A 57,671-nucleotide genomic window follows, 5' to 3' on the forward strand; every position below is an offset into this window, starting at 1 on the left:
CACAACCAAGCCCTCATCGCCCTCGCCAGACGCCGCTCAGACGTACTCTTCGCCATGCTCCGAGACGGAACCCTCTACCAAGAACCTGAGCCACGGAACCTACCCTCAGCCGCTTGACGAAAACCATAGAGGCACCCCCCGGATTTACTCACGTTTTGTCATATATCCCAGGAACCGCCGTCGACCGCCTCTTCTGGCTACAGTCACGGGGACACGAAAACCCCTGGAATCCTTGGATTCCAGGGGTTTTCCCTTTGTGCGCGGAGGGGGACTTGAACCCCCACCCCCTTTCGAGGACTAGCACCTCAAGCTAGCGCGTCTGCCATTCCGCCACCCGCGCAGGTGGTATTTCGGAGGTTCCGAACCGCCTTTCAGCAGTTCGCTTCTCTCCGAAGCAGCGAGAAAAACTCTAACACGAACTTTGCGGAAAGATGGAATCGAGCCGAGTGGGTAGGCTGAACCTACGTGTTCCGGCGGCCTAAAGCCCGCCATTACGCGCTGAATCCGCATTCGCTACGCATTAGGAGTGATCAATGTCTCACATCCGGCCCGAGGATGAAGTCGCCAACATATGCCAGGAACTCATCCGCATCGACACATCCAACTACGGAGACGGTTCCGGGCCCGGTGAACGGGCGGCGGCCGAGTACACGGCCGGACTGATCTCGGATGTGGGCCTCGACGTTGAGATCTTCGAATCCGAGCCCGGACGCGCCAATGTGGTCACCCGCCTGGCAGGGGAGGACCCGTCCGCAAGCGCGCTCGTGGTGCACGGGCATCTGGACGTCGTGCCGGCCCTGCGGGATCAGTGGTCCGTGGATCCGTTCGGCGGCGAAGTGACTGACGGGCTGATCTGGGGCCGGGGAGCCGTGGACATGAAGGACATGGACGCCATGATCCTGTCCGTCATGCGCGACTTCGCCCGCACGGGCCGCAAGCCCAAGCGCGACCTGATCTTCGCGTTCTTCGCCGACGAGGAGGCCGGCGGCACATACGGTGCCCGCTACGCCGTCGAAAAACGCCCCGAGCTCTTCGAAGGGGCAACGGAGGCCATCTCCGAAGTGGGCGGGTTCTCCGCCACCATCGGCGGGCAGCGCACCTACCTGCTGCAGACCGCGGAAAAGGGCCTCTCGTGGCTGCGTCTCGTCGCGCACGGCCGGGCCGGCCACGGGTCCCAGATCAACACCGACAACGCCGTGACACGGCTGGCCAGCGCGGTGTCCCGCATCGGCGAATACCGGTGGCCCGTTGAACTGACGCCCACCACGCGGCAGTTCCTTGACGGCGTGACGGAACTCACCGGCGTCGAATTCGATCCCGACGATCCGGACAAGCTCCTCAAGGAACTGGGAACCGTTGCGCGATTCGTCGGGGCAACCTTGCAGAACACCACCAACCCCACGCAGCTCAGGGGTGGCTACAAGCACAATGTCATTCCTGAGTCCGCCGAGGCGCTGGTTGACTGCCGCACCCTTCCCGGCCAGGAGGAACAGGTTCTGGAGATCGTCCGTGAACTCGCCGGAACCGGCGTCGACGTCAGCTATGTCCACAACGACGTCTCACTGGAGGTGCCCTTCTCCGGCAACCTTGTGGACTCGATGATCGACGCGCTGCATTCCGAAGACCCAGGCGCCAAGGTCCTGCCGTACACCCTGTCCGGAGGCACCGACAACAAGTCCCTGAGCCGGCTCGGCATCACCGGCTACGGGTTTGCCCCGCTGCTGCTCCCGGATGAGCTGGACTTCACGGGCATGTTCCACGGCGTGGACGAACGCGTCCCGGTGGACTCGCTCAAGTTCGGCGCCCGCGTGCTCAACAGGCTGCTGACCACCTACTGAGGACGGCCATGGATCCGGAACAGCTGCTTCCCGACGCCCTGCTGGAACGCATACGGGGCAGGGCGGCCGGCTACGACGAAAGGAATGAGTTCTTTTACGAAGACCTCGAGGAACTCGCCGCAGCGGGGTACCTGAAAGCTTTCGTCCCGGTTTCCGACGGCGGTCACGGGCTCGGTCTCGAAGGCGTCGCCGGCTGCCAGCGGCGGCTGGCGACGGCGGCTCCCGCCACCGCGCTGGCAGTGAACATGCATCTGGTCTGGACCGGAGTGGCCCGGGTCCTGGCGGACCGCGGCGACACCTCGCTCGACTTTGTGCTGGCGGAGGCGGCCAAAGGCGAAATTTTCGCTTTTGGGAACTCCGAAGCCGGAAACGACTCAGTCCTCTTTGACTCCCTCACGGACGCTAAACCCCTGCCCGACGGCAGCTACGAATTCACCGGCACCAAGATCTTCACCAGCCTTGCCCCCGCCTGGACACGGCTGGGGATCTTCGGCAAGGACAGCGCGGCGCGTGACGGCGACGGCGAACTGGTGCACGGATTCGTCGAACGCGCGGCTCCCGGGTACGAAATCCTCGACGACTGGAACACGCTCGGGATGCGCGCCACCCAGTCCAACACCACCGTGCTGCGCGGCGTCACCGTGCCGGCAGACCGGATATTCCGCAAACTGCCGGTGGGGCCAAACGCTGATCCACTGATCTTTGCAATCTTCGCCTGCTTCGAAACACTCCTGGCGGCCGTCTATGCAGGCATTGGCGAGCGGGCACTCGTCCTCGGCGTCGAAGCGGCCATGCGCCGGACATCCTTCAAGAACGGCGGCCGGAGCTACGCCCAGGACCCCGATATCCGCTGGAAGGTCGCAGAAGCGGCGATGGCCATGGACGCCCTCTACCCCCACCTGGCGCAGGTGGCCAGGGACGTGGACGACCTCGCCGACCACGGCAGCCAGTGGTTCCCCAAACTCGTGGGGCTCAAGGTGCACGCCACGGAAACGGCACGGACCGTCGTGGATCTGGCCATCCGGGTCTCCGGCGGCTCGAGCTACTTCCGGGGCACGGAACTAGCGAGGCTCTACCGCGATGTCCTCGCGGGCATGTTCCACCCTTCCGACGACGAGTCGGCGCACAACACGGTGGCCAATGCCTGGCTGGGTCCGCTCGAGACCTAACCCCTGCTACACGGTCCGCTGGACCTGGGTGACACGCCGTCGCAGCCAGAAGCGGCGACTTCCGCCAAAATAGAGCCGGCTGCGCTCCAGTTCCCACTTGCCGTACTCGGAGTGTTCCACGAGGCGGCGGCGGGCTTCCGGCAGCGAATCATCAGGGCCGACCGTCAGCACGAGGTACTCGTACTGCCTCACGTAGTCCCGTTCCCGCAGGACCGAGCCGGTCAGAAAATGTTCCTTCATTGCTCTCCATTTTCGTCCTTTTCCCGCTAACGTGAAGTCATGAGCATCGATCCGCGTGTCGCGCTTCAGTCCCTGACCTCCGCCCTGGAAGAACACCTGGTTGCAGCCTCGACACGAAGGGGCGATGGCGACCCCGCGGTGGAAGCGGCATTCTTCGCCGTTGCCGATGCTTTCGAAGTCTACGAGGACGCGCTGTACGAGGCCTACAACGAAGTCACGCCACTGCAGGTTTTCGACGACGAGGAGGGCGACGAAGACGAAGACCGCGAAGTGGACGACGACGAGGATCTGGAGATCGTCGACGACTGAGCGGCTTCCGGTCCACCCGGAGGCTGGGCCTGGCTTAGACCGAGGTGCTTGAGACGTCCTCGAGTGCCCGGGAAATTTCCGCCGGCAGCGGCGTCAGCTGCGAATGCAGGATCTCCTTGAGCTGCACGGGCGTCCTTGGCCCCACGATCGCTGTGGCCACCCCGTGCTGGGCAAGCAGCCAGCTCAAGGCAACATCGAGCGGAGACCGGCCCAGTCCGCGTGCCGCCATGGCAACCGCCTCGACCACCTGCGCGGCAGACTGTTCGAGATAGGGTTCCACGTACGTGGCGAGGCGGCTTCCGGCGGCTCGCGAATCGGCGGGAACATGCCCCCGGTACTTACCGGTCAGCACACCCCGGCCCAACGGGGCCCACGCCATCAGCCCCATGCCAGCGTCCTCGACGGCAGGGATCAGCTCCTCCTCAGGCTTGCGCCGCAGGAGCGAATACTCCGACTGGCCGGCCACGAGTGGGAATCCGGCGATGGCGGCTGCCTTGGCGGTCTGCCAGCTGTTGAAGTTGGCCACTCCCGCGTAACGCGCCCGCCCGCTGCGGACTGCGAGGTCAAGGGCGGACAACGTCTCATCCAGGGGAACGTTGTGGTCCCACGCCTGGGCGAACCAGATGTCCACATAGTCGGTCCCCAGGCGGACCAGGCTCGCGTCCAGGGCGGACAACATCGCGTTCCGCGAGGCGTCCACCTTCTGCCGCCCGTCCGACGCCGACACGCCGGCTTTCGTGGAGATGACCACTTCCGTGCGGGAGACCACGTCGCCCAGCATTTCCCCCAGCATGGCCTCTGCGAGGCCGTCCGCGTAGGAGGCCGCGGTGTCGACGAGCGTGCCGCCGCCGTCGACGAACATCCGGAGCAGCTCGGAGGCATCCTGATCATCAGTTTCACGGGCCCATGACATGGTGCCGAGGGAGAGGGCCGAGGCACGAAGCCCGCTGTTGCCGACGTAACGCTGCTGCATAGCAGCAAGCTTACGGGGAAACCACCCATGCCATGACGTAGGGTCTTACCGTGAACTGGTTTGAAGCGGCCCTGCTGGGTCTTGTGCAGGGGCTGACCGAATTTCTCCCGATTTCATCGAGCGCCCACCTACGGATTGTGGGCTCCTTCCTGCCAAACGCCGCGGACCCCGGCGCCGCATTCACTGCCATCACGCAGCTTGGCACCGAAACCGCCGTCATCGTCTACTTCTGGCGGGACATCGTGCGGATCGCCAAGGCCTGGTTCCGCTCCCTGGCCGGCCGGGTCTCGCGCCAGGATCCTGATGTCCGGATGGGCTGGCTGGTGATCCTGGGCAGCCTGCCCATCGTTGTATTGGGGCTGCTGTTCCAGGACCAGATCGAGTCGGTCCTGCGCAGCCTATGGCTCGTTGCCACCATGCTCATCGTCTTTGGCCTCATCTTGGCCGTGGCGGACGCTGTCGGAAAGCAGGACCGCGACCTGAGCAAGCTCACCTACAAGCACGGCATCCTTTACGGATTTGCCCAGGCCATGGCGCTCATTCCGGGGGTGTCCCGCTCCGGCGGCACCATCACAGCAGGCCTCCTCATGGGATACACCCGGGAAGCAGCGGCGCGCTATTCATTCCTGCTGGCCATCCCCGCCGTGTTCGGCAGCGGCCTTTTCCAGCTGTACAAAGTGGTGTCCAAGGAGGGAGTAAGCGGACCGTACGGCCTCCCCGAGACAGCCCTCGCCACGGTCATCGCGTTTGTTGTGGGATACGTCATCATCGGCTGGTTCCTGAAGTTCGTCTCCACCCGCAGTTACCGGCTGTTCGTCTGGTACCGCATATTGCTTGGCCTGGCCCTCTACCTGCTGCTCGGTTTCAATGTCATCAGTGCCTAGCACTAGGCTTGGGCTGTGAAGTCCTGGATATCCCGCCCCGTTCCTGAACTCCCGGGCAAAATGCCTGCCGTGCGCCTGTTTGATACAACAGCCGGCAAAGTCATTACCCTCCAGGCGGACGGTGAGCAATCAATGTACGTCTGCGGAATCACCCCGTACGACGCCACTCACATGGGCCATGCCTCCAGCTACGTCGCTTTTGACCTCCTGAACCGCGCCTGGCGGGACGGAGACCAGCAGGTCTCCTATGTCCAGAACGTCACCGACGTGGATGATCCGCTGCTGGAACGCGCAACAGCCACCGGCGTCGACTGGCGTGAGCTGGCCGCCAGCCAGATTGAACTCTTCCGGACAGACATGGAAGCCCTGAACGTGCTGGCCCCTGACCACTACGTCGGCGCCGTCGAGTCCATGCAGCTCATCGTCCCCGCAATCGAACGGCTGCTACACCAAGGCCTCGCCTACCGCGTCAGCGGCACGCCCGGCGAGCCCGACGGTGACGTCTACTACGACGTCGAGGCTGCCGGCAAGCACGACGTCGACCTCGGCGCCTGGACCCTCGGCGCCGTGTCCGGCCTGCCCGAGGCTGAAATGCTTGAACTGTTCGCCGAACGGGGCGGTGACCCCGGCCGCGCCGGCAAACGCCAGGCGCTGGACCCGCTGCTGTGGCGGGTCGCGCGCAACGGGGAGCCCAGCTGGGCCGGCGGCGAACTGGGGGAGGGGCGCCCCGGCTGGCACATCGAATGCACGGTGATCGCCCAGGAATACCTGCCCGCACCGTTCACGGTGCAGGGCGGCGGCTCGGACCTGGTGTTCCCGCACCACGAAATGGGGGCCGGCCACGCTTACTCGCTCTCCGGCGTGCCGCTCGCCAAGCATTTTGCCCATGCCGGAATGGTGGGGCTGGACGGCGAGAAGATGAGCAAGTCCAAGGGCAACCTGGTCCTGGTATCCAAGCTGCGGGCCGCGGGAGAGGACCCGGCAGCCATCCGGCTGGCCATCCTTGCCCACCACTACCGCTCGGACTGGTCCTGGACTGACGAGGGCTTCTCGGAGGCCAAAAAGCGGCTCGACACCTGGCGCGCAGCGGTGGCCGTGGCGCCGGAAAACTCGGCGGCAGCGCTCATCGAGGACATGCGTGCGGCCATGGCCAATGACCTTGACGCCCCCGCGGCGCTGGCCGCCGTCGACCGCTGGGCCGACCGGGCACTGGCGGGCGGCAGCAAAAACTCCGGAGCCGACCAGGCGCTGGTGCGCGACGCCGTCGACGCGCTTCTCGGCGTCAAACTGTAGGCGTCACTGTCTGTAGGCATCACTGTCTGTAGGCATCGCTGTCTGTAGGCATCGCGGTCTGTAGGCATCGCGGTCCGCGAGCTGGCCGGCAGCCGCCGATGGCGGCACGCCCTACTGCTTGTCCTTGCCCCGTCGCTTCAGGTACCGCTCGAACTCCCTGGCGATGGACTCGCCGCTGGCCTCGGGAAGGTCCGCGGTGTCCTTCGCCTCTTCCAGCTGGCGAACGTAGGCCGCTATTTCCGGGTCTTCGGTCGCCAGTTCGTTGACGCCGCGTTCCCAGGCGTCAGATTCTTCGGCCAGCTCGTGCGTATCCAGCGGAACCTGCAGCAGCTCCTCGATGCGGTGCAACAGTGCGAGCTGCGCCTTCGGCGACGGCGCCTGCGCAACGTAGTGCGGAACAGCGGCCCAGAGGGACACGGCGGGGATGCCCGCCAGCATGGCAACTTCGGCGAGGACGCCGACGATGCCTACCGGCCCTTCGTACTGCGAGGCCTCCAGGTTCAGCCGTTCGCGCAGGGCACCGTCGTCCGTGGAGGTGCTCACGGGGATGGGGCGGCTGTGCGGCACGTCCGCCAGCAGGGCCCCCACCAGGACCACGTAATCGACGTGGAGCGCCTCTGCGTGGACCAGGAGCTCGGCTGTGTAGGCCCGCCACTTGTATGACGGCTCGGTTCCCTGGACAAAAATCACGTCCACGTTGGTGTCGGGGGCGCTGGCCTTGTAGATGCGGGTGGACGGCCATTTGATCTTGCGTTCGCCCGAAGCCGTGCGCCTCACTGTGGGCCGCGTGAACTGGAAGTCGTAGTATTCGTCGGCATCAATGGAAGCGACCTTCTTGCCGCCCCAGAGCTTGTTCAGATACCGCAATGCGTCGCTGGCTGCTTCCCCGGCATCATTCCAGCCTTCGAAGGCGGCGAGCATCACGGTAATGCGCTGTCCCTCCGGAACTGGCTGCAGCAGCTGCTCCGGCTCGGCTGCGGGAGTGGCAGCCGGTTCGGTGGTATCTCCGTCGAAGCTATTCATCCCTTCACCCTACGTCCAAGTCCGTTCCCCATGCAGTGATTGAACCGCCGCACATCCGCTCCGGCATCCCTTATGACGCCGCTGCCGCTGCCGCAGGACCGGATATTCGCCCACGGCGTACGCGGCAGCCCCGGAAGGGCGGGGCGGGACGGGACCAGTAGACTGGACACCATGCAATCTTCTGCCGCCCAGCCCCTGCTCAAAGCCGTTTTATGGGATATGGACGGCACCATAGTCGACACCGAACCGTACTGGATTGAGGCCGAGCACGAGCTCGTGCGCGCGCACGGCGGGACGTGGTCCCATGAACAGGCCATGCAGCTGGTCGGGCAGTCCCTGGTCTATTCCGCGGGCATTCTCCAGCGCGCAGGCGTGAAGCTCGACACCCGGGAAATCATCGACACCCTCACGGCCCAGGTCATCAGCAGGGTGCGGCAGAATGTTCCGTGGCGTCCAGGGGCGCGTGAACTGCTGGATGAACTTTTCGGCGCCGGTGTGCGTTGTGCCCTTGTGACGATGTCAGAAACACCCCTCGCCCGGGAGGTTGTCGCGAGCCTTCCCCGGCCCTACTTCGAGTTCCTGGTCACCGGTGACACCGTCGCCAAGGGAAAGCCGGACCCGGAGGCCTACCTCAAGGCGATGGACCTGCTCCGGCGGGAAGACCCCGAGCTCACGGTGGACCAGTGCGTGGCCCTTGAGGATTCGGCGCCGGGAGTCGCCGCTGCCGTAGCCTCCGGAGCGGTCACCGTCGCCATTCCACACATCGTGCCACTGCCGGCGGATCCGCGCCGGGCCATGTGGGACTCGCTGGAAGGCCGGGGGGTCGCTGACCTGGAAGAACTCGTAGCCGCCCGCCATGGGCTCGCCTCGGCCGCTACGACGCTGGATAGATCCAATTAAAGGGGCCCCGCAGGTGTCTGACCCCGCTTCGACCGACCAGCAGCCCACGGGCGGCCGCAACCGCCGCGAAGGAATACCTCTGGGCAGGATTGCCGGCGTCCCCGTCATCCTCGCGTATTCCTGGTTCGTCATTGCCGCCTTCACGGTGGCCGCCTACGGTCCCGTGCTGCAGTTCAACAACCCGTCCCTCGGTGCAGCGGCATACCTTGTGGCGTTCGCCTATGCCCTGCTCCTCCTGGTCTCCGTCCTGGTCCACGAACTGGCCCACGCCCTGACGGCAAAGATGTATGGCTGGCCCAGCGAGAAGATCGTCCTCAACCTTTGGGGCGGCCACACACAGTTCGAGAGCTTCACCGCCACCCCCGGGCGCTCTGTCCTCGTTGCGCTTGCAGGTCCTGCCTCGAACTTCGTTCTTGCCGGAGTGACGTGGCTGGTTGTGTCTGCCATGAACCCGACCGGCGTTGCGGACATCCTGACCAACATCTTCCTCTGGGCGAACCTGGTGATCGGCATCTTCAACGTCCTGCCCGGGCTGCCGCTCGACGGCGGCCGGCTGGTGGAATCCGCCGTCTGGAAGGCCACAGGCAGCCACGCCAAGGGCACCATTGCCGCCGGATGGGGCGGGCGCATCATCGTCATAGCCCTGGTCCTGGTGTTCGTAGCGCTTCCGCTGCTGCGCGGCGGCAGGCCGGACACAAGCATGCTGCTCATCACGGTGCTGGTATGCGGATTCCTGTGGATGGGGGCGTCCGCGTCGATCCAGCAGGGCCGTCTGCGCAGCAGGCTTCACCTGGTCAGTGCCGCAGCGCTGGCCGAACCGGCCGTCGGCATCCCTGACAGCGCTACAGTGGCCGACGTCCTGCAGCTGACAGCGGACGGCGGGACCGCCGTCGTGCTCTGCGCGCCGGACGGCAGGCCGGGCAGCGTGGTTGACCGCGCAGCCCTGGCCGCGGTTCCTGCCTGGGCGGGTGCCACCACCCCGGCCAGCGCGGTAGCCCACGCTCTCGGGGCCGGGGCATACGTGCCCGAATGGTCCAAGGGCCAGGAACTGCTCCAGTATCTCTCCCAGCTGGAGGGCCACGACTACGCGGTGATCGACCACAACGGGCGGGTGACAGGCATCCTGCGGCAATCCGCCGTGGTGACCGCCATTACAGGCAAAGGGTCCCGCGAAAACAGGCGGCCGCAGGGCCAGAACCGGTAGAGTTACCTGCCGGTCGTGAAATCGGCAGACCAGCCTCAGCGCGGCCTGCCCGGGCCGCCATGCAGCACGACGACACAGCTTTTACAGGAGCGAGGAATATTCATGAGCAGCGAATCTGCCGCCATCGGGACCAGCACGGACCCTTCCGCCACGGCCGCGGCCACGGGGGACCAGCCGGTCGGCGCTGCGCGGCGGCGGGGACCCTTCCGCGAGGGTGAGCGTGTGCAGCTGACCGACGAGCGGGGCCGCATGAATACGATCAGCCTCGAATCCGGCGGGGCGTTCCACACGCACCGGGGTTTCCTCAACCACGACGACATCATCGGCAAGGTTGACGGCTCGGTGGTGGTGAACAACGTGGGGCAGCAGTACCAGACCCTGCGTCCCCTTCTCTCGGACTTCGTCCTGTCCATGCCCCGCGGTGCCGCCGTCGTCTACCCCAAGGACGCCGGCCAGATCGTCACCATGGCCGACATTTTCCCCGGCGCGCGGGTGGTGGAGGCGGGCGTGGGATCCGGCGCCCTGTCCATCTCCCTGTTGCGCGCCGTCGGCGACCAGGGCTACCTGCACTCCTTTGAACGCCGCGAGGAATTCGCCGAGATTGCCCGCGGCAACGTCGAAACCATTTTCGGCGGGCCGCACCCGGCGTGGAAGATCTCCCTGGGCGACTTCCAGGAACAAGTGGTCCGCACGGAAGAACCCGGATCCATCGACCGCGTGGTGCTGGACATGCTGGCGCCGTGGGAATGCCTCGACGCGGTCGCCACGGTCCTGGCACCGGGCGGGGTGTGGATCAACTACGTCGCCACCGTCACGCAGCTCTCCCGCACTGCCGAGGCCATCCGCGCGGACGGCCGCTTCACGGAGCCGGACGCCTGGGAGTCCCTGGTCCGCGGCTGGCACCTGGAAGGCCTCGCCGTCCGCCCCGACCACCGGATGGTGGCCCACACCGGCTTCCTGCTGGTCACGCGGCGCCTGGCCGCCGGCGTCACCGGCATCTCCGTGAAGCGCCGCCCGTCCAAGACCGATTTCAACGAGGACGACGTCAACGCCTGGACACCCGGCGCCGTGGGCGAGCGGCTTGTGTCCGACAAGAAACTTCGGCGTGCCGCCCGGGATGCGATCGCGGGCACGAACGTCAAAGACGATCCGGAGATCACAAACTAGTCCGTATTTCGGATGTCTTCAGCAGTACTCGCCAACTTGGGGCTATGGTCTTAACAGAAGCGCAGGAAGGGGCTGATGGATGATGGATACGCCGAACAATGACTCCGTACCTACGCCGGCCGAGCAGGCAGCGGCGGCCAATGAGCTGTCTGTTGCAGACCGGCAGGTGAACATCCTCCGGGATAAGCTACGGCACATCGACCGGCAGTTGGCAGCTGCCACGCAGAACAACTCCAAGCTGGTTGCCATGCTGGAAACCGCCAAATCAGAGATCCTCCGGCTGAAAAACGCCCTCGACCAGGAGGGCCAACCGCCGTACAGTTTCGGGACCATTCTCCAGCTGAACCCGAGGCGGCAACCCACCTCCGGCAGCAGCGGACAGGCCGCCACCGAGGAATCGGTGGACATCTTCAACGCCGGACGAAAGATGAGGGTGGGCATTAGCCCCCTCGTCAACATGAACCAGCTTGCGGTCGGCCAGGAGGTGCTCCTCAACGAGGCGCTCCTCGTCGTGGCAGGCCTTGGCTACGAACGCGCAGGCGAGCTCGTCACGCTCAAGGAAATGCTCGGCCCGGACCGCGCCCTGGTCCTCGGCCGCGCAGACGAGGAACGCGTCATCCGGCTGGCCGGCCCACTCCTGGCGGAAAAGCTGCGGGTGGGCGACGCCCTGTCCATCGATTCCCGGACGGGCTATGCCCTGGAGAAGGTTCCGCGGTCCGAGGTGGAAAACCTCGTGCTTGAGGAAGTGCCGGATATCACGTACGAGGACATCGGCGGCCTGGGCCCGCAGATCGAACAGATCAGGGACGCCATCGAGCTGCCCTTCCTGCACCCGGATCTGTACCGTGAGCATGGCCTCAAGGCACCCAAGGGCATCCTGCTCTACGGCCCTCCTGGCTGCGGCAAGACGCTGATCGCCAAGGCGGTGGCCAACTCGCTGGCTGCCCGTGCGGCCGAACGGTCCGGCAACATCGACCTGAAGAGCTACTTCCTCAACATCAAGGGGCCGGAGCTCCTTGACAAGTACGTCGGCGAAACTGAGCGCCACATCCGGCTGATCTTCTCCCGCGCCCGGGAGAAGGCGTCGGACGGCAGCCCCGTCGTGGTGTTCTTCGATGAGATGGATTCGCTGTTCCGCACCCGCGGCACCGGCATCTCCTCCGACGTCGAAACCACCATCGTGCCGCAGCTGCTCAGCGAGATCGACGGCGTGGAGCGCCTGGACAACGTGATCGTCATCGGTGCCTCTAACCGTGAGGACATGATCGATCCCGCCATCCTGCGGCCGGGACGCCTCGACGTGAAGGTCAAGATCCAGCGGCCCGACGCCGAAGCGGCGGCAGACATCTTCAAGAAGTACATCACCATTGACCTGCCGTTCCACGAGGACGACCTCGCAGAGCATGACGGTGACGTCCAGGAGACTGTTGACGCCATGATCCAGCGGACCGTCGAGGCCATGTACTCCACCGAGAAGTCCAACGAATACCTCGAAGTCACGTACGCCAACGGCGATACTGAAATGCTGTACTTCAAGGACTTCAACTCCGGAGCCGTGGTTCAGAACGTCGTCGACCGCGCCAAGAAGTACGCGATCAAGGACCTGCTGATCACGCAGCAGAAGGGACTCCGCATCGATCACCTGCTGCGGGCGGTCGTTGACGAGTTCCGGGAGCACGAGGACATGCCGAACACCACCAACCCCGATGACTGGGCACGCATCTCGGGTAAGAAGGGTGAGCGCATCACCTACATCCGCACCATCGTCCAGGGCAAGGCGGGGCAGGAGCCAGGCAAGTCCATCGAGACCATGCCCAACACAGGCCAGTACCTGTGACGGCCGGCTCCGAGGCAACTCCCGGGGGAGCGCTGCCCCAGGGAGGCGCCATGCGCGTTATGGGGTCCGAAACCGAATACGGCATCCATGCCCCCTCGGCCCCGGGGGCCAACGCCACCATGATGTCCGCCCGGGTGGTTCAGGCCTACGCCCAGGTCACCCGGCTGCGCGCAGCAGGAGGCGCCGAAACCCGGTGGGACTACACGGACGAGGAACCGCTCCACGACGCCCGCGGCTGGACGCTGGAACGCGGGCAGGCCCACCCGAGCCAGCTGACCGACCAGCCTCCCGTGCTGGACGCCGAGGCCGTGGCACTGGCCTATGGACGGGAAGAGCTGGAACTGGATGGCGAGGATGAGTCAGGCTCGCTCCTGATGAACATGGTCCTCGGCAACGGAGCCAGGCTCTACGTGGACCACGCCCACCCGGAGTACTCCAGCCCGGAAGTAACCAACCCGGCGGACGCGGTGGCATGGGACGCAGCCGGCGACCTCGTGGCACTGGCCGCCGTCCGGCGGCTGGCCGGCGACCCCGAACTTCCCCCGGTCAATCTTTACAAGAACAACACCGACAACAAGGCTGTCTCGTACGGCTCCCACGAGAACTACCTCATGCCCCGCTCGGTCCCCTTCAACGACATTGTCAGGGGACTGACGCCGTTCTTCGTGACGCGCCAGATCATCTGCGGCTCGGGCCGCGTGGGGATCGGGCAGGACAGTTCACGCCCGGGCTACCAGATCAGCCAGCGCGCGGACTTCTTCGAGGCGGAAGTGGGCTTGGAAACCACCATCCGCCGCCCCATCATCAACACCCGCGACGAGCCGCACGCCACCGCCGACAAGTACCGCCGGCTCCATGTGATCATCGGCGATGCCAACCTCAGCCAGGCGTCCAACTACCTCAAGTTCGGGACCACCGCCATGGTGCTGAGCCTGATTGAGGCCGGACTGGCGCCCAAGATCGAGGTGCACGAACCCATTGCGGCGCTGCAGACGGTCAGCCACGATACGTCGCTGACGGCGACGATCCGGCTGGTGGACGGCCGCCGGGTCACGGCCCTGGACCTCCAGTGGATCTATCACGAGGCCGCCGCAAAGCTCGCCCAGGACACCGGCGTGGCCGACGCGGTGGACGGTGACGGGCACACCCACGCCGTGCTGGACCAGTGGGCCACCACCCTGAGCCAGCTGGACAGCGACCGTCCCGCCGCCGCCGCCTCGGTCGAGTGGCTCGCCAAGCTGTCCATCCTCGAGGGATACCGGCAAAGGGACGGCCTCCAGTGGGGTGACGCCCGGCTGGGCCTGGTGGATCTGCAGTGGGCCGACATCAGGCCGGAAAAGGGGCTGTACTACCGTCTGCTGTCCCGGGACCGCATGCAGCGCATCGTGAAGGACGCCGACATCGCCGCGGCGGTCACCGAACCGCCGTCGGACACGCGGGCATACTTCCGCGGACGCTGCGTGAGCAGCTTCAGCAAGGACGTGGTGGGGGCCAGCTGGGATTCGGTCATCTTCGATGTTCCCGGCTACGGAAGGCTCCAGCGCGTCCCGACAAGGGAGCCGCTGCGGGGCACGAAAGCGCTGACCGGGGCCCTCTTCGCCCGGCACCGCGAGGCTGGTCCGTTCCTTGCGGAACTGCTCGGATCGACGCCGGCTCCGCCACCGGCATAAAGAGCCCCGAAGTGCCGCTTTGCGTGGCAATATGGGCATACAGGATGTCCCACCGGAGGCGGCGGGACCTGAAGAAGGAGATGAACATGGCAGGGCAGGAGCAACAGCAGCCGCAGCCACGCGACACCGAGGTTGAGGAAGAGGTCCCCGCGCCGCCCGCACCGGCTGAGGGACAGGCATCTGCATCCACGCAGGGTGTCGATGACCTCCTCGACGAGATCGACGGCGTATTGGAATCCAATGCCGAAGAGTTCGTCAGGGCGTTCGTGCAAAAGGGCGGACAGTAACCCGGCAGCCGCCCCACCCCGCACCGGGCACGGAAGCCTAAGGTACCGGACCGCCGCCGAATTACACGTTGAAGGAGTGCACCAGTGCAGGAGACAACAGCCAACAAGGTAGCCGCCAACGCCACCTCATCGTTCACTGAGCATCTCCAACGCGACCGTCCGGAATTGCTTCCTTTCACCAGGCCGCTTGCAGGCAGCGACCTCGCCGGCCAGCCCCTGCAGGTACCGCACGCCACCACGATCGTGGCCATGACACACGCCGGCGGCATCGTGATGGCCGGTGACCGCCGGGCCACGATGGGCAACATCATCGCCAGCCGCCATATCGAGAAGGTCTTCCCGGCGGACCAGTACTCGGTCCTGGGCATCGCCGGGACGGCCGGCATCGCGATCGATCTGACCCGGCTGTTCCAGGTTGAGCTGGAACACTACGAAAAAATCGAGGGCACACTGCTGAGCCTGGACGGCAAGGCCAACAGGCTCGGCGCAATGATCCGTGGCAACCTGCCCATGGCCATGCAGGGTCTCGCCGTTATTCCGCTGTTCGCCGGCTTCGACACGGCGGCGGGAGTGGGCAGGTTGTTCTCCTATGACGTAACCGGCGGCCGTTACGAGGAGCAGGAGCATCACGCGGTCGGCTCCGGCGCCATGTTCGCCCGGGGTGCTCTGAAAAAGCTCTGGCGGCCCAACCTCACCGAAGCCGAAGCAATCGCCGTGGCTGTCGAGTCCCTTTATGACGCCGCCGACGACGACTCCGCCACGGGCGGCCCGGACCCCGTCCGGCAACTGTGGCCGGTGGTCTACACCGTCAACCGCGCGGGCGCCCGGCGCGTCGCTGACCGGGAACTCGCGGACATCGCCGGCACCATCATCGAGTCAAGGGCTGCTGCCCGGCGGGAGGCCTGACATGACCCAGCAGTTCTATGTGTCGCCCGAGCAGCTGATGAAGGACCGTGCGGACTTCGCACGGAAAGGCATTGCCAGAGGGCGGTCTGTGGTGGTGGTCAGCTGCGAGGACGGCATTGCCCTAGTGGCGGAAAACCCGTCACCGTCCCTGCATAAGATCGGCGAGATCTACGACAAGATTGCCTTCGCGGCCGTGGGCAAGTACAACGAGTTTGAGAGCCTCCGCCAGGCCGGGGTGCGCTACGCGGATGTCCGCGGGTACTCCTATGACCGCGAGGATGTCACCGCCCGCGGGCTGGCAAGCGTCTACGCGCAGAGCCTGGGCGCCGTCTTCACCGCGGAGCAGAAGCCCTTTGAGGTGGAGCTGGCCGTGGCCGAGGTGGGCGCGTCCCAGGACCAGGACCACCTGTACCGCCTCACCTTTGACGGCTCCATCGCGGATGAGCACGGCTTCATCGTGATGGGCGGGCAGGCGGACAAAGTCTCCGGAGCGGTGGAGACGGGGTGGCAGCGCGACCTGTCCTTTGCCGGGGCCATCCGGCTCGCCGTCAAAGGCCTCGTAACGGACAATGAGACGGCCGACCTTCCTGCGAAAGCCCTCGAAGTTGCGGTGCTGGACCGGGTGTCGGAAAGCAGCAGGGGCACGCGGCGCGCTTTCCGACGGCTGACGGACGCCGATGTCATGGACCTTCTGGCAGAGGAGAGCTGAGATGGATAAGAGAATATTCGGCATCGAGACCGAATTCGGCATTTCATATTCGAGCCCGGACTCCCGCCCGCTGGCCCCCGAGGAAGTGGCACGGTACCTCTTCCGCAAGGTTGTCAGCTGGGGCCGGTCGTCCAACGTGTTCCTGACCAACGGCTCCCGCCTGTACCTGGATGTCGGCTCGCATCCGGAGTACGCCACGGCAGAATGCGACGACCTCGTGCAGCTGATCGCGCACGACCGCGCCGGAGAACTCATCCTGGACGACCTCGTGGACGAGGCCCAGTCCCGGCTCGCGGCCGAAGGCTTCAACGGCACGGTGTACCTGTTCAAGAACAACACCGACTCCGCCGGCAACTCGTACGGCAGCCATGAGAACTACCTGATTCCACGCCGCGGTGAATTCACCAGACTGGCGGAAATCCTCATTCCGTTCCTTGTCACCCGCCAGCTCATCGCCGGTGCCGGCAAAATCCTCAAGACTCCGCACGGGGCAACCTACGCCTTCTCGCAGCGGGCGGACCACATCTGGGAAGGCGTCTCCTCAGCCACCACCCGGTCACGTCCGATCATCAACACCCGCGACGAACCGCACGCCGACGCCGAGTTCTACCGCAGGCTCCACGTCATCGTCGGGGATTCGAACATGTCCGAAACCACGGCGCTTCTCAAGGTGGGAACGGTTGACCTGATCCTGCGGATGATCGAGGCCGGTGTCATCATGCGGGACATGCGCATGGAGAATCCGATCCGGAGCATCCGCGAGATCTCACACGACCTGAGTGGCCGTGCCCTGGTCCGGCTTGCCAACGGACGCCAGCTGACAGCGCTGGAGATTCAGCAGGAGTACCTGAACAAGGTCACGGCCTTCGTGCAGGAGAACGGCGCCCACAATCCGCACGTGCCGCTGATCCTGGATCTGTGGGGCAGGACCCTGAAAGCCATTGAAAGCGGTGACACGAGCACCATCGACACCGAAATCGACTGGGCCATCAAGAAGAAGCTCATGGACGGCTACCGGAACCGGCACGGGCTGGGGCTTGACGCCCCCCGCATTGCCCAGCTGGACCTGACCTACCATGACATTTCCCGCAGCCGTGGCCTCTTTTACCTGCTCCAGTCTCGCGGGGCCGTCCGCCGGGTCACCGAGGAGACGTCCGTCAAGGATGCGGTGGATGCGCCGCCGCAGACCACCCGGGCGAAACTGCGCGGCGACTTTGTCCGGCGGGCGCAGGAACTGGGACGGGACTACACCGTCGACTGGGTCCATCTGAAGCTCAATGACCGGGCTCACCAGACCATCCTGTGCAAGGACCCGTTCCGCAGCGTCGATGAGCGTGTGGATGCGCTTCTTGACTCTATGGGCTGATATTCAGGTTCAGGCGTTACTCTGGAATAGGCCGTTTTGCGGTCGCGACTGCTTGGCCGGGCGCATTCCTCGCCCCGGCAGCATCCATCTTGCCCCGACGAAAGTTCTTAAGTGCGCCGACTACTAGCAATTCTCATTCCCGGACTGCTTCTGCTGACCGCCTGTGGCGGCGGAGAGCCTGCAGCCCCGGAGCCGACCAGCCAGTCCGCGGGTGAGACAGCCAAGCTGGACTCCCTGAAGCTGACTGAAAACGGAGACAAGAAGGCTCCAAAGGTCGAATTCACGAAGCCCCTCGACGTCACCGAGCCCACGGTGAAGGTGGTGACAGAAGGCAACGGGGACCGGGTTAAGGCCAACCAGATTGCCGAGGTCTCCGTCCTGGCACTGAACGGCAAGGACGGCGCCACCCTTGATGACAGCTTCCCCAAGGATCCGCAGCCCATTGAGCTGAACGACGATCTCAAGACCCAGAGCCCCATCATCTACAACGCCTTCGTGGGCGCGAAGATCGGGTCGCACCTGGCACTGGCGGCCCCCGGCCAGGCTGCCGCGCAGGGCGCCGAAGCGCAGCCGTCGCAGCTCCTCATCATCAAGGTGCTGTCCGCCAAGGACGCGCCAAAGGTGCTGGACAAGCCTGAAGGTGACAGCGTCACCCCGCCGGCAGGCCTGCCGAAGGTCACCGAGAAGGACGGCGTGCCCGAGCTGGACGTCAAGGGCGTCGCAGCCCCGAAGGAGCTCATCGCGCAGGACCTGATCAAGGGCAAGGGCCCCGAGGTCAAGGCCACGGATACCCTGACGGTGAACTACGTGGGCGTCGCCCTCGCCAGCGGCAAGAAGTTCGATTCGAGCTTCGACCGCAAGGAGAAGGCCACCTTCCCGCTGAACAACGTCATCAAGGGCTGGACCCAGGGCCTGACCGGCAAGACTGTCGGCTCCCGCGTGCTCCTCGTCATCCCCAAGGCCCTCGCCTACGGTGACGCCGGCCAGGGCGAAGCCAAGGGCGACCTCGTGTTCGTGGTCGACATCCTCGGCACCAAGTAAGTTCCCCAGAGCAGTTCACCTACCTAGCAGAAGGAGCAACCATGTCATTTGGTCAGCGCAACCTCGACCGCCAGAAGCCGGAAATTGACTTCCCTGAAGGCCCCGTCCCCACGGAACTCGTCATCACGGACCTCATCGAGGGCGACGGTCCCGAAGCCAAGGCCGGCGACACCGTCTCCACCCACTACGTCGGCGTTGCCTGGTCCACCGGCGAAGAGTTCGACGCTTCCTGGGGCCGCGGCGCGCCGCTGGACTTCAGGGTCGGCGTCGGCCAGGTCATCCAGGGCTGGGACCAGGGCCTGCTGGGCATGAAGGTCGGCGGCCGCCGCCGTCTCGAGATCCCGTCGGAGCTCGCCTACGGCTCACGCGGTGCCGGCGGAGCCATCGGCCCGAACGAGGCCCTGATCTTCGTTGTGGACCTCGTGGGCGTCCGCTAAGTCCACCAGGTGCCCTGCGGCACGCCTGCTCCCTAGGCGTCCTGCGGTCAGCTCCAGCTGAAGCGCGGTAACAATCGGAAGGAATTTCCGCATTGTTGCCGCGCTTTGGCGTTTTTCCGGACACAGCTTTAGTAACGTAGCGAGAGTGTCCGCCCAACGAACTGAACGTCTGCTGAACCTCCTGATCGCCCTCCTGAACTCCAGGTACGGGCTGCGGCGCAGCGAGCTTCGGGACAAGATCTACGACAGCGCGGCGAGTGATGCGGCCTTTGGCCGGATGTTCGAACGGGACAAAAACGACCTCAGGGATTTCGGCTTCGAGGTCGAAACCGTGACGGACCTCGGATGGAGCTCGGACGATCCTGCGACCACGCGGTACCGGATCGGCAAGGAATCGAACCGCCTGCCCGGCGTGGAGCTCACCCGTGATGAATGGACGGTCCTGCTGCTGGCCTCCCAGCTGTGGGAACAGGCTGCCCTCGGCCCGGCGGCCACGAACGCCATGCGCAAGCTGCAGGCCTCGGGCAGCCTGGCGGACGTTGCGTTGCCGGCCGGCGTGCAGCCACGGATCAAGCCGGCGGGCCAGGCCTTTGAAGACCTCGTGGGCGCGATGCACGCCCAGCACCCGGTCCGGTTCCGGTACCTTGCCGGCAGCACGGGCAGGGAAGAGGAACGGGTGGTTGAGCCCTGGGGGCTGGGCAGCCGGTTCGGCCAGTGGTATCTGGTGGGCTATGACCGTGGCCGCCAAGCGGAGCGGTTCTTCCGGCTCTCACGTTTCACCTCCGCGGTATCGGTGCTGGCGAAGGAGACCTTTGCGCCGCCGTCAGGCTTCAACGTCCGCGCCGAGCTGGACAGTCTCCCGGAGCTCCCGCAGCGGTCCGCCGTCGTCGATGTCCGGAACGACCGCCTGCTGGGGCTGCGCAAGCGGGCGCAACCTGCCACCGTCGGATCGGCGGCCGGAAGGCCCGACGACGGGTGGGACCGGCTGGCCGTTCCCTACCGGGATGCTGAGCTGCTCGGCGAGGAACTTGCGTCCTATGGTCCAAATGCCAAAGTGGTCGAGCCTGCGGAGCTGGCCTCCGCAGTCCGCCGCCGGCTGGAGGGCGCCGCAGCGTTCCTGGCGGAGCCCGTGCCCAACTACACTTTCTCCGGCGGTGCCGCGGGGAAGCGCGCCCGCAAACGCACTTCAGAGGACCAGCTCAAGCGCATGCTCCAGCTGGTGCCTTTCCTGGTGCACAACCAGGGCCTCCATATCCAAGACGTGGCGGACCAGTTCGGCATCACGCGGCAGGAACTTGAAAACGACCTGCTGATCCTCATCTGCTCCGGCCTTCCGCAGGGCTATCCCGATGAGCTGCTGGACATCCAGTGGGAGGACGACCACGTCTTCATCACCCAGTCGCTGGAGCTCAACAGGCCCGTCCGGTTCACAGTGGACGAGGCCTGTGCACTGCTGACGGGCCTGGAGACCCTCAACGGACTGCCCGGGCTCGCCGAAGGGGGCGCCCTGGAGTCCGTCACGCTGAAGCTCATGGCGGCTGCGGGGGAGGAGGGGCTGCGGGCAGGTGCTCTGTCTCCGGAGGTGGGTCCGGGCAACACCGCCAACCTTGAGACGATCCGCGAGGCCGTCATGTCCAGGCAGCAGCTACACCTTGTCTACCTGTCGGCACAAAAGGATTCCCTCTCAGAGCGCGACGTGGACCCTCTCCGGCTCTATTCCATGGACAACACCTGGTACTTCGAGGCGTACTGCCACTCGGCGGAAGGATTGAGGAACTTCAGGCTGGACCGCATCGAAGACCTCAGGCCCAACGGGCGGCCCGTCTCGGCGCCGGTGTTGCCCGACGGCGGGTTTCCGGCCAAGCTCTTCACCCCGAACGACGACGACACGCTCGTGACCGTTCAGCTCACCGCCCGGGGCGCCGGGCTGGCGGACGACTACTACGCGGAGCGGACGGCCGCCCTGCCCGACGGCGGGCTGGTGGCCGAGATCCGGTTCGGCAGCACCTCATGGTTGCCCATGTTCGTTGCGCAGCACGGCGGTGCGGTCAGGATTCTCGACCCCGCCGGGCTAGCGGAGGCGTCCCGGGACTGGATCGAAGCGGCCTTGGCCCAGTACGCCCGCTAGACTACTCAGCATGCCTTGGTGGTCATGGATCCTGATCTGGATTGCGCTGATAGCGCTTTCCCTGCTCTTCTATCTGCTGTTGGGAATCCGGCTGTTCCGAAAATTCATGACAACCGTGAAGGAACTTGGGGCGGCCGGAGACAAACTGGGCCACCTGCCCGGCCCCGACTCTGCGGCGGACGCAGCGGACGGCGGCGGGCCGCGGGTGCGGCGTGTCCCGCCGGGAGCCGCCGTCTTTGCCTCACCGCATGAGATGCGCCATGATTACCACGAATCAAAGTCATTCCGCGTGGAGGTCCGGCGGCAACGCAGGATCCGGCGCAAGGCCGAGCGGGGACAGCCCCAGGCTTTGCGCGACATCGAATTGGGATAAACGTAGGATGTACTTAAACGAAAGGACCACCCGCCATGAGGCTTGAAGGCTGGCATCTCATCATTATCATCGTTCTGGCGTTGGTGCTTTTTGCGGCACCAAAGCTTCCCGGCATGGCCCGGAGCCTGGGCCAGTCGATGCGCATCTTTAAGTCGGAAGTCCGCGAGATGAAGAAGGACGACACGGCGGACGCGAAGGACGGTTCCGGTCCTGTTGAAGGCAAAGTCGTGAACCACCCGCGCTCCGCCTCGACCGATAACAATCCTGCAGACGGCCACGACGCTCAGCCGCCGAACCGCGCCTAAGTCCACATGGCAGTAACCATGGGTCGTCGATCCAATCCTGAGGGACGGATGGCGCTGCTGGACCATCTGAAGGAACTCAGGAACAGGCTGTTCAAGTCCGCCATCGCGGTTGTCCTTGCCACCGTCGCAGGGTTCATGGTCTATCAGCCGATGCTGGCTGCCCTGATCAAGCCCATCCGCGATCTCAATGAGAACGAGGGCCGTCAGGCGACCCTCAACTTTGACGGCGTAGCAAGTTCATTCGACCTCATGATCCAGGTGTCAGTATTCCTGGGCGTGATCATCGCCAGCCCGGTGTGGCTGTACCAGCTGTGGGCCTTCATCGTGCCCGGCCTCCACAAAAAGGAGCGGCGCCTGGCGCTGTCGTTCGTCGCGGCGGCCGTGCCCCTGTTCGTCGGCGGCGTCACGCTGGCATGGCTGGTCCTGCCCAATGCTGTGAGGGTCCTGACGGAATTCACGCCATCCGGCGGTTCCAACTTCATCAGCGCCCAGGTCTACCTGTCGTTTGTCCTCCGGCTGCTGCTGGCGTTCGGCATCGCCTTCCTGCTGCCGGTGGTCCTGTTCGGACTCAACCTCGCCGGGATCCTCCGTGGTGCGCAGCTCGTTAAGAGCTGGCGGATCACCGTTTTTCTCGTGTGCCTGTTTGCTGCCATGGCAGCGCCGGGAGCCGACGCCATGAGCATGTTCTATCTCGCGGGCCCCATGCTTGCACTGTTTTTCGCCGCCATCGGCCTGTGCCTCCTCAATGACCGCCGCCGCGACCGCCGGGCTGCCAAGCGCGCAGCTGAGACCGAGGCCACGGCCGATATCGCGACCCCGGGCAGCGAACTGAAGAATCTCTAGCGTCCGCCCAGCTAGGCTTGAGGAATGTCCACATCACCGGATTCAATGTCGCCAGCCGAACGATACAGGGCCAGCGCCGAGCGGACGGCGGAATCCAAAACCTACCTCGGAGCGTTCGCCCGCACCCTTGACTTTGAACTGGACGACTTTCAGCGTCACGCCTGCCGTTCGCTCCAGGACGGCCGGGGCGTCCTGGTGGCCGCGCCCACCGGTGCCGGGAAGACGATTGTGGGCGAATTTGCCATCTACCTTGCCCTGCAACGCGGGCTGAAGGCCTTCTACACGACGCCCATCAAGGCACTGAGCAACCAGAAGTACACCGAGCTGGCCGACAAGTACGGTGCGGACAGTGTGGGCCTGCTGACCGGTGACACCAGCATCAACGGCGACGCGCCCGTGGTGGTGATGACCACCGAGGTTCTCAGGAACATGCTCTACGCCGATTCAGCTACCCTCGACGACCTCGGCTTCGTCGTCATGGACGAGGTCCACTACCTGGCCGACCGGTTCCGGGGCGCGGTGTGGGAGGAAGTCATCATCCACCTCCCGAGCGAAGTGCAGGTGGCCTCGCTGAGTGCCACTGTTTCGAACGCCGAGGAATTCGGTGCGTGGCTGGACACGGTCAGGGGAGACACCGACGTCATCGTCTCCGAGCACCGCCCCGTTCCGCTCTGGCAGCACGTAATGGTGGGCAAGGAGATCGTGGACCTGTTCGCCGGGGACACTGCCTTCGACGAAATCGCCCCCGAAGGGGACCCCGCCACAGCCTCGGCCCTCCCGGCCGCGCCCACTGCCGACGACGCCGGACAGCGCGGATTCGAGGTCAACCCCGAGCTGCTGTCCATGGCCCGCGCGGAGAGCCAGCTGAATTTCCAGGGCCGGTTCGGGCATGGCGGCCGGAGCCAGCGGCGGCAGCACCGTCAGCGTGCCGAGGACCGGTCCCAGCAGGCGGCACCGCGCACGGCAATCCGCCGGGCCAGCCGGCCGCAGGTGATTGCCAGCCTGGACCGGCAGGATCTGCTGCCCGCCATTACCTTCATCTTCTCCCGGGCCGGCTGCGATGCTGCAGTCACGCAGTGCGTTACCGCCGGGCTGTGGCTGACCACCGAGAGGGAACAGCGGATCATCGCCCAGCGCGTCGATGAAGCCGGGCAGGACATCCCGTCCGACGACCTTGAAGTGCTGGGCTTTTGGAATTGGCGCGACGGGCTGCTCCGGGGCATAGCGGCCCACCACGCCGGCATGCTGCCCACGTTCAAGGAAGTGGTGGAGAAACTCTTCGCCGAGGGCCTTGTCAAGGCTGTGTTCGCCACCGAAACGCTGGCCCTGGGCGTCAACATGCCGGCACGCTGTGTGGTCCTGGAGAAGTTGGATAAATTCAACGGCGAAGCGCACGTGGACATCACGGCGGGGGAGTACACGCAGCTCACCGGCCGGGCGGGCCGGCGTGGCATCGATGTCGAGGGCCACGCCGTAGTGCTGTGGCAGCCCGGCACCGACCCGACGGCCGTTGCGGGCCTGGCATCAAGGCGGACGTACCCGCTGAATTCCAGCTTCAGGCCCACCTACAACATGAGCATCAACCTCCTGGCACAGTTTGGACGGCCACGGGCACGGGAAATCCTCGAATCCTCGTTTGCCCAGTTCCAGGCTGACCGGTCCGTGGTGGGCCTGGCCAAGCAGGTGCGGAGCCGGGAGGAATCACTGGCGGGGTACGCCAAGTCCATGACCTGCCACCTGGGCGACTTCACCGAATATGCCCGGCTGCGGCGGGAGCTATCCGACGCCGAGAACTTCACCTCACGGGGCAAATCCAGGGCGCGGAAATCGCTGAACGAGGATTCCCTCAGCCGCCTCCTGCCCGGCGATGTGGTTGACGTTCCGGCCGGCCGCGCACCCGGTTACGCAGTGGTACTGAGTTCTGACCACAGCTCACGCGAGCCCCGCCCGGCCGTGCTCACCATGGAAAACCAGCTGCGCAGGATCGGCATCGACGACCTCGAGGGGCCCATATCACCGCTGACCCGGATCAGGATTCCGAAGTCCTTCAACGCCAAAGTCCCGAAATCCCGCAGGGACCTGGCCTCGTCCGTCCGCAATGCACTGCGGGAGAACCGTCCGCCGGCTCCCGGCAACCCGCGCAACACCGACTTCGGCCTCGGAGCAGGCTTTCCGAACCAGGAAAAGAAGATCGCCGAACTTCGGCGGGCACTGCGCGCCCACCCCTGCCACGGCTGCAGCGAACGCGAGGACCACGCGCGGTGGTCTGAACGGTGGTGGAAGCTGCGCAAGGAAACCGACGGCCTGGTCCGCCAGATCCAGGGCAGGACCAATACTATCGCCAAGACCTTTGACCGGGTCTGTGATGTCCTCTCCGTGTACGGCTACCTGGAGACACCGGAACCCGGACAGCACCGAATCAGCACTGACGGACAGCGCCTGCGCCGCATCTACGGCGAAAAGGACCTGCTGATTTCACAGGCGCTGCGCCAGGGCGCCTTTGACGACCTCGACGCCATTGAGGTGGCCGCCCTCGCCAGCGTGCTGGTGTACCAGGCGAAGCGCGAGGACCGCGGCCTTCGTCCGCGCATGCCCAGCGTGTCGCTGGAAACGGCAGTGGATATCGTGGTCCATGAATGGTCCGCCCTGGAGGACGTGGAAGAGCAGAACAAGCTCCCGTTGACCGGCGAGCCGGAACTGGGACTGGTCTGGCCCATCTACAAGTGGGCCCGCGGCCGGCACCTCCAGGACGTGCTCAATGGTACGGATCTCGCCGCCGGGGACTTCGTCCGTTGGGTCAAGCAGGTGATTGACCTGCTCGACCAGCTGGCCAAAATCCCTGGGCTGGAGCCGCGGCTCGCCAGGCTGTGCAGCGAGGCCATCAAGATTGTCCGGCGCGGAGTCGTCGCCTACTCCACCGTGGTCTAGGGTCTGAAAGCCATCCCTGACAACAAATCAAGCATCAAGGAGTTCCTCCCCTCATGACCGAAGCAACCACCAGCGGCAAGGACGGTCCGGGCAGTTCCGGAGTCACGCTGTACCGCAACGGCTCCGTCTACACCGCCGCCGATCCCTTCGCCACGGCCATGCTCGTGGACGGTGGCACCGTCGCATGGGTGGGGTCGGAACAGGCGGCGACGTCGATCGCCGACAGTTCCATGGACATCGTCGACCTCCGCGGAGCGCTCGTCGCGCCCGGATTCGTTGATTCGCACGTGCATCTGACGGAGACCGGGATCGCGCTGGAATCGCTGCAGCTGGGCGCCGTCCGTTCCGCGGGGCAGCTCCTTGACGCTGTTGCGGATGCCGCAGCTGCCGGTGGGGACGGCCCTCTCCTGGGTCACGGCTGGGACGAGTCCCTGTGGACCGACTCCACACTGCCGGAACCGGGCGAGCTGGAACGGGCCGCGGGTGGCCGGCAGGTTTACCTTTCCCGGACGGACGCCCACTCCGCGCTCATTTCCCCATCCCTCGCCGCTGCGGCACGGGTCGAAGGGCTGGACGGCTTCGCCGCCGGCGGACATGTCAAGCTCGCGGCGCACGCCGCCGCCCGGCTGGCGGCCCGAAATCTGCCGGCAGACACGCTGCGGGCGTACCAGCGACGTGCCCTGGAGGAAGCTGCCGCGAACGGCTACGCGGCGGTGGCGGAAATGGGTGCTCCCCATATAGGAAGTGTCCTTGACCTGCAGCTGGCAGCGGGCTGGAACAGCGACTCTGGCGCGGCACTGCCAGAGGTCCTGCCGTACTGGGGGCAGCTGGTGGCGTCGCAGCCCGAGGCCGAAGCCCTGCTCACCGAACTGGGTGTTCCGGTCCGGGGCTTGGCCGGAGATCTCAATATCGACGGGTCGATCGGTTCACGCACGGCCTCGCTCCGGGAGCCGTACGCTGACGCGCCGGGGGAGAGGGGGACAACCTATCTGTCCACGGACGAAGCAGCGGCCCACCTCGCGGCCTGTTCGCTCCTGGGCATCCAGGGCGGCTTCCACGTGATTGGCGATGCCGGTCTTGACGCCGCGCTGGACGCACTGGATCAGGCGGCCGCCGAGGTGGGAGAGCAGCGGATCCGGGCCGCCGGACACCGGTTTGAACACGTGGAAATGGCCGACGCCGAAGCAATCGCCAGGCTCGCCAGGTATTCCGTGACCGTCAGCGCCCAGCCTGGCTTCGACGCCGCCTGGGGGGGCGCCGGCCGGCTCTATGAACAGCGGCTGGGCTCCAGAAGCCAGGACATGAATCCGTTCGCGTCCTTTTACTCGGCCGGCGTTCCCATCTGCTTCGGCAGCGACAGCCCGGTGACCCCGCTGCGGCCCTGGGCCGCCGTGAAGGCGTGCCTGGAGCACAACAACCATGCCCAGCGGATTTCGGCCCGGGCGGCCTTCCTTGGCCACACGCGTGCCGGCTGGCGCGCCGCCAGGCACCCCAACCCGATGGCGGGGCAACTGGTGCCGGGTGCGCCCGCCACGTTTGCGGTCTGGGAGGTCGACGAGCTCATGGTGCAGGTCGCCGACGGCAGGGTGCAGTCCTGGAGCACAGACCCGCGGGCCCGCACGCCGCTGCTGCCGGCCCTGGACACGGGCACGGATCCGCGGTGCCTGCAGACTGTCAGGAACGGCCGGGAGCTGTTTTCGGCCGGCGCATTCGGCTCCTGACGGCCGCTGGCGGAGCCCGCAACAAACAGCCGCACAGCCGCGAATTTGCCGCGGCCAGCCCCTCCGGAACTAGGCACTGACCTGCGACGATGCAAGTAAGGGCAGGTCAGATGCCGGTTGACAGGGCATGGGCCGTCCGTAGCATTGAGGATCAACGGACGGACGCAATTGGCCCGGTGTCTGTCTGGCTACTCCCGAGACAATCGGACCGCGGAAGCGCTCTGGTCACGTGCGGCGGTGGCATTCCGTGGGCGGGTCCATGGCGCAACAGAAAACAGTTCCCCTACCGGCACCGCGTAATCCGGAACTGGCCCGAGGCGCATGGACCCGCCCTTGGCGTGTCCGGACTCCTGCTGCGAAACCCGGGCAGTGAAACGCCCTTTATAATGGAGAGTTGCGCTTTACGAGTCGGGCGGTCCCGCCACACTCCACGCGTGCTGACCGCTCCCATCCAGGAAAGGCCTCCCTGTGCGTGTCCTCACCATCATTCCCACCTACAACGAGCTGGAGTCGCTCCCCATAACGCTGGGTCGCCTGCGTGCGGCAGTGCCGGCATCCGACGTCCTCGTTGTGGACGACAACAGCCCGGACGGGACCGGGCAACTGGCGGACAGCATCGCCGCCGAAGACAGCCAGGTCCACGTCCTGCACCGCAAGGGCAAGGAAGGACTTGGGGCCGCGTATATTGCCGGTTTCAAGTGGGGACTCGCGGCGGGCTACGACATCCTGGTCGAAATGGATGCCGACGGATCCCACCAGCCTGAGCAGTTGCCCCAGCTGCTGGACGCCGTGGAACAGGGCGCCGACCTCGCCATGGGCTCCCGCTGGGTGCGCGGCGGCAGCGTCGTGAACTGGCCCCTGTACCGTCAGGCAATCTCCCGTATCGGCAGCACCTACTCCCGGATCATGCTCGGCGTCAAAATCAAGGACGTGACGGGCGGATACCGCGCCTTCCGCCGCACCACGCTGGAGAAGCTGAACCTGGACCAGGTCGAGTCGGTTGGCTACGGCTTTCAGGTGGATCTTGCCTGGCGCGTGGCCAAGATGGGCCTGACGATTGTGGAGCGCCCCATCACCTTCGTGGAGCGCGAGCTGGGAGCCTCCAAGATGAGCGGCCACATCGTGGTGGAAGCCATGCTCAACGTGACCAAGTGGGGCCTGACGGCCCGCTGGAACAAGCTGACCGGCAGGAAGCCTGCATCCGGCCGGGAGTAACAGCCGGCAAAAGCAAAAGGCCGGGCCCGCTGCAGTGTGCAGCGGGCCCGGCCTTTTTGCGGTTGGAGTGGCTAGGCTGAGCGCCTCTCGCCACGACGTTCGCGCAGGATGGTGAGGCGGTCTTCGAGGATCTGCTCAAGCTCCGGCAGCGACCGGCGTTCCAGCAGCATGTCCCAGTGTGTGCGGACAGCTTTTTCATTGCTGGTGTCGGGGCGTTCGCCATCAACGAGCAGCGCTTCCTTGCCGGTCTTGGAAACCCAGACAGGGGGAATTTCGGCTTCGGAGGAGAAGGTTACAAAGACCTGCTCGCCGTCCTCGCACCGGTACTCAACCCGCTGACGCGGAGCCGGCTCCACACCGGACTCGGTCTCCATGCTTTGGGCGCCAAGACGCATGCCCCGCAGGCTGCGATCGCTCATGATTTCTCCCTCTGGTCGGTTCGCGGAGCGGGCTCCGCGCTAGCCGGAGGTTTCAAAGCTGCCTCCGGACTACGGTGTGCTCTACGTAGCATCACTAAATGGAACGCTTTGCCAAGCAATGTTGTTCCGGGCGGAGTGATCAGCCCGGACAAATATCCCATTATACGGATTCATGGCCCCGCCGGCAACGCGGCAGAGGGAGGCACGCCAACGGCGTGCCTCCCTCTGCGTCAAGCTACGAGGATGCCGGCTGCTTCCCGGCGTCGTCCGAGGGGCCGAACAGGTCCCCGGACCGCGGGTCCGGGTTGGTCCCACCCAGCGCGTTGCCGATTCCCTTCAGCGCCTCGCCCACTTCGCTCGGGATGATCCACAGCTTGTTGGACGAGCCTTCGGCGAGTTTGGGCAGCGTCTGGAGGTACTGGTAGGCGAGGAGCTTCTGGTCGGGGTTGCCCTTGTGAATGGCGTCAAACACCTTTTGGATGGCCTGCGACTCACCATCCGCGCGGAGGATGGCGGCCTTGGCGTCGCCCTCGGCCTTGAGGATGGCCGCTTGGCGCTGGCCCTCTGCCGTCAGAATGGCTGACTGCTTGGTTCCCTCGGCGGTGAGGATGGCGGCGCGCCGGTCCCGTTCCGCCCTCATCTGCTTCTCCATCGAATCCTGGATGGAGTGGGGCGGGTCGATGGCCTTCAGCTCGACGCGGGAGACGCGGATGCCCCAGCGCCCCGTGGCCTCATCCAGCACGCCGCGGAGCTGGCCGTTGATCTGGTCGCGGGATGTCAGTGCCTCTTCCAGGTTCAAACCGCCAACCACGTTACGGAGGGTGGTGGTGGTCAGCTGTTCCACGGCCTGGATGTAGTTGGCGATTTCGTATGTCGCGGCACGGGGATCGGTGACCTGGAAGTAGACCACCGTATCGATGGACACCACGAGGTTGTCTTCGGTAATGACGGGCTGCGGCGGGAACGAGACCACCTGCTCACGGAGGTCAAGCAGCGGCAGCAGCCGGTCCACGAACGGGATCAGGATGGTCAGGCCGGGATTGAGGGTCCGCTGGTACTTACCCAGGCGCTCAACCACGCCGGCCCGGGCCTGCGGCACGATCCGCACTGAACGGACCAGCACTATGACCACAAAGACGATCAGGACCAGCATTACGATGGTGAGGGCGAGTCCTCCTGGACTATCCATACTTCTCCTTCATTCCCCAGTTTCAGTGAAGCTTTACGTGGCGGCTCAGCCGCCGGATCTGCCGCCGCCGGTATGGAGACAGCAGAAATCTTGACTGTCGGGACCTTATTGGACAGCGGATTCCGACTGAGGCGCCACAACGGCCGTCGCGCCTTCGATGGCAGCGACAATCACCCTCTGGCCCTCAGCGAGGACACCGGAATCGGAGCGCGCGCTCCAGATGTCGCCGCCAATCTTGACCCGCCCGCCGGTGGCGGTCACGGGCTCCATGACCAGTGCGGTCTCCCCGATGAGCCGGTCAATGTTGGTGCGCTGTTCAGCTGGCCCCTTGTGCAGGTGCTTCAACGTGACCGGCCGCACGAAAGCGATCATCAACAGGGACACGACGCAGAAGACCACGATTTGCAGCCAGAGGTCTGCGCCTGCGAAATCGGCGACCACGGCGGCCAGGGCGCCGCCGCCAAGCATGATGAAAAAGAGATCAAGGGTCAGCATCTCCACGGCGGCGAACACGAGGAAGACCGTGAGCCAGAGAGCCCACCAGTTTTGGCCAAGCCATTCGAACATTCGATTCCCCCTTGATCCCGGGGGCTGCGGGGCAGACCCTCAGTGACTTTCTTCCATCCTAGACCGACGGAGCGTCACTAGGCAGGTGACGGACGCGCCAGGCCGGAACGTGGCCAAGCCGTTACGTGGCGGCGCTCTTGCGGGGGAGGAAGACGCTGATCCGGAACCTGGCACCGACGCGTGTCACGGCCGCAAAGTCCGCCAGCCTCTCGGCCAGTGCGGCGCGGTCTGTGTGGTGGCCGGCCGGACCCATGAGTGCCAGGTTGGCCACATCGGCGGGGGACAGCTCAAGGTCAAGGTCCAGGTCCTTGGTGGACACCAGGTCAAAGTGGGCCGATAGTGAGCCGGCCAGCCGTTCGTCCTTGGCTGGCTCTATCCCGAGCATTCCCGTCTGGCTGGCAATCTCACCGAGGTGGCCCTGCCGAGGTGTCACCACCACCAGCCGGCCCGAAGGCCGGAGCACTCGGCCGAACTCGCTGGCGTTGCGGGGCGCGAAGACAACGGTCACGACGTCGACGGCGGCGTCTGCCAACGGGATCGGCTGCCACACATCGCCGACCAGGTTCACGGCCTCGGGGTTGAGCCGCGCGGCACGGCGCAGGGCGAACTTTGAGATGTCCAGTCCGACGGCGGCAATCCCGGCTTCGTGCCCGGGAAGGTCAAGTATCGCGCGGAGGTAGTGGCCCGTACCGGTGCCGGAATCGAGCACAGCCGGCTCCGGACCCCGCAGCGCCGGCTCGGCCGCGGCGGCCACCGCCGCTGCAAGAGGCCGGTAGTGGCCGGCGTCGAGAAATGCCGTGCGCGCCGCCACCATTTCGGCGGTATCCGCCTCAAATGCTGTCCCCTTGCCGACCAGCAGGTTGAAGTAACCCTGCCTGGCGGCGTCGAAGCTGTGCCCGTTGCGGCAGGCCAAGGCGCTGCTGCGGGTCGCCTCAGCGGACGCAGGGACGGGTGAAAGGGCTTCCCGGCATACCGGACAAAGCAGGGGCGGCAGGCGGAAAGGCATGCTGACAATCCTAGGGCTTGCTAGGCTCACGTGGGTGAAGCCAGAACACCTGCCGCTGCTCAAGTCCGTCTCCGCCCCTGCCGTCCACCCGGACGGTACGCGCGCCGTCGTTTCGGTGACCCGCCCCGACTTTGACGGCGATGCCTACGTGGGGCAACTGTGGAGCGTTCCGCAGGACCCGGAAAGGCCTGCACGGCGGCTGACACGCGGATTCCGGGACACGGCTCCGGCTTTTTCGCCGGACGGCCGGGTCCTCGCCTTCGTCCGGTCCGCCCCCGGCGGCAAGCCGCAGCTGTATGTGGTGGAGGCTGCCGGCGGGGAACCCCAGGTCCTGACGGACCGTCCACTGGGGGTATCGTCCTTCGCCTGGTCACCCGATTCGCAGCGGCTCGTGTTTGGCTCACGCCAGCCCGACGACGGCCGGTACGGCACCGTCGACGGTGTGGGCGCCGGCGGTGAGGACGCGCGCCTGATCACCAGCTTCAAGTACCGGATGAACGGCGTGGGCTACCTGCAGGACCAGCCGCTCCAGCTGTTCGTCCTGGACGTTCCGGACCTGGGCGACGAGCCCCGGGTCCAGCCCGCAGGACGCGCGCTGAAGGACAGCCAGGACAGCCACGACGCCGGGCACGACGCCGCGGCGAAGGGCCTGCCTGACGCGAGACAGCTCACCTCTGCGGCAACAGACCACACTGGTGAATCCTTTAGCAGCGACGGCAGGTGGGTGTACTTCGTGGCCGCGCTCCATGAGAAGAGCGACGAGGATCTGGCCGCCGGCATCTACCGGGTTGCCGCCGGCGGGGGCGAGCCCGTGCCGGTCCAGGCGTCCAACGCGGGCCCCCAGACCGTCCTCGCCGCCCGGGAGTCGCGGGACGGGAAGTGGCTGTTCTTCACCGCCCAGGACCTCGGCGTCTCTGGCTTGGATTTCGTCGCGAAGAACACGGTTCTGCACGTCATGCCTGCCGCGGGCGGAGAGGCGCGGGCGCTCAGCGATGCCGAGAACATGGACGTCGATGCGCCAGGCGGTCTCATCGCGCTGCGCGGAAAGGACGCAGCCCTGGTACTGAACAACGCCCAGGGAACTGTGGAACTGCTCGAGTTCAGCGCCACAGGCAGCCACGCCCTACTGGTGCACGGAGACAGGGTGGTCACCGGAGCCGGAGCAGCAGAAGACTCGTTGTTCATCAGCTTCACGGACGCCGCAACCGCCGGCGATGTAGCCTGCCTCAATCAGGGCCAGCTGCGGCTTCTGACGGATTTCTCGGCGGCCCTCCGGACAGAAGCCGGGATCATCGAGCCCCAGGCGCTGGTCGTCCCGTCCTCCGACGGCCACGAAGTCCACGGATGGGTGCTGGCGCCGCCGGGGAAGGGGCCGCACCCGGTGCTGCTCAACATCCACGGCGGTCCGTTTTCCCAGTACACGGTGGCGCTCTTTGACGAGGCGCAGGTCTATGCGGAGGCCGGGTACGCAGTGGTGATGTGCAACCCCCGCGGCTCCGCAGGCTACGGTCAGACGCACGGAAGGGCCATCAAGGAGCGAATGGGCACCGTGGACATGCAGGACGTGCTCACCTTCCTCGACGGCGCACTGGAGAAGTTCGCTGCGCTCGACGCCGGCGCGCTGGGAATCATGGGCGGCTCCTACGGCGGATACCTTACGGCCTGGACCATCAGCCAGGACCACCGTTTCCGGGCCGCGATCGTCGAGCGCGGTTTCCTCGATCCCGTCAGCTTCACCGGCTCGTCCGATATCGGCTGGTTCTTCGGCGGCGAATATACGGGCACCTTGCCCGAGCAGGTGGCGGCTCAAAGTCCCATGGCCACCATCACCCAGGTCAGGACGCCCACGCTGGTGATCCACAGCGAGGATGACCTGCGGTGCCCGGTGGAGCAGGGGCAGCGGTACTTCACCGCCCTCAAGCAGCAGGGCGTTGACTCCGCCTTCCTGGTTTTCCCCGGCGAGGACCACGAGCTGTCCAGGTCAGGAACGCCGCACCACCGCCGCCAGCGGTTCGAGCACATCCTGGCGTGGTGGGCACGGCACCTGCCGACGGCGTCTGACCGCGCCGGGCAGCATCCCGCGGTGGGAACCTAGAGGCGCTCCGTCAGGAACCCCAGCTCCCGGCGTGCCCGGTCGATTCCAGGTTCAGCCCAGCGCTGCGCGTATTCGCTGTTGGTGGTGAGGGACCGGAGCTCGGCCCTGTCGATGTACAGCGTTCCGTGCAGGTGGTCCGTTTCGTGCTGAACGATCCTGGCCTGCCAGCCGTTAAAGTCTCGGGCCACGGGCTCTCCCGCCGGGGTCAGATACTCAAGCCTGACGCTTTCCGGGCGCTCCACCACAGCCTGCAGCCCGGAGAGGGACAGGCAGCCTTCGAAGAAGGCCGCCGTCCCGCTTGGCAGCGGGGAATACGAGGGGTTGACTATGGCGAAGAATTCGAGGGGCGTGCGGCTCCGCACGGCGGCGGCATCCTTGTCGATTTCAAACTGGTCTTCGAGGACGGCAAGCTGCAAAGGAATCCCCAGCTGGGGCGCTGCCAGGCCGACTCCGGGGGCCTCGTGCATAACCTTCCGCATCAGGTCGATCAGGTCGGAAAGCTCCGTTGCGTTCAGCTGTCCCTCGAAGGGAGCGGCATGCTGTCTCAGGGCCGGGTGGCCGGCCTGGACTATGGGCGGCAGTGTGTCCATCGCCAGCAATTCCTGTACGGCCTCTTGGATGCGGGCAGGAGTGTAGGACGTGGGCGGAAATGCTTGGCTCATGAAGCCAGCCTAACGGGGCCTCTGCATGGTGAACCGCCTGGCCACCAGGGCATTCAGCGCCGGCACCGCCGCGATCCGCGCGATTGCCGTGTTCCGTGTCCGCAGCAGACCGCCGGACAGGGGCCTGCCCAGCGCCATATTAAGTTCGGCCTGGCGTTTCGCTGCGGCGGCCGCCCGCCGGCGGGAGGCATCGAACCGGCGAAGATCGGTGCCGCAGGGCCAGCCCCGCAGGCTGGCCATGATGATGGGCAGCAGCAATTCCCCGTCCAGCCAGCCAAGGTTCATGCCCTGCCCGCCGATGGGGCTGATTTCATGTGCGGCGTCTCCGATGAGGGCAGTCCTTCCCTCGACCATGCGGCTGACCAGGCGTGAGCGGACGCCGAAGCTACTCAGCATGCTGTAGGCGCCGGGATCCACGGCTATGCCCGTTCTTTCCTTCACCAGACCGGCCAGCAGGTGCGCGTCCGGATATGGCGGCGGGCCGGACAGCCTGACCACCCAGCGGCGCACGCCTCCGGGCAGGGGAAAGGACTCAACGATCCCGCCGGCTTCGAGGAACAGGGCGGCGTCCTCGCCGTACTGGCTGGTGTCAGGAAAATCACCCATCAGATAGTGCTCCGGGTAGCGTTTTTCCGCGGCCGGCAGCCCCAGCAGCCGCCGCACCGTCGAATTGGCGCCGTCAGCGCCCACGGCAATCGCAGCGGACATTGTGAGCCGGGTACCCGCGACGGTGGCGTCGACCGTGACCCGGGCGCCGGCGTCGTGCATGTCCGTGACCTCAGCCCCGCGAAGCAGGGCGTCGGGGTCCAACTCCAGCACCCGGGCCTCGAGGGCTGCCTCCGTGACCGGTTGGGGTACGGCCAGGACGAACGGAAAGCGGTCCGATACCGGCGCGAACGGCATGTGCGCAATCTCCCGGCCGGCCCAGACGGCACGGCCGCGGCGGATGCGGATTCCGCGCGCGACCAGGGGTGCGGCGGCTCCGATGCGGTCCAGCGCGGCAAGGGCCGGGGGATGAATACCGATCGCCCTGGTGTGCGCGTTCCGGCCGGTGCGCTTCTCGAGGATCCGGACGGCCGCACCCTCCTGCAGCAGCAGCGCGCCGAGGAACAGCCCCACGGGACCGCCGCCAACGATGAGGACGTCAGTCACTGCCGGTGTCCCGGCTGTAGGTGAGCACGCAGTGAAAGGGGGAGTGCCGCTCAGCCCGCCATCCCGCTGGAGCGACGGCGGCAAGTTCCGCAACCGTGTAGCTGCGCCTGATGGAGGTCAGGCCGTCGCCGCGGATGTAGGAGCCGGTCATCGGCAGCGCGCCGGCGCCAAAGAGCGCGTAGGCGAGGGCGTTGCGCCGGAGGTCGTTGTGGACGGCCAGGCGCCGGGCCAGCTGTGCGGAATCGTTGAGCAGGCCCTGCAGTTCCGCATCGGACAGGTGGTGCAGCACGTGGTTTGAAATCACGAGATCGAAGGCCTGGCCCTCCGCGACGAGTTCTGCGCTCGTGGCCTGCCGGAACCGCACCCCCTGCTGCGGCGTTCTGTGCCCGGCGAAACGGTATGCGCGGGGGTCTGGGTCGATGCCTGTGATGTCGAGCCGGAAGCCGTCCCGGGCGGCCCAGCCGGCGAGCATCAGCGCCAGGTCCCCGCCGCCGCAGCCAATGTCCAGCAGCGTGGACGGGACACCAGGGGACAGCAGCGGCCTGAGCCTGGTGCGGTAGAGGCCATGCCAGCCTGAAATGGCACGGTTGACCAGTGCGAACTGCCGGTAGGTGCGGTCCAGGCGTTCCGGATCGCAGTCGGGCCGGTCCATCTCCTCAACAGCGGTGGCGTCCCGAGCGCCGAGCATGCCCATGGCGGGTCAGGCCAGGGACGATTCGGCCTCGTCCGCGAGCCGGTCGTCTGCCGGCTCTTCCAGCGGCTGGCCGATTCTCGTGAACAGCCCGGTTTCCACCGTCAGTCCGGGCCCGAATGCCATCGAGCAGATGCGTTCATCCCGGCCCTGCGGCGGAAGATCGAGGATATGCCTGAGCACGAAGAGCACCGTGGCGCTGCTCATGTTGCCGTAGTTGCGGAGGGTTTCGCGGGCAGGGACCAGCTGCTCGTCGGTGAGGCCCAGCCGCGACTGCACCTTGTCCAGGATGCTGCGGCCGCCTGGATGGATGGCCCAGTGCGTGATGTCCCGGTAGGGGAGTTCCCTGAGTGAACTGTCCCGGGCCAGGAGTGGTTCCAGGGCGCCGACAATGTGGTCGTCGATGATGTGCGGAACGTAGTTGCCCAGCACCATTTCGAACCCCTGGTCGCCGATATTCCACGCCATGGAGTCCTCGCCGACCGGCGTCAGGACCGTTTCGAAGTGGTCCAGCTGCAGGAGCGCCTTTGACTCGGGTGCTTCGCGCGCGGTCACGACGGCGGCGGCGGCGCCGTCCGCGAAGAGGGCCGAGCCCATGATGGTGTCGGGATCGTTGGAGGTGCGGACGTGCAGTGAGCAGAGCTCCGCACACACGACGAGGACCACCGCTTCGGGGTCCGCCTCGCAGAATGACTTCGCTGCCCGGAGTGCCGGGAACGCCGCGTAGCAGCCCATGAATCCCAGGTGGTAGCGCTGTACCGCAGGGTTGAGCCCCAGCGCCCGGACGATTTTGTAGTCGGGACCCGGGTTGAAAAACCCGGTGCAGGAGACCGTGATCAGATGAGTTATGTCAAGTGGATCAATGCCCGCACAGTTGGAGACGGCGGCGGCGGCGGCGTCGATGAAGAGCTTGGTGGCCTCCCTGGCGAACAGGTCGTTGCGCTCCTTCGTGCTGGGGCTCCGCAGCAGGCCCGTGGCCGGGTCGAAGAACCTTGGGTCGTCCGAGCGTGAATCCAGCGTCAGTTCCTGGACCGCCGTGTAGCGGGTGTCAATGGCGGCCGAGTCGAAGCACGTGGCAACGAGCCGGGAACCGAGCCTTGTAAGCCCGGGCTGGGCTGCGAACACGTCCCGCGCCTCAGTCTGGATGAGCTTCGTCGGCGGAACAGCTGTCTCGAGGGCTCGCACGTAGACCGTCATGGGTTTCATTCTTAACGAGAAGGTCAGTTAAGACAATGGATTGGACTGCTGATCGCTGCTGCGTTTCGGGACTGATTGGGGCTGCCATACGGCCCCTCTCCGGGCACCCGCCGTAACGCCGATAATGTACATTATGTCAAGTAGAAGTTGATTCCCGCTGGTACGGCCCGTCCCCGAATCGTAGCTACTGGTCCCCTCGCTTGCCGTAGCGCCATCCCAGGCCGTGACTGAATGCGCATGGCCACGAAGGGCAGACCAGGCTGCCGCCACCAGGCTAGCTACACAAGGACCGAAGTGAACGGACGGCAGGTTCCGACCGGCTGGCCTCGGCCTTCCAGGTGCAGGTGTATTGCCTTCTCCCCCATTAAAGAACCACCACGGTGCGGGTCAAGCTAGCAGTCGAACGGGAGACGCGTCCACGATTTGTTCCTATCTCCTCCCCCGGTCATGAGGAGCAGCGGCGGGTCTCAGCCATTTGCATCGCGAGCACTGGGGGTCGCGCCGGCCTGACTCGCCGCCGCTGCGCTGCGGTGCTCAGCCTACTCCTGCATCTGAATGTTCCGGGAAGGTCCCATCATTCTCATACGCCCTTACCGCGGCCAGATCACGGCCGGCGATATACCCGAAGGTGAGGGCAGGGCCCAGGTTGATGCCACCAGCGGGGTAATGTCCGCCCATGACGCTGGAGTGATCGTTCCCTGCGACGTACAGCCCGGGAATGGGCACTCCGGCGTCGGACAGCACCCTGCCGCGCACGTCTGCGTCCAAACCGGCAAAGGTGCCGAAGCTGCCGGGCACCACCCGCACCGCGTAAAAGGGTCCTTTCTCGAGGGGGCCGAGAGACGGATTAGGTCTCTGGGCGGGATCGCCCCCGTAGCGGTTGAATGGGGTTCCGCCCCTCCCGAAATCGGGGTCAACTCCACGTCGCGCGTTGTCGTTGAAGCGTGCCACTGTTTCTAGCAGGCCTGCCGGATCAATGCCGCAGGCAAGGGCGAGTTCCTCGATCGTGTTGCCCTTCTTCAGGTATCCGGACCGGAGGTAGGGGAACAATGGAACGGGCAGCGGTTTTGCCATTCCGAGCGGAAACCTGCGGACGAATCTGCTGTCAGCGATTTGCCACGACTCGACTGTCTCGCCTTCCGGGGTGGCAGCGAGGAGCCCTTCGACGTAGTCGTAGTATCCGTTGGCTTCGTTGACGAACCGTTTCCCGTTCTTGCGGACTCCGATGCTGCCGGGTTTGGCGCGGTCCATGATGTGCGGAAAAACCCCGGTGCAGCCGTTGCGGTAGGTAATCAGGGAGACAGGACACCAGGCAGCCGGGGACTTGATACCGGTTTTGAAGCGGGCCCCCACGGACTGCCCAAGGGTGATTCCGTCGCCGGAAGCTTCCTCGGGCGCGAGAGTCCAGTGTTCGCGTCCGGTGGGGGTTTTGGGAAAGAGTTCCTGGCGCCGCCGGATGTCATGGGGAAAGCCGCCGGTGGCGAGCACGACGCCGCGGGCGGCGTGGATGGCGACCTCACCTTCCGGTGAACTTACGACGGCGCCACTCACCCTTCCGCCGGTGTCGGTCAGCAGCGAGGTGACCGGGGTGGAGACTCGGATTTCAACTCCTAGATCGTCGGCCGACTTCATCAGCCGGCCGGTGAGAGCTGTTCCGTTGACGAGCTGCATATTCCGCTTGTGGGTTAGGAGGTCCAAAAGGTGGAGTCCGAAGCGCCATCCGGCGTGGAGGAGGCCTTTGGGGTTTCCGCGGGAGGCGGAGAGAAATTTGGCCAGGTCAGGTCCTGCCATGATTCCCATTCCCAGGAACGATGTTTCGTAGAGCTGGTGGCGGGACTTGGCCCGGAGCTCGGGAGTTAGGTTCCGGGCATTGAAGGGCTTGGGGCCGACGGAACGATTGCCGGTTCCGGCGCCGGGCTGGTCGCCGTAGATGTCGTTAATTCTGGTCCCCGGCACGAACTGCAGCGACGTGTTGTTGTGGAAGAAGGCCACCATGTGCGGGACGGCCTCGAGGAAGGCGTCAACTTTTTCGGCCTGGTAGTCGGTGCCGAGGACGTGGCGCAGGTAGGTACGGAAAGTCTCCCTATCTTCGTTGACTCCGGCTGCCTTGGCGAAGGGGCTGCCGGGAGTCCATGCCCAGCCGCCGGACCAGGAAGTTGCCCCGCCGCAGACGGCCGCCTTTTCCACCACAATGACTTTAAGACCGTGGTACGCGGCTGTTACGGCGGCGGACAGGCCGCCGGCACCCGAGCCAACCACCAGCACGTCGCAGTCGGTAACGCGTCTGCTGGCTTGGAGCGGGTTGTGGGCGGATGCGGGTCCTTCTGGGGTGTTCATGTCGTTCTCCATGCGTGTCATGTCAGTGGCCGTATTCGTCGGGGTTGAGGCGCGGAGGGCGGTTCAGGTCGAGAGAGTCAATGGCGGCCATCTGCGGCTCCGTCAGACAGAATCCGAAGACATCGAGATTCTGCTGCTGGCGCTTGTCGTCAGCAGACTTAGGGATCGCAACGCGGCCATGCTGGAGATGCCACCGCAGCACAACCTGACCAGGAGTTACTTGAAGCTCCGCCGCCGGGACCGTGATGGCCGGGGAGTCCATGAACCCGCCATTTCGGCCCAGCGGGCTATAGGCGGCGGTGGCTATGCCATCCTGGCGGTGGAAGGCAAGCTGTTCCCGCTGGCCCGTTTCCGGGTCCAGCTGGATCTGGTTGAGAGCAGGGCTGAGCCCGGCCGCCTCCACCTGCCGCAGGTGTTCGGGGGTGAAGTTTGATACGCCCCACGAACGGATATTTCCTTCTTCGGCCAGTTGCTGCAGGCCTTCGCAGGCCTCCACGAACCTGCCTTGCCCGGGGTTTGGCCAATGCACCAGGAAAAGGTCGAGGTAATCCACGCCCAACCGGCCCGCCGCCGCGCCGAAGGCTGCCCGGACGCCGCTCCTGCTGTGTGAGTCCTTATTGAACTTGGTGGTCAGGAAGATATCGTCACGGGCAGCACCGCTGCGGCGCAGGCCCTCCCCGACTGCGTCTTCATTGCCGTACTTCTCGGCAGTATCTATGTGCCGGTACCCATGGCCGATTGCACGCGCCACCGCATCGGTGGCATCCTCCCCCACCATTGGCCAGGTGCCCAAACCGATCAGTGGAACGTGGACGCCCGGGGCGATCTCCGCCGTCGCTCTCTGGGGCAGGCTGCTCATCGGTTTCCTGCCCTCTGCAGTCCGGCCGCCGACGCCAGGACACCGTCGACACCGGTCTTGAGCATTCGGGCCCAGCCCGCTTCACCGAGTTCTGTGACACGGCGCTCTGAGGGCGTCTCCACGCTGACGGGCAGATCTGCCGGAAAGGCCGCCACCAGGGAGGCAAGATCGAACTCCCCTTCACCGGGAACCTGCCGTTCCGAGCGCGATTCAAGGATCAAGCCCGCGTGGCTGGCGGGGCTTGCAACGGGACCGTCGCACAGCTGCAGCAGCGGCACCAGCGAAGTGCAGGCTTTCAACTCCTCCAGCGTGCCGCCGAAGCGGTGGAAGTGCAGCGAGTCCACCACGATCCCGATTCCTGCCTGCCCCGCGCGCTCGGCAGCGTCAGGGATTGAGCGGACCACCTGGTAGGAAATCGGCTCCAACGTTGGCAGTATTCCGAAGCCGCGGCCGTCCTGGCTCAGCTGCGCCAGCGTGTCTGCGAAGCGGGAGGCGTCGGGGTCCGCGCAGGCTACCGTCATGGTCCGGGCCCCCAGAGCCTGCCCGGCTTCCAGCATCTGCAGCCAGGCGGCCCGCTGGTCGGTTCCGTCCAGGAGCAGGAACTCTATGTCCTCAACCTTCACTCCCGTGTCTTGCATTCGCACGATCGTTTCCTTCAGCATGGGCGAGCCGGGCTGCAGGTCGTAGGGCCGTTCCGTGGCCGTGACCGGACGGACGCGGGCGCCGATGAAGTCGAAGCCCGCTTCGGCGGCAATGCTCACGAGTTGCGGCGGGGCGGTGCCCACCAGCGAAAGCTGGGCGAGGCCGACGCGGCGCGTCGGGGTTTGCGAAAACGTTGCAGTAGTAGTCACGAGGTGGCTCCGTTCAAGGCAAAGCGGGCAGCCTCTCCGGGGGCGGTCGGGCCGGCAGGAAGTGTGTCGGCAAGCGCGGCGGCCACCCGTTGTGCGGCGTCGTACCCGCTCTTCACGGCGTTGGAAACAATGGCTGGCGACTGGTCGACCATGGTGCCGGCGAGGGTGACAGGCAGGCTCGCCGACGATGACAGGGCGGCGTCGCGTTCCTCGTGGGTGGGCGGCGCGGCCAGGGGCAGGACAGACCGGGAGATCAACAGCGGGCCTGGGGATTCCAGCCATTGGTCCTCCTGCATGGCCGACGGGGCGACCGTGCCTTCGGCCAGTGCGGATGAACGTTGGTCAGGGGCCGTGACAGCTCGGATGCGCACCTGCTGGCCGTCGAATTCCTCGATGCTGCAGCCCAGGACCAGGCGAACCTTCGGGTTGGAGGTCAGGCGGGGCACCGCCAGAATCTTTGCCCTCCGTCCGGATTCCGGCGCGATGGCCTCCTGGGGGCCCACCAGCAGCACTGCTGTGCCGCGGGAGGCCAGAGTGTCGGCTACGGACATGGCTACGGAATCTGCACCCCAAATCGTGATTGCCTCCGGAACGTCTCCTCCCTGCAAAGCTTCGGGGTGTGCATCCAGCCAATCGCGGATGTCCATCACCTGCGGCAAGTCTGTCCCGATGAATGATGCCCCGGGCCGGTCCCCTCCCGTGGCCAGGACCACCGCATCGGCGTGGTGTTCGCGCGCCAGGGCGCCGACGTCGGATGTGTCGGCCCGGACGCCGAGGTGCATTTCAATGCCCAGCCGGGCGTTTTCGCCCGCGGACCAATCTGTAAAGCGGTGAAAGTCGGGCGTGGATCTCATCCGTTCGGCAACGCCAAACTGGCCGCCGGGGCGGGTGCCGGCGTCGAGCACTGACACCCGGGCGCCAGCTTGGGCGAGTTCCCGGGCGGCTGTAAGGCCCGCCGGACCGGCTCCGACCACCAGGACTCGGGAGCCCGTGCGGACCTTGGGCGTCGGCATCGGGACGCGCGAACGTCCAACGGTCGGGTTGACACTGCAGGTGACCTGGCCCAGGCCAAGGTTGTCGATGCAGACGTTGCAGGCGATGCAGGGGCGGTAGGGCTCATTCCGCAGGACACCGCCCACGAAGGCCGGATCTGCGTGGATTGCCCGGGCAAGGCTGACGAAGTCGCAGGCGCCCTCGCCTAGGACCTCCTCAATGATGGTCGGAGAGTTGAGGCGCCCTGCCATCCCCAGCGGAAGACCGAAGCGCTTGTATTCCTTGGCGTACCGGGCCAGGACGCCGGGCTTCCACTCCCCCGACTGCACGATCCATTCGCCGGCTTCGTAGCTGCCGGCGGAGATGTCCAGGAAATCGAGTTTGTCCAGGTGTGCCTTGCCGATGATGTCCAGCTGGCCCGCCGCGGTGATGCCTTCAGCCGGGCCTTCCAGCACGGAGACGCGCATGCCCACGATGGTGTCCGGTGCGGCTTGACGGACGGCGTCGATGACGAGGTTCATGAAGTATTCCGGTTTGCTGAATTCGTCGGTTCGGTGGTTTGAGATGGGTGACATGAACTGGTGGATGAGGTAGCCGTGGGCGCCATGGATGTTGATGACGTCGAACCCGGCGGCAATTGCCCGCCGGGCGGCTTGGGCGTAGGCCTCGACCAGCTCAAGGCAGCCTTCCCGTGTCAGTTCGTCCGGGATCTCCCCGCCCGCCACTTCGCATCCGACCGGTGAGGGTGCCACGTTCTTGAATCCGGACACTGCGGCCTGGGCTGTGCGGCCCCCGTGGTTAAGTTCAACGGCGGCCAGTGCGCCTTCGGCGTGCAGGGCGTCGGTGAGTGTCCGCAGGCCTGGAATCATGTCATCGGTGTGGAGGCCCAGTTGGTGGGTCCGGCCCTTGCCGTCGGCCCGTACGAATGTTGCTTCCGTGGTGACCATTCCAAGCCCTGCACGGGCGCGGGTTACCAGGTAGTCGATGTACTGCTCGGTAATGAAGCCGTCGGAAGTGCCATAGTTCCGCTCCATCGGTGCTGAGGCGAGCCGGTTCCGCAGGGTCTTGGGAGTGCGGCCGTTGCGGCCGAGGATCAATGGGCGGGCTGCATGGCGTTGTGCTGTCATGGTCATGGTCTAGACCCCAGCCTCAGCCGGTACCCCGGCGAGGACAAGCGTGGGGATCCCAACCCGGGACTTGGCAAACCCGTCCACCGGAGCGAACCTGACAGGCTGGCCGGTCCTGGAAGATTCGTAGACTGCCAGCAGGATCCGCAGTGATTTCAGTGCGTCCCTTCCGGTGATCGCGGGTTCCTGGCCGCTTTCCAGGGCTTCAACGAAGTCGCGGACCTGGATGGTGTGGAACGGGATCAGCTGTCCGTTGATCATGGAGAGATCGACGTTGGGTTCAACGCCTTCGGGGTGGACGAGCTCCTCCTGGATCTTGCCGTCCGTAGCCCACAGGTCCAGACGGCCTTCGCTGCCCTCCGGAAATTCGGTCAGCGAGGCCGAGGCCCCGCTCTCCCCGGTGATCCGCAACTGGATGCCAAGGTTGGTGGTGAGAGCGGTGGTCGCCTCAACGGTGGCCATGGCACCTGAGGTGAAAGTGATCACGGCCGTGGCTGAGTCCTCCACGTCGATGTATTCACCGTGCCGGTAGGTGTTGACGCGTCCGAAGACTTCGGCGACGTCGCCCAGGTACCACTGCAGCAGGTCGATCTGATGGACCGCCTGGGACATCAGTACCCCGCCGCCGTCGTTCTCCCAAGTACCGCGCCAGGCGTCCCGGTTGTAGTAGTCCGGGGCCCGGTGCAGCATCACCGAGCACTGGGCCATGATGGGCCGGCCGAGGGTGCCGTCGTCGATCCCGGTCCGGATCTTTTGCGCCGCCGGCCAGAAGCGGCGCTGGAAGAGCGCCCCGAACCGGACGCCGGCTTCCTCACACGCCGCCACCATGCACTCCGCGGCCTCCAACCTGGTGGCAATGGGCTTCTCGCACAGGACGTGGACGCCGGCTGCAGCCGCTTTCAGGACCACGGCTTCGTGGGTGGGGTGAGGCGTGCACACCGAGATGATGTCCAGGTCCAGGTCCAGGAGTTCGTCGACGGTGGTTACCGCCGCTGGAATATCCCATGCCCGTGCAGTCGTGCGGGCCCGCTCCTCGTCTACGTCGCAGACGCCCACGATCCGGACGTTGTCCAGGGACTTGAAGGCTTCCAGGTGGTTGCGGGAGATGGCGCCGCAACCGGCGATTCCAACGCGGAAGTTGCGGGGGGCTGCTGAAGGGGTCATGGGATGGTCAACTTTCGGTGGTGCGTGATTTTTGGGATTTGCGGGGTCAGGCGCTTGGGTAGAGCGTTGGCTCAGCGGCGGGGCTGGCCAAGGTCCTCCAGCGGGACGTTGTACGTTTCGCGGGCAGTCATGATGGCGATCGACGAGGCCAGGAGGCAGAAGACGGTGAAGCCCGCTACCGGAATCCAGCCGCCGGGGCCCGGCTGGGCGAGAAGGGTGGCGATGGCGGGTGTGAATCCGGCCAGGATCAGGCCTACCTGGCTGCCGATGGCCATGCCGGAGTAGCGGACTTCAGCCGGGAACATCTCCGGGAAGAACACGGTCCAGACACCGTTCCAGCAGGAGTAGAAGACGGACATGTTCAGGAAGCCGAAAAGGAAGATCAGCACCACATTCTGCTCGCTGATGGACCAGAAGTACCCGAAGGAGGTGACGGCGCAGCCCGCGGCGCCCACGAGGAGGACCGTTTTGCGGCCGATCCGGTCGGAGATGATCCCGGCGAACGGGATGGTCACCATGGACAGGCCGATGGTCACGGCGTTGACGGTGAGCATCAGGGTCCGGTCCAGTCCCACAGCCGGGCCAGTGGCGTAGGCCAGTGCGTAAACGGTGAATGTGGTCTGCATGACGGAGAAGAGCATCACTACGGCGACGCGCAGGACGTCGCGCCACTGCGTCCTTAGCACTGCCGCGGCGGGGAGGGACCGGGGTTTGTCATGCTCCACGATTTCCTCGAAGACCGGCGGTTCCTCCAGCCGGGTTCGGATCCAGTACGCCACGGCCAGGACGAGGACTGACAGCCAGAACGGGACGCGCCAGCCCCAGCTGAGCAGCTGCGCCTCGGGCAGGGCTGCCAGCGGGATGAACACCACCGTGGACAGAACCATGCCTGAGGCGTAGCCGGTCATCACGAAGCTGGTGAAGAACCCGCGGCGGCCTTCGGGCGAGTGTTCCATAGTGAGGGTGGATGCGCCGGCGGCCTCCGCCCCGGCAGAGAAGCCCTGCGCAAGGCGCCCTACCAGGAGCAGCGCCGTGGCCCAGTAGCCGATCTGCCCGTAAGTGGGGAGGAAGCCGATCCCTATCGAGGCCACGCCCATGATCACCAAGGTGATCAGGAGGGCCTGTTTGCGGCCGACCTTGTCACCGAAGTGGCTCATGACGATGCCGCCCAGCGGGCGGGCGAGGTAACCGACGCCGAAGGTTGCCATGGCGCCGAGCAGGGCGACGACGGGGTCTCCCGCAGGGAAGAAGATCTTGGGGAAGATCAGCGCGGCCGCGGTGCCGTAGATGAAGAAGTCGTAGTACTCCAAGGTGGATCCGAGGAAGGACGCGAGGGCTGCCTTTTTCGGCATCTTGACGTGCTCACCTGGCGATGACTGGTCGTTGCGAACGGCTGTGGGTGGGTGCTGGTGCACGTGTCCCATGGTGTCTCCTCATTGAGAGTGGGGGCCGGCACTGCCACGGGGCGGGGCTACCGGAAAGATGGTGTCGGAGTTACGTTCGCTGGCTGGCCGCCGGTCGGCGCCACCCTCCTCATCGTTTGATGCAGGAAAGCCTTCCAGAGGAGTGTGCTTTCAGGTCGCAAGCGGTTGTTTCTCTGGCATCGACTGTAGGACCGGGATCAGACCCGGCGGCCAGATATCCCGTTCAACGGGACGCGGATTCCAGGGGCTTCGGTGCAAGGCTCACTTGCCCGGGGATTCCAGCCATGGCCTAGTCCCGTACGGGCGGCGCTCTGCCCCCATGGTGCGGGACAGCCCACGGCCGGCGGCGACCAGAACGGGCAGGATCAGACCGGGGTTCTCCTCCGCAGACGGGACAACGACGGCTATCGCGCCGATCACCGAGTGGCCCTCACCAAACACTGGAACGGCATAGGCAGTGTTTTCAGCTACCAGCACGCCCGCCATCCGGGCGTAGCCAAGCTCCCTGATGTGGGCCAGTTGCTTACGGAGGCGCGCCGGGTCTGTCTCGGTGGCTGGCGTGGTCTTTTTCAGGGTTCCGGCGAGGAAACGCTCCTGGACGTAGCCCGGCATGTGGGCCATCATCGCCATGCCGGAGGAGGTGCTGTGGATCTCCAGCCTGCCCGCTACCTCCGCGAGGTTCATCACGGTTCCGTGCCGGTCAAGGCGTTCCAGGTAGAGCACGCTCCCGGACTCCACGTCCGGCACGGATAGGGAAACATGCTCGCGCACGGCGGCGTGGACACCTTCCAGAAATGGCAGCCCCCGCCGCCGGAAATCTTCGAGCGGGTTGCTGCGCGAGGCGAGCTCCCACATCCTCGCGCCCACGCCGTAGTCGCCGGATTGGTCACGCTCCAGTAGTCCACTGGCGGCAAGATCGTTGGCCAGCCGGTGGACGGTACTGCTGGACATTCCTGTCACGCGGACCAGCTCACGCAGCGGCAGGCGCGGGTTGCCCTTGGAGAAGGCCTCCATGATCTTTACTACCCGCTCAATGACGGACTCCCCCGACGCCGAGTTTGCCACGATGCCTCCTGCCCCTGGCGGCCGGAAAGATGCCTTGCCCGGCCGGAATCCGCGGATCCCAGAACCAATATAGCCTTGCAGTGTAAGGGCCAGGCGGGTGCCGGCGCCTTCCGGCGTGCGGCACCTGACCAGAGAAAAGCATGGCAGGCAAAGGAGGGCATGTGGAGCTGAGGCAGGTTGAGGCCTTCCTGGCCGTGGCCGAGGAATTGCACTTCGGCCGCGCCGCGGAGAAGCTCCGAATGGCCCAGTCACCCCTCAGCCAGACCATCCGAAAGCTGGAGAAGAGCCTCGGCGCCGCACTCTTCGAACGCAATACACGCACCGTCGCCCTCACCAGCGCCGGACACGCCTTCCTGCCCCACGCCAGGAAGATCCTGGAAGAAGTTGACCTGGGACAGCGGGCGGTCCGCGCCGATAGCGGAACGATCTATGGCCGGCTCAGCATCGGCTTTTCTGGAGCGCTCAACCACAAGACCCTGCCCCCGCTGACCCGCGCCTTGCGGCACCGCCACCCCCAGCTGGACGTCACGCTGCACGGCGGGCTGCTGACCCAGGAAGCGCTGCAACAGCTCATCCACGGTTCACTGGATCTCGCGTTCATCGGGCTGCCGGTAGACGCACCCTCCCTTGAAACCCGGACCATCGCCACAGAAGGCCTGGGCGCCACAGTCCCGGTGGACCACCCCCTCGCCGGGAGGGAATCCATAGACCTGGCCGAGCTCGCGGGCGACACCTTCATCACCATGCCCGCGGCCCAAGGCTCCACGTTGCGGGAAGCAACAGTGGCGGCCTGCAATGCCGCAGGCTTCCGGCCCCACATAGGCCAGGAGGTGGCCGACCCCTACACGGCACTCTCCTTGGTGGCCGGGGGCGTCGGCGTCAGCCTCATGCCCGACTCCATCGCCGGGATCATGCCCGGTGGAACGGTTTTCCTGCCGATCTCCGGCGGTGCCATTCCCCTGTATTCGGGGTTGGCCTGGAACCCATCCGCCATGTCCCCCGCCCTAAGCGCAGCCCTCGACGTTGCCCTGGAAGTCTTGCCGACGCCGTCCTCATGACGTGGCGGCCAACCCAACTATGTAGAAAGTCCACATAGTTATTGACCAATTACGTATTGGACAAGTCCTAATACATCGGGCCACTATGGAGCGCAGAGGGACGTGATCAGTCCCACAGAGTGCTCCCGGCGCCTCTGGCCGGGAAGCTACCCAACCACCATCTGCTCAATGATGAGGACTATCCATGCCCACGTTTGCCGTCACCTATAACTACTCCGGTTCCAGCTCGCAGCAGCGGGATGAGACGCGACCGGCCCACATTGAATTTCTTCAGGCCCAATTCGACGGCGGCCAGCTCCTCAAGAGCGGCCCCTTCGGGCCCGAGGAGTCGCCGGGCGCCCTGCTGATCATCGCGGGCCAGTCCAAGGCGGATGTAGAAACGCTGATGAACCAGGACCCGTTCCACCAGGCAGGCCTGATCCAGGAGCGGACCATCCGCCAATGGAACATCTTCTTCGGCGCCGGCCAGAACTGAGGTTGGCTGTGTTTTCCGCCCGCACCATAGCCAAAGAAACCATCCGCTTCGAAGAGTCCGCCGAACCCGACCTCGCAGCGGGCCACGCGCTGGTCCGCGTTCACAACGTCACCCTCTGCGGCACCGACCTTCATATCTGGGAGGATGACTACCCCTCCGAACTCCCTATCATCCAGGGCCACGAATTCTCCGGCGTCATCGAAGCTGTGGGACCCAACGACGCCGGTGTCCGCGTCGGCGACCAAGTGGCCGTTAGCCCCATGACGTACTGCGGAGAATGCCGGCCGTGCCGCACGGGCCGCCCCAACGTCTGCAGGAACATCGGCTGCATCGGCTGCTATTCCGACGGCGCCCTCGTGGAAGTACTCAGCGTGCCGCTGGAGAAACTGTGCCCCGTTCCGGCCGGCCTGCCCCTGCACCTGGCCGCCATGGGCGAACCGACCTCCATCGCGATGCAGGCCGCAAACCGGGGTCGCCCCGAGGCCGGCGAGGTTGCCCTGGTGTTGGGCAGCGGACCCATCGGCCTGCTCGCCACCCTCTACCTGACCGATCTGGGGGTGCGCGTGGTCTGCGCAGACACCGAAGTGGACCGGCTCGAGCTTGCCACCGAGTTCGGCGCTGTAGACACCCTATTGGTCACGCCCGGCGCCGCATTCCCTGACCCGGACCAGGAATCCCGGCTGGCGGCACTGACCGATGGCTATGGGCCGCAGCTCGTCATCGAGGCCACCGGAGTGCCCTCCTCCCTGGAAAATGCCATCAGACTTGTTGCCAGTGCCGGCAGGATTGTCCAGGTGGGCATCTCCGCCCGGCAGGCCGCCGTCTCCATGAAGGAAATCCCTTTCAAGGAACTCGATCTCATGGGCAGCCGCAACAGCCTCAACCTCATCCCGGACGGACTCGCCCTGCTGGCCAAGTACGCCCAGCAGGCCCAGGCTCTGATGACCCACCGCTTCGCCTTCGAAGATCTTCAGCATGCCTTCCGCCTGATGCAGGACCACACCGAAAAGGTGGGCAAGATCCTCATTGAAATGCCCGCCTCACGGCAGGCACGCCCTGCTGTGGACAGCAGCGCAGCCGAACGTGCAACCTCAGGATCGCGGCCATGAACGGCGTCCCGGAAAACATTCTCACTCCTGCAAACCGTCTCTCAGACACCTATGACGTGGTGGTCATGGGCAGCGGCGCCGCCGGACTGGTCGCAGCCATTCGGGCAGCGGACGCCGGACTGTCCGTCGTCGTCCTTGAAAAGGCAGCCCTGCTGGGCGGAACCACCGCCGCGGGCGGCGGCGTGATGTGGGCGCCCAACAACCACCTGGCCAAGGCCGCAGGATATGCGGACAGCCACGCCGACGGCATTGCCTATGTCACCGAGGCAGCGGGGCGCGTGCTCAGCGTGGAGGAGATCGCATGGTACGTGACCACGGCTCCCCGTGCGGTCAGCTACCTGAGCGTGTCCACAAAGGTGGCCATGGTTCCCATTTCCCGTCCGGATTACCACATGGAATGGGAAGGATCCGCCGACGGGGGCCGCGGGTTGGACAACAGCCCTTTCGATCCGGCCGGATACCCTGGCCTGTCAGCCCTGATCCGCCCCTCGTCGTACTTCCCTCTGCTCACCATGACCGAGCGGGATGGCCTGAACGGCCGTGCCGCGGACCCGGCCCTACTGGCCGAGCGGGCGGCCCGGGGTGTCCGGACCATGGGAGGCGCACTCGTAGGCAACCTGCTGGCCAGCGCGCTGGACCGGGGAGTGCAGCTCGCCGTCACTGCTCCGGTGAAGGAACTTGAAGAATCGGAAGGACGATGGTCCGTCAACATTGGTGGACGGGCCGCCGGGAAGCCGATCATCGCCTCCGCGGTTGTGCTTGCCTCTGGGGGCTTCGAATGGAACAGCCGGCTCCGCCAGGCTTTCCTTCCGTTCCCCGTAACACCCATCAGTGCCCCCTCCAACGAAGGGGACGGGCTGCAACTTGGGCTCAAAGCCGGGGCCGCCGTTGCTGACATGACCGCCATCTGGGGCGTACCGGTGATTTCCACCCCGGAACACGAGTATGACGGACGGCAATCCGGACGCATGGGCAACGTGGAAATGACCCTGCCCGGATCCATCACCGTCAATGCCAAGGGGCGCCGGTTCGTCAACGAGGCGCTGAACTATCACGATGCCAGCCGGGTCTTCGCCTCGATGGACCCGCAGACCGGCCGGCAGGAAAACAACCCCGCCTGGCTCGTCTTCGACTCCTCCTACCAGCGGAAATACCCCGTGGCCGGTTCCACACCCGGCCAGCCTGCGAGCTGGATTTCCAGCGCACCTACCCTGGAAGAACTGGCACGGAAAATCGGCGTAGACCCCGACGGCCTGACCTCGACCGTGCGCAGGTTCAACGCAGACGCCGCCACGGGCGTGGACCGGGAATTCCACCGGGGCGCCACACCCCAGGACCGGTTCCTCGGCGACGCCGCAAACACCCCAAACCCATGCCTGGCACCCCTCCTCGAGCCGCCGTTCTATGCCGTGACCATCCACGCAGGGGTCCTGGGTACGTCCGGGGGTCTCGCCACCGATTTCGACGGGCGCGTCCTTGACCGCCACCGGCAGCCGATCCCAGGACTCTACGCTGCCGGAAACGTGTCAGCCGGCGTCTTCCGGAACAACTACCCGGGCGGAGGCGCCACCCTTGGCTCTGCCATCACGAGGGCCTTCGCCGTCGGGGAACACCTGGCCACGTCCCTGGCCCCCGCCTGCCCGCCGCTGCCGACCAATGCGGGAGCACCGATACCCGCCGATCCCCAAGCCGGTTAACCATCCCGACCCACAACCAGGAGCAACAATGTCAATGGAGACTTTGCGCACCGACAGCGCCCCGGTGCGCCAGCGCACCCCCAACCAGGCCAAACGCGCCGCCGCAGCCGCCTACCTCGGCGGCACCTTGGAATACTACGACTACTTCATTTACGCCTCCGCCGCGGCCTTGGTATTCGGCCGGATCTTTTTCCCCTCGGCTGGCGGCGCCGCTACCCTCGCATCCTTGGCCACGTTCGGCGTAGCCTATGTGGCACGACCGTTCGGGGCCATCATCCTTGGCCACTTTGGCGACAAACTGGGACGCAAGAACGTCCTAGTCGTCACGCTCGTACTAATGGGCGGTTCGACGTTCCTCATCGGCTGCCTGCCAGACTTCAACACAATCGGCATTTGGGCACCCATTCTGCTCGTCGTCCTCCGGATCTGCCAAGGCCTCTCAGCCGGCGGAGAGACCGCCGGGGCCAGCACACTGACCATCGAACAGGCACCCGACGATCGCCGAGGCCTCTACGGTTCGTGGGCCCTGAACGGCATCGTCACAGGCCTGATCCTGGCGAGCCTGGTGTTCCTTCCCATCGCCGCCCTGCCGGAGAAGGACCTTCTCAGCTGGGGCTGGCGCGTCCCGTTCTGGTCCTCACTGGCGGTCCTCGTACTGGCCTACGTGATCCGGCGCACCCTCCAAGAACCAGAGATCTTCGAAGAAACCAAAGAAAACCACCAGACCGCCAAACTGCCCCTGGTCACCGTCATCAGAGACCATGGCTGGGACGTGGTCCGGGTCGGCTTCGCCTCCCTGTTCACAGTCACCAACACAGTGGTCACGGTCTTCGCCCTGGCGTTCGCAACGCAGACAGTGGGGATCACGACGTCGGCCATGCTGTGGGTGACCATCGGCACCAACGTGGCCGCCCTGCTCACGCAGCCGCTCGCGGCTGCCCTGTCAGACAGAATTGGCCGAAAACCAGTATTCATCACGGGCTGCATCGGTAGCGCCGCAGGGATCTTCTTCTACTTCCAGGCCATTTCCACGGGCAACTTCATGCTCATCCTCCTCGCGGGCCTGGCTACGACTTCCCTGTTCTACAGCGCGGCCAACGGACTCTACCCGGCGTTCTTCTCCGAAATGTTCGATGTGAAGGTGCGCTACTCCGGAGTGGCCATCGGCCTCCAACTCGGCCTCCTCATCGCGGGCTTCAGCCCTGCCATTGCCACGTGGCTCAACGGTGGAGACAAAACCAACTGGGTTCCGGTGGCGGCCTTCACCGCCGCGGTCTGTCTGCTGGCTGCTGTCGCCGCCGCTACCGCCAAGGAAACGTTCCGCACACCCCTTCATCTCCTGGGACAGAAATAGCAAACAGAAGAGCTGACGGCGGCGGGACGTCCTGCCGCCGTCAGCCCGAATCCGGTGAATGGCATCTGATGCGGATCCGACAGACAGTGATAGCCCTCTACGCCCGCTGCGCAGCAGCGGGAACCCCGGTCATCGGTGCTTGCCGAGGAACGCTGTGATGGTTTCTGCCATGCGCCTGGCTTGAGTCCAATGCAGGTAATGACCGCCCTCGAGCGTGACGATTTCGTGGTGCTCGACGTTTTTCAGCAGGTCTTGCGTCGCGGCTGTCCGGGTTGATGTCGAGTCGGTCTTGTCGTCGGCGATGAAGGCCAGAACGGGGAGCGCATCGGGATAGCGGACACCTCTCAGGGCTGCCGCGTTGGCGGCGATTCGCGATGTTTCGTCGGCCACAGCGTCGTTGCCGAAGTTCCAGCTCAGCATCAGGCGCATGCGTTCGAGTTCGTCGGCGCTGTAGGCATCACTGTCCGGAGCCGCAAGGCCAGGGGCAATGGCGGTGACGTTGCGGACCACGCCGGTGACAGAGAGCGCCCGTTCCCAGTTGATTCCCGGTTGCGGCTCCCCTGCCGGTTCACTCGTTACTTTGGGGACCGTCGCGTCGATTCCGATCACTGCGGCTACTTCCGCTGGGTACCGGTTGGCGTAGTCAAGGGTGTAGAAGCCGGCGATGGAGTGTCCTGCCAGAACGTAGGGCTGCTCGACGTGGAGTTTGGTCAGCACTTCGTGGAGTTCCGTGCTGATGTTCCTGTTGGTCCGCTCGCCGGCGTTCATGTCGCTGTATCCGTAGCCGAATCCCTCGACGACGATGACGTCAAAACTTCCAAGTTCGCGGATCAGCGGGGAAAAATCGAGGGCAGGCGCGGGTGTTCCCAGGCCGCTGAGGAGGACGATGGGCTGGCCGGAGAGTCCATTCCGGTACACGTTGACCTGGCCGCTGCTGATGCCAATGCGTTCGCCGTAAGGGCTGATGCTGGATTTTTCCGACTGCTCCAGGAGACCGTTGGCGGCCGTCGAAGCCAGCACGAGGCCCAGCGCAACGAGCGCACTGATACCCGCGATCCGTAGCCTCCGCCGAGGTTTCTTTCGCGCGTTGTCGACTGGATCTGGTGACTGTCTGGCCCCTCGACGAGTGAACAGGCGCATGATGAGCCCCTTCGAAGAATTGAAAGTGCGGACTGTCCGCTTATTTTCTGATCTCGTAGCGCAGAAGTACCACGCCGTTTTCGAAGGGGGTTGCCTCGACCAGCTTCAGGTCTTGCGAATCCTCGAAAATGCGCCTTCCCTTGCCGCGTGACGCCGGGCAGACCCGCATCTGGACTTCATCGACGAGGCCGGCGTCCAGCAGGGAGTGCATGAGCCTCAGGCTCCCCCACAGCCAGATGTCCTTGCCGCTCTGCTCCTTGAGCTCCCGGATGGTGGCGGCCGGGTCGCGCGTCACGGTCGCGGCGGGAAAGTCGCCCCAGGGGGCTTCATCCAGCTTCGACGAGGCGACGAACTTGGTGAGGTTGTTGAGCTTCTCGCCGTACTCGCCCTGCTCCTCGGCGTACGGCCAGTAGCCCACGGACTGGGCATAGGTGTTCGCGCCGAGAATCATCGTGTCGACCGAGTCCATGAACCCCATCACGCTTGCCTTGAACGCGCTGGTGTCGGTCTCGGAAAAGGGCTCCCCTGACACGAAGCTGAGCCCGCCGTCCTCCTCCGCGGCGATGTTGTCGACGGTAACCCACTGCTGGACGATGAGTTTTCTCATGGCGCCAACTGTAGCCCGCCGGCACGCGGTCAACGAGCCCCATCTCGGAGCGCCCATGGGCGGGGTGGCGCAGTACGAAGACATCTACCGGTGCTGCTACGTCCGCGGCCCCGACGGCACAGCAACGGGGTCTTTAGAATCGGTCAATGGACTCAGAACTTGTCGTGCGCCGTGCCGGACCCAGCGATGCGGACGAACTCGCCGACCTGCACCTCCGTTGCCGCCGTGAAACGTATGCCGGCCTCCTGTCGGCCAGCTTCTTCGAGAAGCAGAACCTCGCAGACGGGACCGCGCAGTGGTCGCGAATTCTCACCGGACCCCACGCTGACCGCCATTGGGTGGCCGTTCACAAAGGACGGCTGGTCGGATTCGCCGGCTCCGTTCCCCCGGCCCCGGGGACGAGCTCGCTGGCTGAGCTGTGGGGAATCTATCTGCTCTCTGCCTATCAGGGATCCGGGCTGGGACAGCAGCTGCTGGAGGCCACGATCGGCACGGAAAGCGCGACCCTCTGGGTGGCACGTGACAACACACGGGCCCAGGCGTTTTATCGGCGGAACGGCTTCGCCGCCAGCGGTCGTGAAAAGATCCTCGACGACTGGGAAGGAATGACGGTTATTCAGATGGTCCGCTGAAACGCCTCGTAGAACGAGTAGTCAGTACTCGTGTTCTGGGCGTCAGCGCATTTGACCGGGCAAGTCGTCATTCCACTTCTCGGGCGGCTACTCAGACGCGGTCCCCTGAAACGAGTACACACCACTCGTGTGCGCCCAGATGAAGTCGGGTTGAATGTTGGCACGCCGCGCCTTGGAGCTCTCGCGGGAGCCGCAGGGGGCCGGCGTATTCATGTCCGTGTTCGCCGCCCGTGCGCTGGGGCGTGGTCGGGACATTCGAAGTAAAGGGTGGGGCCATGTCCGTTGGGATTGCATGCGCGCGTGAGGGATCGATCGGCTGGGACGGGGTCCCCGGCTCCCGGGGCGGGGGCAGACATTGGCCAGGGTTCATCGTGGGTCTGGTCGTCCTTGCCCTGCTCGCCGTCGCGTCGGTCGTGGTGACGCCGACAGCCTTGACGCCGACAGCCGCGGGAGTTGCTGGCGGCCGCGAGGCGGTGCCGGCCGGGCCGGCGCCTGCCGGCCTCTCACCCGCGGGCAGCGGGCAGGCCCTCGACGCCTACGGGAAGCTGCCGCTGTCCTTCGTCCCGAACGCCGGCCAGACCGACCAGAGCGTGCGCTACTACGCGCAGGGCTCGGGCTTTAGCTTCTTCTTCACCCAGGACAAGGCCGTGCTCTCCTTTGCAAAGGGCGAGCGAGGCCAAGCGCTCGAGCTTCACTTCCTCGGCTCCAGCCCGGCCGCGAGCCTCGAGACGGGCAACAGCGCCCCCGGGACGGTGAACTACCTGACGGCCGGCGGGAGCCACACGAACCTGCCCACCTACCAGCAACTCACCTACCGCGAGCTGTGGCCGGGCATCGACATGGTCTTCGCCGGCCGGGACGGAAGCCTCAAGTACGAGTTCCACCTGGCGCCCGGCGCCGATCCCTCCAATATCCGCCTTGGCTACTCCGGCGCTAACGGCCTGTCCCTGAGTCCGGACGGGGCGATGCTCATCGACACGCCGCTGGGCGCCTTGAGGGACTCCTCCCCCACCAGCTACCAGACCATCGACGGCAACCAAGCCGCGGTTGAGAGCCGCTACGCACTCGAAGGCCACTCCTACGGCTTCGCGCTCGGCAGCTACGACCGAAGCCAGGCACTGGTGATCGACCCCGCCCTGGCGTACTCGACCTTCCTGGGCGGAACCGCGGACGACAGAGGCCTTGGAGTGGCCGTCGACACGGCGGGGAACGCCTACGTGACCGGCGTGACGACCTCCACGGACTTCCCCACCACAGCCGGGGCGTTCGACACGGCCGCCAACGGCGGCGCCGACGTCTTCGTGACGAAACTCAACCCCACGGGCACGGCTCTCGTCTACTCGACCTACTTGGGCGGAACATCCACCGATAACGGCCAAGCGATCGCCGTCGACGCCATGGGCAACGCCTACGTAACCGGCCAGACAACATCCTCGAACTTCCCCACCACCCCCGGGGCGTTCGACACGGCCGCCAACGGCGGCGTGGACGCCTACGTCACAAAGCTCAACGCCACAGGCACGGGCCTCGTCTACTCCACCTACCTGGGAGGAGGAGCCTCCGACACAGGCTTTGGGATCGCCGTCGACGTGGCGGGGAGCGCCCACGTGACCGGCACGACCCCCGGCTTTGGCTTCCCCACCACTCTGGGGGCGTTCGACACCAGCCCCAGCGGCGGTGACGCCTTCGTGACGAAGCTCAACCCCACGGGCGCGGGCCTCGTCTACTCCACCTTCGTGGGCGGAACCTCCGGCGAGGAGGCGCACGCGGTCGCCCTGGATGTGACCGGCAGCGCCTACGTGACCGGCCAAACCATCTCCTCCGACTTCCCAACCACCGCAGGGGCGTCCGACACGACGCTTGATGGCCTCGACGATGCCTTCGTCTCAAAGCTGGACACCACGGGCTCGGCCCTCATCTACTCCACCTACCTGGGAGGAAGCGGCGGAGCGGGTGCGCTCGAGGCAGGTTTCGGGATCGCCGTCGACGTAAGCGGTGCGTACGTGACCGGAATGACCAACTCCTCCGACTTCCC

General features: G+C 65.6%; 51 protein-coding genes and 1 tRNA gene (1 of these 52 running past the window's edge). 31 read left to right on the forward strand and 21 right to left on the reverse strand.

The window, feature by feature from the left end:
• Window positions 1–257 precede the first annotated feature (257 nt).
• Window positions 258–340: transfer RNA gene (locus JYA52_RS11280), tRNA-Leu, on the reverse strand.
• A 193-nt stretch (window positions 341–533) separates the two neighbouring features.
• Between JYA52_RS11280 and JYA52_RS11285 the strand changes: the two genes are divergently transcribed.
• Window positions 534–1,838 carry a M20/M25/M40 family metallo-hydrolase gene (locus tag JYA52_RS11285; RefSeq protein ID WP_205653277.1) on the forward strand — a complete coding sequence of 435 codons (1,305 nt, stop codon included), beginning with the start codon at window positions 534–536 and terminating at the stop codon, window positions 1,836–1,838.
• 8 nt (window positions 1,839–1,846) lie between these two features.
• The gene (locus JYA52_RS11290; protein WP_205653278.1) at window positions 1,847–3,007 is read left to right on the forward strand and encodes an acyl-CoA dehydrogenase family protein; all 1,161 of its coding nucleotides are present in this window, start codon (window positions 1,847–1,849) and stop codon (window positions 3,005–3,007) included.
• A 6-nt stretch (window positions 3,008–3,013) separates the two neighbouring features.
• On the opposite strand, the gene JYA52_RS11295 is transcribed toward JYA52_RS11290, so the two are convergent.
• Window positions 3,014–3,247 (reverse strand): DUF5703 family protein, encoded by a 234-nt coding sequence (locus JYA52_RS11295; protein ID WP_205653279.1) that lies wholly within the window; start codon window positions 3,245–3,247, stop codon window positions 3,014–3,016.
• 39 nt (window positions 3,248–3,286) lie between these two features.
• On the opposite strand from JYA52_RS11295, the gene JYA52_RS11300 reads away from it, so the two are divergent.
• The gene (locus JYA52_RS11300) at window positions 3,287–3,556 is read left to right on the forward strand and encodes a hypothetical protein (RefSeq protein ID WP_205653280.1); all 270 of its coding nucleotides are present in this window, start codon (window positions 3,287–3,289) and stop codon (window positions 3,554–3,556) included.
• A 34-nt stretch (window positions 3,557–3,590) separates the two neighbouring features.
• Here JYA52_RS11300 and JYA52_RS11305 read toward each other — a convergent pair whose 3' ends face one another.
• On the reverse strand, window positions 3,591–4,529 hold the full coding sequence (locus tag JYA52_RS11305) for an aldo/keto reductase (RefSeq protein WP_205653281.1): 939 nt from the start codon (window positions 4,527–4,529) through the stop codon (window positions 3,591–3,593).
• A 50-nt stretch (window positions 4,530–4,579) separates the two neighbouring features.
• On the opposite strand from JYA52_RS11305, the gene JYA52_RS11310 reads away from it, so the two are divergent.
• Together JYA52_RS11310 and mshC are read left to right on the forward strand one after the other, a co-directional pair.
• A complete protein-coding gene (locus JYA52_RS11310) occupies window positions 4,580–5,413 on the forward strand; it encodes an undecaprenyl-diphosphate phosphatase (RefSeq protein ID WP_205653282.1) in 834 nt (277 codons plus the stop codon).
• A gap of 15 nt (window positions 5,414–5,428) precedes the next feature.
• Window positions 5,429–6,706: a cysteine--1-D-myo-inosityl 2-amino-2-deoxy-alpha-D-glucopyranoside ligase gene (mshC, locus tag JYA52_RS11315; protein ID WP_205653283.1), complete on the forward strand. Its 1,278-nt coding sequence runs from the start codon at window positions 5,429–5,431 to the stop codon at window positions 6,704–6,706.
• Between the two features lie 111 nt (window positions 6,707–6,817).
• Here the strand turns inward: mshC and JYA52_RS11320 are convergent, their stop codons facing one another.
• Window positions 6,818–7,729, reverse strand: coding sequence for a PAC2 family protein (locus tag JYA52_RS11320; RefSeq protein WP_205653284.1), 912 nt, complete (start codon window positions 7,727–7,729; stop codon window positions 6,818–6,820).
• A gap of 171 nt (window positions 7,730–7,900) precedes the next feature.
• On the opposite strand from JYA52_RS11320, the gene JYA52_RS11325 reads away from it, so the two are divergent.
• The 18 genes from JYA52_RS11325 (at window position 7,901) to JYA52_RS11410 (ending at window position 28,766) form a co-directional block, all read left to right on the forward strand.
• The gene (locus JYA52_RS11325; protein WP_205653285.1) at window positions 7,901–8,629 is read left to right on the forward strand and encodes an HAD family hydrolase; all 729 of its coding nucleotides are present in this window, start codon (window positions 7,901–7,903) and stop codon (window positions 8,627–8,629) included.
• Between the two features lie 13 nt (window positions 8,630–8,642).
• Window positions 8,643–9,833 (forward strand): site-2 protease family protein, encoded by a 1,191-nt coding sequence (locus JYA52_RS11330; RefSeq protein WP_205653286.1) that lies wholly within the window; start codon window positions 8,643–8,645, stop codon window positions 9,831–9,833.
• A gap of 102 nt (window positions 9,834–9,935) precedes the next feature.
• Window positions 9,936–11,000 carry a tRNA (adenine-N1)-methyltransferase gene (locus tag JYA52_RS11335; RefSeq protein ID WP_205653287.1) on the forward strand — a complete coding sequence of 355 codons (1,065 nt, stop codon included), beginning with the start codon at window positions 9,936–9,938 and terminating at the stop codon, window positions 10,998–11,000.
• An 82-nt stretch (window positions 11,001–11,082) separates the two neighbouring features.
• Window positions 11,083–12,837, forward strand: a complete 1,755-nt coding sequence (gene arc / locus JYA52_RS11340) for a proteasome ATPase (protein WP_205653358.1) — start codon at window positions 11,083–11,085, stop codon at window positions 12,835–12,837.
• 50 nt (window positions 12,838–12,887) lie between these two features.
• The gene (dop, locus tag JYA52_RS11345) at window positions 12,888–14,507 is read left to right on the forward strand and encodes a depupylase/deamidase Dop (protein WP_205653288.1); all 1,620 of its coding nucleotides are present in this window, start codon (window positions 12,888–12,890) and stop codon (window positions 14,505–14,507) included.
• 86 nt (window positions 14,508–14,593) lie between these two features.
• Entirely contained in the window at window positions 14,594–14,794 is a 201-nt protein-coding gene (locus JYA52_RS11350; protein WP_104138540.1) for a ubiquitin-like protein Pup, read from the forward strand.
• Window positions 14,795–14,878: 84 nt separating this feature from the next.
• On the forward strand, window positions 14,879–15,700 hold the full coding sequence (gene prcB, locus JYA52_RS11355) for a proteasome subunit beta (RefSeq protein WP_205653289.1): 822 nt from the start codon (window positions 14,879–14,881) through the stop codon (window positions 15,698–15,700).
• 1 nt (window position 15,701) lies between these two features.
• Window positions 15,702–16,409, forward strand: coding sequence for a proteasome subunit alpha (prcA, locus tag JYA52_RS11360; protein WP_205653290.1), 708 nt, complete (start codon window positions 15,702–15,704; stop codon window positions 16,407–16,409).
• A 1-nt stretch (window position 16,410) separates the two neighbouring features.
• On the forward strand, window positions 16,411–17,775 hold the full coding sequence (pafA, locus tag JYA52_RS11365; protein WP_205653291.1) for a Pup--protein ligase: 1,365 nt from the start codon (window positions 16,411–16,413) through the stop codon (window positions 17,773–17,775).
• Window positions 17,776–17,886: 111 nt separating this feature from the next.
• Complete coding sequence (locus JYA52_RS11370) at window positions 17,887–18,816, forward strand: FKBP-type peptidyl-prolyl cis-trans isomerase (RefSeq protein WP_205653292.1); 930 nt, start codon at window positions 17,887–17,889, stop codon at window positions 18,814–18,816.
• A 41-nt stretch (window positions 18,817–18,857) separates the two neighbouring features.
• On the forward strand, window positions 18,858–19,253 hold the full coding sequence (locus JYA52_RS11375; RefSeq protein WP_205653293.1) for an FKBP-type peptidyl-prolyl cis-trans isomerase: 396 nt from the start codon (window positions 18,858–18,860) through the stop codon (window positions 19,251–19,253).
• 145 nt (window positions 19,254–19,398) lie between these two features.
• Window positions 19,399–21,381, forward strand: a complete 1,983-nt coding sequence (locus tag JYA52_RS11380; protein ID WP_205653294.1) for a helix-turn-helix transcriptional regulator — start codon at window positions 19,399–19,401, stop codon at window positions 21,379–21,381.
• Between the two features lie 10 nt (window positions 21,382–21,391).
• Window positions 21,392–21,754, forward strand: a complete 363-nt coding sequence (locus tag JYA52_RS11385) for a hypothetical protein (protein WP_205653295.1) — start codon at window positions 21,392–21,394, stop codon at window positions 21,752–21,754.
• A gap of 35 nt (window positions 21,755–21,789) precedes the next feature.
• On the forward strand, window positions 21,790–22,059 hold the full coding sequence (tatA, locus tag JYA52_RS11390; RefSeq protein WP_205653296.1) for a Sec-independent protein translocase subunit TatA: 270 nt from the start codon (window positions 21,790–21,792) through the stop codon (window positions 22,057–22,059).
• 6 nt (window positions 22,060–22,065) lie between these two features.
• Window positions 22,066–22,902: a twin-arginine translocase subunit TatC gene (tatC, locus tag JYA52_RS11395; protein WP_205653297.1), complete on the forward strand. Its 837-nt coding sequence runs from the start codon at window positions 22,066–22,068 to the stop codon at window positions 22,900–22,902.
• Between the two features lie 24 nt (window positions 22,903–22,926).
• Window positions 22,927–25,830 (forward strand): DEAD/DEAH box helicase, encoded by a 2,904-nt coding sequence (locus JYA52_RS11400; protein WP_205653298.1) that lies wholly within the window; start codon window positions 22,927–22,929, stop codon window positions 25,828–25,830.
• A 53-nt stretch (window positions 25,831–25,883) separates the two neighbouring features.
• The gene (locus JYA52_RS11405) at window positions 25,884–27,551 is read left to right on the forward strand and encodes an amidohydrolase (protein ID WP_205653299.1); all 1,668 of its coding nucleotides are present in this window, start codon (window positions 25,884–25,886) and stop codon (window positions 27,549–27,551) included.
• 468 nt (window positions 27,552–28,019) lie between these two features.
• Window positions 28,020–28,766 (forward strand): polyprenol monophosphomannose synthase, encoded by a 747-nt coding sequence (locus JYA52_RS11410; RefSeq protein WP_205653300.1) that lies wholly within the window; start codon window positions 28,020–28,022, stop codon window positions 28,764–28,766.
• A gap of 71 nt (window positions 28,767–28,837) precedes the next feature.
• Here the strand turns inward: JYA52_RS11410 and JYA52_RS11415 are convergent, their stop codons facing one another.
• From JYA52_RS11415 to JYA52_RS11430, 4 genes are all read right to left on the reverse strand, one after another.
• Entirely contained in the window at window positions 28,838–29,185 is a 348-nt protein-coding gene (locus JYA52_RS11415) for an RNA polymerase-binding protein RbpA (protein WP_003802221.1), read from the reverse strand.
• A gap of 235 nt (window positions 29,186–29,420) precedes the next feature.
• Window positions 29,421–30,374, reverse strand: a complete 954-nt coding sequence (locus JYA52_RS11420; protein ID WP_205653301.1) for an SPFH domain-containing protein — start codon at window positions 30,372–30,374, stop codon at window positions 29,421–29,423.
• Window positions 30,375–30,479: 105 nt separating this feature from the next.
• Window positions 30,480–30,941: an NfeD family protein gene (locus tag JYA52_RS11425; protein ID WP_205653302.1), complete on the reverse strand. Its 462-nt coding sequence runs from the start codon at window positions 30,939–30,941 to the stop codon at window positions 30,480–30,482.
• 121 nt (window positions 30,942–31,062) lie between these two features.
• Window positions 31,063–31,947, reverse strand: a complete 885-nt coding sequence (locus tag JYA52_RS11430) for a putative RNA methyltransferase (protein WP_205653303.1) — start codon at window positions 31,945–31,947, stop codon at window positions 31,063–31,065.
• A 34-nt stretch (window positions 31,948–31,981) separates the two neighbouring features.
• Here JYA52_RS11430 and JYA52_RS11435 point away from each other — a divergent pair, with 34 nt between their 5' ends.
• Entirely contained in the window at window positions 31,982–34,042 is a 2,061-nt protein-coding gene (locus JYA52_RS11435) for a S9 family peptidase (RefSeq protein ID WP_205653304.1), read from the forward strand.
• Here the strand turns inward: JYA52_RS11435 and JYA52_RS11440 are convergent.
• The 11 genes from JYA52_RS11440 to JYA52_RS11490 form a co-directional block, all read right to left on the reverse strand.
• Window positions 34,039–34,704 (reverse strand): peptide deformylase, encoded by a 666-nt coding sequence (locus JYA52_RS11440; RefSeq protein WP_205653305.1) that lies wholly within the window; start codon window positions 34,702–34,704, stop codon window positions 34,039–34,041. The two genes, JYA52_RS11435 and JYA52_RS11440, sit on opposite strands and share 4 nt — an antisense overlap.
• 9 nt (window positions 34,705–34,713) lie before the next feature.
• Window positions 34,714–35,856: an FAD-dependent oxidoreductase gene (locus JYA52_RS11445; protein ID WP_205653306.1), complete on the reverse strand. Its 1,143-nt coding sequence runs from the start codon at window positions 35,854–35,856 to the stop codon at window positions 34,714–34,716.
• A complete protein-coding gene (locus JYA52_RS11450; protein WP_205653307.1) occupies window positions 35,849–36,550 on the reverse strand; it encodes a class I SAM-dependent methyltransferase in 702 nt (233 codons plus the stop codon). Before JYA52_RS11450 ends, JYA52_RS11445 begins: the two co-directional genes overlap by 8 nt.
• Window positions 36,551–36,556: 6 nt before the next feature.
• On the reverse strand, window positions 36,557–37,744 hold the full coding sequence (locus tag JYA52_RS11455) for a type III polyketide synthase (protein WP_205653308.1): 1,188 nt from the start codon (window positions 37,742–37,744) through the stop codon (window positions 36,557–36,559).
• A gap of 534 nt (window positions 37,745–38,278) precedes the next feature.
• Entirely contained in the window at window positions 38,279–40,081 is a 1,803-nt protein-coding gene (locus tag JYA52_RS11460) for an FAD-dependent oxidoreductase (RefSeq protein WP_240460230.1), read from the reverse strand.
• A gap of 22 nt (window positions 40,082–40,103) precedes the next feature.
• A complete protein-coding gene (locus tag JYA52_RS11465; protein WP_205653310.1) occupies window positions 40,104–40,940 on the reverse strand; it encodes an aldo/keto reductase in 837 nt (278 codons plus the stop codon).
• Window positions 40,937–41,791: a sugar phosphate isomerase/epimerase family protein gene (locus JYA52_RS11470; protein WP_205653311.1), complete on the reverse strand. Its 855-nt coding sequence runs from the start codon at window positions 41,789–41,791 to the stop codon at window positions 40,937–40,939. The genes JYA52_RS11465 and JYA52_RS11470 overlap by 4 nt, the downstream gene beginning before the upstream one ends.
• Entirely contained in the window at window positions 41,788–43,911 is a 2,124-nt protein-coding gene (locus tag JYA52_RS11475; RefSeq protein ID WP_205653312.1) for an FAD-dependent oxidoreductase, read from the reverse strand. Before JYA52_RS11475 ends, JYA52_RS11470 begins: the two co-directional genes overlap by 4 nt.
• A 9-nt stretch (window positions 43,912–43,920) precedes the next feature.
• Complete coding sequence (locus JYA52_RS11480; protein WP_205653313.1) at window positions 43,921–45,075, reverse strand: Gfo/Idh/MocA family protein; 1,155 nt, start codon at window positions 45,073–45,075, stop codon at window positions 43,921–43,923.
• Between the two features lie 71 nt (window positions 45,076–45,146).
• On the reverse strand, window positions 45,147–46,499 hold the full coding sequence (locus JYA52_RS11485) for an MFS transporter (RefSeq protein WP_205653314.1): 1,353 nt from the start codon (window positions 46,497–46,499) through the stop codon (window positions 45,147–45,149).
• A 261-nt stretch (window positions 46,500–46,760) separates the two neighbouring features.
• Window positions 46,761–47,564, reverse strand: a complete 804-nt coding sequence (locus JYA52_RS11490) for an IclR family transcriptional regulator (protein ID WP_205653315.1) — start codon at window positions 47,562–47,564, stop codon at window positions 46,761–46,763.
• A gap of 161 nt (window positions 47,565–47,725) precedes the next feature.
• On the opposite strand from JYA52_RS11490, the gene JYA52_RS11495 reads away from it, so the two are divergent.
• The 5 genes from JYA52_RS11495 (at window position 47,726) to JYA52_RS11515 (ending at window position 53,257) form a co-directional block, all read left to right on the forward strand.
• Window positions 47,726–48,622 (forward strand): LysR family transcriptional regulator, encoded by an 897-nt coding sequence (locus tag JYA52_RS11495; protein WP_205653316.1) that lies wholly within the window; start codon window positions 47,726–47,728, stop codon window positions 48,620–48,622.
• Between the two features lie 184 nt (window positions 48,623–48,806).
• Window positions 48,807–49,097: a YciI family protein gene (locus tag JYA52_RS11500; protein WP_205653317.1), complete on the forward strand. Its 291-nt coding sequence runs from the start codon at window positions 48,807–48,809 to the stop codon at window positions 49,095–49,097.
• Window positions 49,064–50,206 carry an alcohol dehydrogenase catalytic domain-containing protein gene (locus JYA52_RS11505; protein ID WP_205653318.1) on the forward strand — a complete coding sequence of 381 codons (1,143 nt, stop codon included), beginning with the start codon at window positions 49,064–49,066 and terminating at the stop codon, window positions 50,204–50,206. The genes JYA52_RS11500 and JYA52_RS11505 overlap by 34 nt, the downstream gene beginning before the upstream one ends.
• Window positions 50,203–51,903: an FAD-dependent oxidoreductase gene (locus JYA52_RS11510; protein ID WP_205653319.1), complete on the forward strand. Its 1,701-nt coding sequence runs from the start codon at window positions 50,203–50,205 to the stop codon at window positions 51,901–51,903. The genes JYA52_RS11505 and JYA52_RS11510 overlap by 4 nt, the downstream gene beginning before the upstream one ends.
• Before the next feature lie 34 nt (window positions 51,904–51,937).
• Window positions 51,938–53,257: an MFS transporter gene (locus JYA52_RS11515; protein WP_240460243.1), complete on the forward strand. Its 1,320-nt coding sequence runs from the start codon at window positions 51,938–51,940 to the stop codon at window positions 53,255–53,257.
• Window positions 53,258–53,386: 129 nt separating this feature from the next.
• On the opposite strand, the gene JYA52_RS11520 is transcribed toward JYA52_RS11515, so the two are convergent.
• Together JYA52_RS11520 and JYA52_RS11525 are read right to left on the reverse strand one after the other, a co-directional pair.
• A complete protein-coding gene (locus JYA52_RS11520) occupies window positions 53,387–54,397 on the reverse strand; it encodes an alpha/beta fold hydrolase (RefSeq protein WP_205653321.1) in 1,011 nt (336 codons plus the stop codon).
• 40 nt (window positions 54,398–54,437) lie between these two features.
• Window positions 54,438–55,004: a dihydrofolate reductase family protein gene (locus JYA52_RS11525; protein WP_205653322.1), complete on the reverse strand. Its 567-nt coding sequence runs from the start codon at window positions 55,002–55,004 to the stop codon at window positions 54,438–54,440.
• 146 nt (window positions 55,005–55,150) lie between these two features.
• Here JYA52_RS11525 and JYA52_RS11530 point away from each other — a divergent pair, with 146 nt between their 5' ends.
• Entirely contained in the window at window positions 55,151–55,636 is a 486-nt protein-coding gene (locus JYA52_RS11530; RefSeq protein WP_205653323.1) for a GNAT family N-acetyltransferase, read from the forward strand.
• Between the two features lie 275 nt (window positions 55,637–55,911).
• On the forward strand, window positions 55,912–57,671 hold the 5' portion of the coding sequence (locus tag JYA52_RS11535) for a DUF7948 domain-containing protein (RefSeq protein WP_205653324.1). 1,171 nt of this gene lie beyond the right edge of the window; 1,760 of the gene's 2,931 nt are visible here — the first part of the coding sequence; it begins with the start codon at window positions 55,912–55,914; the stop codon falls past the right edge of the window.

This window comes from Arthrobacter pascens, assembly GCF_017052465.1.
Lineage (GTDB): Bacteria > Actinomycetota > Actinomycetes > Actinomycetales > Micrococcaceae > Arthrobacter > Arthrobacter pascens.

Bases quoted from the DNA above. Each gene is read 5' to 3' on its own strand.
- JYA52_RS11285 (WP_205653277.1), top strand. From the start codon at position 534: ATGTCTCACATCCGGCCCGAGGATGAAGTCGCCAACATATGCCAGGAA.
- JYA52_RS11290 (WP_205653278.1), top strand. From the start codon at position 1,847: ATGGATCCGGAACAGCTGCTTCCCGACGCCCTGCTGGAACGCATACGG.
- JYA52_RS11295 (WP_205653279.1), bottom strand. From the start codon at position 3,247: ATGAAGGAACATTTTCTGACCGGCTCGGTCCTGCGGGAACGGGACTAC.
- JYA52_RS11300 (WP_205653280.1), top strand. From the start codon at position 3,287: ATGAGCATCGATCCGCGTGTCGCGCTTCAGTCCCTGACCTCCGCCCTG.
- JYA52_RS11305 (WP_205653281.1), bottom strand. From the start codon at position 4,529: ATGCAGCAGCGTTACGTCGGCAACAGCGGGCTTCGTGCCTCGGCCCTC.
- JYA52_RS11320 (WP_205653284.1), bottom strand. From the start codon at position 7,729: ATGAATAGCTTCGACGGAGATACCACCGAACCGGCTGCCACTCCCGCA.
- JYA52_RS11325 (WP_205653285.1), top strand. From the start codon at position 7,901: ATGCAATCTTCTGCCGCCCAGCCCCTGCTCAAAGCCGTTTTATGGGAT.
- JYA52_RS11335 (WP_205653287.1), top strand. From the start codon at position 9,936: ATGAGCAGCGAATCTGCCGCCATCGGGACCAGCACGGACCCTTCCGCC.
- arc (WP_205653358.1), top strand. From the start codon at position 11,083: ATGGATACGCCGAACAATGACTCCGTACCTACGCCGGCCGAGCAGGCA.
- dop (WP_205653288.1), top strand. From the start codon at position 12,888: ATGCGCGTTATGGGGTCCGAAACCGAATACGGCATCCATGCCCCCTCG.
- JYA52_RS11350 (WP_104138540.1), top strand. From the start codon at position 14,594: ATGGCAGGGCAGGAGCAACAGCAGCCGCAGCCACGCGACACCGAGGTT.
- prcA (WP_205653290.1), top strand. From the start codon at position 15,702: ATGACCCAGCAGTTCTATGTGTCGCCCGAGCAGCTGATGAAGGACCGT.
- pafA (WP_205653291.1), top strand. From the start codon at position 16,411: ATGGATAAGAGAATATTCGGCATCGAGACCGAATTCGGCATTTCATAT.
- JYA52_RS11375 (WP_205653293.1), top strand. From the start codon at position 18,858: ATGTCATTTGGTCAGCGCAACCTCGACCGCCAGAAGCCGGAAATTGAC.
- JYA52_RS11385 (WP_205653295.1), top strand. From the start codon at position 21,392: ATGCCTTGGTGGTCATGGATCCTGATCTGGATTGCGCTGATAGCGCTT.
- tatA (WP_205653296.1), top strand. From the start codon at position 21,790: ATGAGGCTTGAAGGCTGGCATCTCATCATTATCATCGTTCTGGCGTTG.
- tatC (WP_205653297.1), top strand. From the start codon at position 22,066: ATGGCAGTAACCATGGGTCGTCGATCCAATCCTGAGGGACGGATGGCG.
- JYA52_RS11400 (WP_205653298.1), top strand. From the start codon at position 22,927: ATGTCCACATCACCGGATTCAATGTCGCCAGCCGAACGATACAGGGCC.
- JYA52_RS11405 (WP_205653299.1), top strand. From the start codon at position 25,884: ATGACCGAAGCAACCACCAGCGGCAAGGACGGTCCGGGCAGTTCCGGA.
- JYA52_RS11415 (WP_003802221.1), bottom strand. From the start codon at position 29,185: ATGAGCGATCGCAGCCTGCGGGGCATGCGTCTTGGCGCCCAAAGCATG.
- JYA52_RS11420 (WP_205653301.1), bottom strand. From the start codon at position 30,374: ATGGATAGTCCAGGAGGACTCGCCCTCACCATCGTAATGCTGGTCCTG.
- JYA52_RS11425 (WP_205653302.1), bottom strand. From the start codon at position 30,941: ATGTTCGAATGGCTTGGCCAAAACTGGTGGGCTCTCTGGCTCACGGTC.
- JYA52_RS11430 (WP_205653303.1), bottom strand. From the start codon at position 31,947: ATGCCTTTCCGCCTGCCGCCCCTGCTTTGTCCGGTATGCCGGGAAGCC.
- JYA52_RS11440 (WP_205653305.1), bottom strand. From the start codon at position 34,704: ATGAGCCAAGCATTTCCGCCCACGTCCTACACTCCTGCCCGCATCCAA.
- JYA52_RS11450 (WP_205653307.1), bottom strand. From the start codon at position 36,550: ATGGGCATGCTCGGCGCTCGGGACGCCACCGCTGTTGAGGAGATGGAC.
- JYA52_RS11455 (WP_205653308.1), bottom strand. From the start codon at position 37,744: ATGACGGTCTACGTGCGAGCCCTCGAGACAGCTGTTCCGCCGACGAAG.
- JYA52_RS11460 (WP_240460230.1), bottom strand. From the start codon at position 40,081: ATGAACACCCCAGAAGGACCCGCATCCGCCCACAACCCGCTCCAAGCC.
- JYA52_RS11465 (WP_205653310.1), bottom strand. From the start codon at position 40,940: ATGAGCAGCCTGCCCCAGAGAGCGACGGCGGAGATCGCCCCGGGCGTC.
- JYA52_RS11475 (WP_205653312.1), bottom strand. From the start codon at position 43,911: ATGACAGCACAACGCCATGCAGCCCGCCCATTGATCCTCGGCCGCAAC.
- JYA52_RS11480 (WP_205653313.1), bottom strand. From the start codon at position 45,075: ATGACCCCTTCAGCAGCCCCCCGCAACTTCCGCGTTGGAATCGCCGGT.
- JYA52_RS11485 (WP_205653314.1), bottom strand. From the start codon at position 46,499: ATGGGACACGTGCACCAGCACCCACCCACAGCCGTTCGCAACGACCAG.
- JYA52_RS11500 (WP_205653317.1), top strand. From the start codon at position 48,807: ATGCCCACGTTTGCCGTCACCTATAACTACTCCGGTTCCAGCTCGCAG.
- JYA52_RS11505 (WP_205653318.1), top strand. From the start codon at position 49,064: ATGGAACATCTTCTTCGGCGCCGGCCAGAACTGAGGTTGGCTGTGTTT.
- JYA52_RS11510 (WP_205653319.1), top strand. From the start codon at position 50,203: ATGAACGGCGTCCCGGAAAACATTCTCACTCCTGCAAACCGTCTCTCA.
- JYA52_RS11515 (WP_240460243.1), top strand. From the start codon at position 51,938: ATGGAGACTTTGCGCACCGACAGCGCCCCGGTGCGCCAGCGCACCCCC.
- JYA52_RS11520 (WP_205653321.1), bottom strand. From the start codon at position 54,397: ATGCGCCTGTTCACTCGTCGAGGGGCCAGACAGTCACCAGATCCAGTC.
- JYA52_RS11525 (WP_205653322.1), bottom strand. From the start codon at position 55,004: ATGAGAAAACTCATCGTCCAGCAGTGGGTTACCGTCGACAACATCGCC.
- JYA52_RS11530 (WP_205653323.1), top strand. From the start codon at position 55,151: ATGGACTCAGAACTTGTCGTGCGCCGTGCCGGACCCAGCGATGCGGAC.